50 protein-coding genes and 1 pseudogene (2 of these 51 cut by a window edge) are annotated in these 57,671 nt (G+C 61.4%); 12 read left to right on the top strand and 39 right to left on the bottom strand.

The window, feature by feature from the left end; translation table 11 throughout:
• From JSV08_05380 to JSV08_05295, 18 genes are all read right to left on the bottom strand, one after another.
• Positions 1-104, bottom strand: the beginning of a protein-coding gene (locus tag JSV08_05380) for a DUF3800 domain-containing protein (protein ID UCF79959.1). It extends 706 nt beyond the left edge of the window; the window shows 104 of its 810 coding nt (coding positions 1-104); it begins with the start codon at positions 102-104; its stop codon lies off the left edge, out of view.
• Between the two features lie 98 nt (positions 105-202).
• On the bottom strand, positions 203-1,150 hold the full coding sequence (locus tag JSV08_05375) for an ankyrin repeat domain-containing protein (protein ID UCF79958.1): 948 nt from the start codon (positions 1,148-1,150) through the stop codon (positions 203-205).
• A gap of 82 nt (positions 1,151-1,232) precedes the next feature.
• On the bottom strand, positions 1,233-2,138 hold the full coding sequence (locus tag JSV08_05370; GenBank protein ID UCF79957.1) for a hypothetical protein: 906 nt from the start codon (positions 2,136-2,138) through the stop codon (positions 1,233-1,235).
• Positions 2,135-2,437: a hypothetical protein gene (locus JSV08_05365; protein UCF79956.1), complete on the bottom strand. Its 303-nt coding sequence runs from the start codon at positions 2,435-2,437 to the stop codon at positions 2,135-2,137. Before JSV08_05365 ends, JSV08_05370 begins: the two co-directional genes overlap by 4 nt.
• 244 nt (positions 2,438-2,681) lie before the next feature.
• Complete coding sequence (gene metG, locus JSV08_05360) at positions 2,682-4,610, bottom strand: methionine--tRNA ligase (GenBank protein UCF79955.1); 1,929 nt, start codon at positions 4,608-4,610, stop codon at positions 2,682-2,684.
• A 113-nt stretch (positions 4,611-4,723) separates the two neighbouring features.
• Positions 4,724-5,449 carry a 1-acyl-sn-glycerol-3-phosphate acyltransferase gene (locus JSV08_05355; GenBank protein ID UCF79954.1) on the bottom strand — a complete coding sequence of 242 codons (726 nt, stop codon included), beginning with the start codon at positions 5,447-5,449 and terminating at the stop codon, positions 4,724-4,726.
• Between the two features lie 81 nt (positions 5,450-5,530).
• Positions 5,531-6,649, bottom strand: coding sequence for a chemotaxis-specific protein-glutamate methyltransferase CheB (gene cheB / locus JSV08_05350; GenBank protein UCF79953.1), 1,119 nt, complete (start codon positions 6,647-6,649; stop codon positions 5,531-5,533).
• Positions 6,646-7,512: a protein-glutamate O-methyltransferase CheR gene (locus JSV08_05345; GenBank protein ID UCF79952.1), complete on the bottom strand. Its 867-nt coding sequence runs from the start codon at positions 7,510-7,512 to the stop codon at positions 6,646-6,648. Before JSV08_05345 ends, cheB begins: the two co-directional genes overlap by 4 nt.
• Positions 7,509-9,803, bottom strand: a complete 2,295-nt coding sequence (locus JSV08_05340; GenBank protein ID UCF79951.1) for a HEAT repeat domain-containing protein — start codon at positions 9,801-9,803, stop codon at positions 7,509-7,511. Before JSV08_05340 ends, JSV08_05345 begins: the two co-directional genes overlap by 4 nt.
• Positions 9,804-9,811: 8 nt before the next feature.
• On the bottom strand, positions 9,812-10,492 hold the full coding sequence (locus JSV08_05335; protein ID UCF79950.1) for a hypothetical protein: 681 nt from the start codon (positions 10,490-10,492) through the stop codon (positions 9,812-9,814).
• Positions 10,489-11,352 carry a purine-binding chemotaxis protein CheW gene (locus JSV08_05330; GenBank protein ID UCF79949.1) on the bottom strand — a complete coding sequence of 288 codons (864 nt, stop codon included), beginning with the start codon at positions 11,350-11,352 and terminating at the stop codon, positions 10,489-10,491. Before JSV08_05330 ends, JSV08_05335 begins: the two co-directional genes overlap by 4 nt.
• 4 nt (positions 11,353-11,356) lie before the next feature.
• Positions 11,357-12,286 carry an AAA family ATPase gene (locus JSV08_05325; GenBank protein UCF81839.1) on the bottom strand — a complete coding sequence of 310 codons (930 nt, stop codon included), beginning with the start codon at positions 12,284-12,286 and terminating at the stop codon, positions 11,357-11,359.
• Entirely contained in the window at positions 12,286-14,364 is a 2,079-nt protein-coding gene (locus JSV08_05320; protein ID UCF79948.1) for a chemotaxis protein CheA, read from the bottom strand. Before JSV08_05320 ends, JSV08_05325 begins: the two co-directional genes overlap by 1 nt.
• Positions 14,361-14,765 carry a response regulator gene (locus tag JSV08_05315; protein ID UCF79947.1) on the bottom strand — a complete coding sequence of 135 codons (405 nt, stop codon included), beginning with the start codon at positions 14,763-14,765 and terminating at the stop codon, positions 14,361-14,363. The genes JSV08_05320 and JSV08_05315 overlap by 4 nt, the downstream gene beginning before the upstream one ends.
• A gap of 7 nt (positions 14,766-14,772) precedes the next feature.
• Positions 14,773-16,611 carry a response regulator gene (locus JSV08_05310; GenBank protein ID UCF79946.1) on the bottom strand — a complete coding sequence of 613 codons (1,839 nt, stop codon included), beginning with the start codon at positions 16,609-16,611 and terminating at the stop codon, positions 14,773-14,775.
• 93 nt (positions 16,612-16,704) lie between these two features.
• Complete coding sequence (gene nusB / locus JSV08_05305; protein UCF79945.1) at positions 16,705-17,160, bottom strand: transcription antitermination factor NusB; 456 nt, start codon at positions 17,158-17,160, stop codon at positions 16,705-16,707.
• A gap of 24 nt (positions 17,161-17,184) precedes the next feature.
• On the bottom strand, positions 17,185-17,661 hold the full coding sequence (locus JSV08_05300) for a 6,7-dimethyl-8-ribityllumazine synthase (protein UCF81838.1): 477 nt from the start codon (positions 17,659-17,661) through the stop codon (positions 17,185-17,187).
• 95 nt (positions 17,662-17,756) lie between these two features.
• Positions 17,757-18,998: a hypothetical protein gene (locus JSV08_05295; protein UCF79944.1), complete on the bottom strand. Its 1,242-nt coding sequence runs from the start codon at positions 18,996-18,998 to the stop codon at positions 17,757-17,759.
• Positions 18,999-19,094: 96 nt separating this feature from the next.
• Here JSV08_05295 and argF point away from each other — a divergent pair, with 96 nt between their 5' ends.
• The 6 genes from argF (at position 19,095) to JSV08_05265 (ending at position 23,568) form a co-directional block, all read left to right on the top strand.
• Positions 19,095-20,033, top strand: coding sequence for an ornithine carbamoyltransferase (argF, locus tag JSV08_05290; GenBank protein UCF79943.1), 939 nt, complete (start codon positions 19,095-19,097; stop codon positions 20,031-20,033).
• 58 nt (positions 20,034-20,091) lie between these two features.
• Complete coding sequence (locus JSV08_05285) at positions 20,092-20,598, top strand: DUF192 domain-containing protein (GenBank protein UCF79942.1); 507 nt, start codon at positions 20,092-20,094, stop codon at positions 20,596-20,598.
• A 19-nt stretch (positions 20,599-20,617) separates the two neighbouring features.
• The gene (locus JSV08_05280) at positions 20,618-21,169 is read left to right on the top strand and encodes a rhodanese-like domain-containing protein (GenBank protein UCF79941.1); all 552 of its coding nucleotides are present in this window, start codon (positions 20,618-20,620) and stop codon (positions 21,167-21,169) included.
• On the top strand, positions 21,166-21,609 hold the full coding sequence (locus JSV08_05275) for a DoxX family membrane protein (GenBank protein ID UCF79940.1): 444 nt from the start codon (positions 21,166-21,168) through the stop codon (positions 21,607-21,609). Before JSV08_05280 ends, JSV08_05275 begins: the two co-directional genes overlap by 4 nt.
• A gap of 104 nt (positions 21,610-21,713) precedes the next feature.
• Positions 21,714-22,589, top strand: coding sequence for a DUF1573 domain-containing protein (locus JSV08_05270; GenBank protein ID UCF79939.1), 876 nt, complete (start codon positions 21,714-21,716; stop codon positions 22,587-22,589).
• A gap of 28 nt (positions 22,590-22,617) precedes the next feature.
• Complete coding sequence (locus tag JSV08_05265) at positions 22,618-23,568, top strand: hypothetical protein (GenBank protein UCF79938.1); 951 nt, start codon at positions 22,618-22,620, stop codon at positions 23,566-23,568.
• 86 nt (positions 23,569-23,654) lie between these two features.
• On the opposite strand, the gene JSV08_05260 is transcribed toward JSV08_05265, so the two are convergent.
• The 13 genes and pseudogenes from JSV08_05260 to JSV08_05200 form a co-directional block, all read right to left on the bottom strand.
• Positions 23,655-24,404 (bottom strand): PKD domain-containing protein, encoded by a 750-nt coding sequence (locus tag JSV08_05260; protein ID UCF79937.1) that lies wholly within the window; start codon positions 24,402-24,404, stop codon positions 23,655-23,657.
• An 18-nt stretch (positions 24,405-24,422) separates the two neighbouring features.
• Positions 24,423-25,061: a hypothetical protein gene (locus tag JSV08_05255; GenBank protein ID UCF79936.1), complete on the bottom strand. Its 639-nt coding sequence runs from the start codon at positions 25,059-25,061 to the stop codon at positions 24,423-24,425.
• A gap of 169 nt (positions 25,062-25,230) precedes the next feature.
• Positions 25,231-27,603: a type IV pilus secretin PilQ gene (pilQ, locus tag JSV08_05250; GenBank protein UCF79935.1), complete on the bottom strand. Its 2,373-nt coding sequence runs from the start codon at positions 27,601-27,603 to the stop codon at positions 25,231-25,233.
• Between the two features lie 416 nt (positions 27,604-28,019).
• A pseudogene (locus JSV08_05245) lies at positions 28,020-28,133 on the bottom strand (MspA protein).
• A gap of 205 nt (positions 28,134-28,338) precedes the next feature.
• Entirely contained in the window at positions 28,339-28,896 is a 558-nt protein-coding gene (gene pilO, locus JSV08_05240; protein UCF79934.1) for a type 4a pilus biogenesis protein PilO, read from the bottom strand.
• Between the two features lie 12 nt (positions 28,897-28,908).
• The gene (locus JSV08_05235; GenBank protein ID UCF79933.1) at positions 28,909-29,523 is read right to left on the bottom strand and encodes a PilN domain-containing protein; all 615 of its coding nucleotides are present in this window, start codon (positions 29,521-29,523) and stop codon (positions 28,909-28,911) included.
• 2 nt (positions 29,524-29,525) lie between these two features.
• Positions 29,526-30,602, bottom strand: a complete 1,077-nt coding sequence (pilM, locus tag JSV08_05230) for a type IV pilus assembly protein PilM (protein ID UCF79932.1) — start codon at positions 30,600-30,602, stop codon at positions 29,526-29,528.
• 262 nt (positions 30,603-30,864) lie between these two features.
• Complete coding sequence (locus JSV08_05225) at positions 30,865-32,457, bottom strand: NAD(P)/FAD-dependent oxidoreductase (GenBank protein ID UCF79931.1); 1,593 nt, start codon at positions 32,455-32,457, stop codon at positions 30,865-30,867.
• Between the two features lie 5 nt (positions 32,458-32,462).
• Positions 32,463-34,037: an NAD(P)/FAD-dependent oxidoreductase gene (locus JSV08_05220; protein ID UCF79930.1), complete on the bottom strand. Its 1,575-nt coding sequence runs from the start codon at positions 34,035-34,037 to the stop codon at positions 32,463-32,465.
• Between the two features lie 2 nt (positions 34,038-34,039).
• On the bottom strand, positions 34,040-35,617 hold the full coding sequence (locus JSV08_05215; GenBank protein ID UCF79929.1) for an NAD(P)/FAD-dependent oxidoreductase: 1,578 nt from the start codon (positions 35,615-35,617) through the stop codon (positions 34,040-34,042).
• A 42-nt stretch (positions 35,618-35,659) separates the two neighbouring features.
• Entirely contained in the window at positions 35,660-37,249 is a 1,590-nt protein-coding gene (locus JSV08_05210; GenBank protein UCF79928.1) for an NAD(P)/FAD-dependent oxidoreductase, read from the bottom strand.
• A gap of 1 nt (position 37,250) precedes the next feature.
• The gene (locus tag JSV08_05205; GenBank protein UCF79927.1) at positions 37,251-38,840 is read right to left on the bottom strand and encodes an NAD(P)/FAD-dependent oxidoreductase; all 1,590 of its coding nucleotides are present in this window, start codon (positions 38,838-38,840) and stop codon (positions 37,251-37,253) included.
• A gap of 13 nt (positions 38,841-38,853) precedes the next feature.
• On the bottom strand, positions 38,854-40,434 hold the full coding sequence (locus JSV08_05200) for an NAD(P)/FAD-dependent oxidoreductase (protein ID UCF79926.1): 1,581 nt from the start codon (positions 40,432-40,434) through the stop codon (positions 38,854-38,856).
• Positions 40,435-40,669: 235 nt separating this feature from the next.
• On the opposite strand from JSV08_05200, the gene JSV08_05195 reads away from it, so the two are divergent.
• The 3 genes from JSV08_05195 to JSV08_05185 all read left to right on the top strand — a co-directional run bounded on the left by JSV08_05195 (position 40,670) and on the right by JSV08_05185 (position 43,501).
• Positions 40,670-41,887, top strand: a complete 1,218-nt coding sequence (locus JSV08_05195) for an aminomethyltransferase family protein (GenBank protein ID UCF79925.1) — start codon at positions 40,670-40,672, stop codon at positions 41,885-41,887.
• A gap of 77 nt (positions 41,888-41,964) precedes the next feature.
• Positions 41,965-42,300 (top strand): DUF2958 domain-containing protein, encoded by a 336-nt coding sequence (locus tag JSV08_05190; GenBank protein UCF79924.1) that lies wholly within the window; start codon positions 41,965-41,967, stop codon positions 42,298-42,300.
• A gap of 7 nt (positions 42,301-42,307) precedes the next feature.
• Complete coding sequence (locus JSV08_05185; protein UCF79923.1) at positions 42,308-43,501, top strand: aminomethyltransferase family protein; 1,194 nt, start codon at positions 42,308-42,310, stop codon at positions 43,499-43,501.
• A 152-nt stretch (positions 43,502-43,653) separates the two neighbouring features.
• Here JSV08_05185 and JSV08_05180 read toward each other — a convergent pair whose 3' ends face one another.
• Positions 43,654-46,458, bottom strand: coding sequence for a tetratricopeptide repeat protein (locus JSV08_05180; protein ID UCF79922.1), 2,805 nt, complete (start codon positions 46,456-46,458; stop codon positions 43,654-43,656).
• 381 nt (positions 46,459-46,839) lie between these two features.
• Here JSV08_05180 and JSV08_05175 point away from each other — a divergent pair, with 381 nt between their 5' ends.
• The 3 genes from JSV08_05175 (at position 46,840) to JSV08_05165 (ending at position 50,847) form a co-directional block, all read left to right on the top strand.
• The gene (locus JSV08_05175) at positions 46,840-47,550 is read left to right on the top strand and encodes an NYN domain-containing protein (GenBank protein UCF79921.1); all 711 of its coding nucleotides are present in this window, start codon (positions 46,840-46,842) and stop codon (positions 47,548-47,550) included.
• Between the two features lie 712 nt (positions 47,551-48,262).
• Positions 48,263-49,786, top strand: coding sequence for a uroporphyrinogen-III C-methyltransferase (gene cobA, locus JSV08_05170; GenBank protein ID UCF79920.1), 1,524 nt, complete (start codon positions 48,263-48,265; stop codon positions 49,784-49,786).
• Between the two features lie 5 nt (positions 49,787-49,791).
• Positions 49,792-50,847, top strand: a complete 1,056-nt coding sequence (locus JSV08_05165; protein UCF79919.1) for a hypothetical protein — start codon at positions 49,792-49,794, stop codon at positions 50,845-50,847.
• 104 nt (positions 50,848-50,951) lie between these two features.
• Here JSV08_05165 and JSV08_05160 read toward each other — a convergent pair whose 3' ends face one another.
• The 7 genes from JSV08_05160 to JSV08_05130 form a co-directional block, all read right to left on the bottom strand.
• A complete protein-coding gene (locus tag JSV08_05160; protein ID UCF79918.1) occupies positions 50,952-52,190 on the bottom strand; it encodes an MFS transporter in 1,239 nt (412 codons plus the stop codon).
• A 48-nt stretch (positions 52,191-52,238) separates the two neighbouring features.
• Positions 52,239-52,985, bottom strand: a complete 747-nt coding sequence (locus tag JSV08_05155; protein UCF79917.1) for a UDP-2,3-diacylglucosamine diphosphatase — start codon at positions 52,983-52,985, stop codon at positions 52,239-52,241.
• A gap of 15 nt (positions 52,986-53,000) precedes the next feature.
• Positions 53,001-53,969, bottom strand: coding sequence for an NAD-dependent epimerase/dehydratase family protein (locus JSV08_05150; GenBank protein ID UCF79916.1), 969 nt, complete (start codon positions 53,967-53,969; stop codon positions 53,001-53,003).
• The gene (locus JSV08_05145; GenBank protein ID UCF79915.1) at positions 53,969-55,300 is read right to left on the bottom strand and encodes a UDP-glucose/GDP-mannose dehydrogenase family protein; all 1,332 of its coding nucleotides are present in this window, start codon (positions 55,298-55,300) and stop codon (positions 53,969-53,971) included. The genes JSV08_05150 and JSV08_05145 overlap by 1 nt, the downstream gene beginning before the upstream one ends.
• Positions 55,297-56,295 carry a GDP-mannose 4,6-dehydratase gene (locus JSV08_05140; GenBank protein UCF79914.1) on the bottom strand — a complete coding sequence of 333 codons (999 nt, stop codon included), beginning with the start codon at positions 56,293-56,295 and terminating at the stop codon, positions 55,297-55,299. The genes JSV08_05145 and JSV08_05140 overlap by 4 nt, the downstream gene beginning before the upstream one ends.
• A gap of 141 nt (positions 56,296-56,436) precedes the next feature.
• On the bottom strand, positions 56,437-57,501 hold the full coding sequence (locus tag JSV08_05135) for a GTPase domain-containing protein (GenBank protein ID UCF81798.1): 1,065 nt from the start codon (positions 57,499-57,501) through the stop codon (positions 56,437-56,439).
• 61 nt (positions 57,502-57,562) lie between these two features.
• Positions 57,563-57,671, bottom strand: the 3' end of a protein-coding gene (locus JSV08_05130) for an HAD family hydrolase (GenBank protein ID UCF81797.1). Its footprint extends 683 nt past the window's final position; the window shows 109 of its 792 coding nt (coding positions 684-792); the start codon falls outside the window, past its right edge — the gene reads right to left on this strand; its stop codon occupies positions 57,563-57,565.

Here is a 57,671-nt window from a genome sequence, read left to right as displayed (position 1 = left end):
ACAAGGGCAAGATAGCGTTTGGGAATTTCCTGAAGGCTCCGCTCGTCGTAGAACACGTGATCCCCCGACTCATCCACGTACAGGCGATAGCGTTCTTCAGCCATTAAACCTTTCCCACCGCCTTCCTATGCTCCGCCCTCCACTGCCTTAATCTCCTCTATTCCTCCGGCCACTCATATTCTTCCTCCAACCTCCCCCCCCGTCATTCCTTCGTCCCGGCCTGTTTGAGAATCTCCACAGTCTCGGTGTGGCCTTCCTCCGCCGCAGCCATCAAGGCGGTTTTGCCATCTTTGTCCCTCGCGTTCACGTCCGCACCTGCGTCAATAAGAGCCTTCACCGTCTCGGTGTAGCTCCGCCTTGCCGCACGCATCAGGGCGGTCTCGCCGTCCATGTCCTTCGCGTTCACGTCCGCGCCCGCGTCTATCAGGGCCTTTGCCGCCCCGGTGGGGATATGCTCCACCGCACACATCAGGGCGGTCTCGCCGTCATCGTCCTGCGCGTTCACGTCCGCGCCCGCCTCCATCAGGGTTTTCACCGTCTCGGCGCGGCCCTCCCATGCCGCACGCATCAGGATGGTCGTGCCGCACCTTCCTTCCGCATTCACATCCGCACCCGCGTCTATCAGGACCTTCACCGTCTCGGTGTGGCCATCCATCGCCGCCCACATCAGGGCAGCCCTGCCGTCCACTTTTCCCGCGTTCACGTCCGCGCCCGCGTCAATCAGGGCCTTTACAATCTCGGTGTGGCCTTCTTGTGCCGCATCAATCAAGGCAGTATGGCCCATTTCGTTTTCCTTCGCGTTCACGTCCGCGCCCGCATCTATCAGGGCCCTTGCCGTCCTGGTAAGGCCATTCCTTGCCGCAAACATCAGGGCAGTCTCGCCGCCACGTACTTCCGCATTCACATCCGCACCCGCGTTAAGTAAGGCTTTCACAATCTTGGTGTAGCCATAGTTTGCAGCCCACATCAGGGCAGTCTCGCCGTTCTTGTTCTTCGCGTTCACGTCCGCGCCTTGCTCTATCAATTGCTCCACCTTGGCGGCATCGCCGATCTTTGCCGCCTCTAGCAGATCTGAATCGAGGCCGCCGCAAGCCACTTGCACGAAAAGCAACGGGAGCAAAAACAGGATTATCTTAAAGAAAGGTTTCATCTTCGTTGTTTTTCGCAGTCCCCCGCCACGCCCCACGAGGCAGCAAGGAATGCGATGCAAATAACCGACAGCAATGAGCGCATTAGAACTTCTTGAACTTCATCCGCACGGTTGTCCACCATGGATCCTCGTGGGGCCAGCCATCGTAGAGCATGAACGCGCAGAGCTTGTCCTCATCATCGAACGTGTACATCGCCGTATAGAAGATCTCGACGCATTCGTTCTCCTCAAAATCCGTCTCGTAGAAAAGTGTAGTTGATCCCACACCGCCTGGAAAGTGTTTGAAAAGGGTTCTTGTCGGCTCTCCTAGGATATCCGCAACTTCTTTTCGACTGAGTCCCAGCCGTATTCCTCGCGGCGTCTCATAATCTTCGGGACTACGTTCGATGAGATTCAGCGGTTCGGGTATCCGCGCACAGTGCGCCGCGAGCTTCGCCGTAACATTCTCCACTGTCGGTTGTCCCTCATATACCAAGATCCTCTTGATTCCGCCGCCATCTTCATCCGGTTCAACAATTTCAAGCGAAATGTCCAGAACCTCATCGTAGGATGAGCGGTGGTTCTCAATGTGTGTGTCATGCCATTCGCCGGGGCCCATGACCAGATACACTTCACGAGCATCCATCCCAAAAGTCAACGCACCGACGCTCCTTTCAACAAACCCGCAGGATGATTCGTCTCCGGGAGTCCATAACTCTGATAGATCCCATACGTCCTCAGAACACTTGAGTGCTTCTTGCTTGTACCATCTCGGAACAGTAATGTCGAATGCATGAATGCCGCCATTAAACTCCAGCAAATCCAAGAAAACCCCTATTTCGCTTTCATGTACACGTATCCTCGTGTTCATCGTCCCACGAACATCATGGATGCGCCTTCCGATAGGGGACACGACTAGGATCACACTTCCAATGCCCATCCAGATCAGAGCGAATCTGATTCTTTTCCACCACAAACTTCTTCGAGGCACCTCTACGGTGCTTCTCACTCCTCTTCCTCCTCAATTGGAAATTGAAACAACTCATGCTTGTTCTCACTTAATCGATAGCGCCTGAGCAGCTCGCGCCCCCATTCTCCCGAAGCATGGACGGATACTTCGACCTCGTACGGTATCTGTTCATTCTCAAGGTTACGAATATACCGATGCGTGGCTGCGCTGTGATAGGTGCTAAGACAGGCCCACTTGAGTGGAAAATGTACAAGAATTTCGTAGGTCAGCACGACACCCACTACCATCCACACGACGGCAAGGAGCGGCTTCTTGATAACCCTCCAGATCTTTTTCACTTGCCCTCTCTATCTGCAGGCAGCGTCACGTTACGAGCCCTTTGTGCATATCAAGCTTGTCCCAGTGGGAATTATACACCTTTTCTACTGAAGTAAACGACGATTGTGCTTATTAGGAACAACCTCTCCCCAAAGCCATCCGCCCCCCGCCTCCGCGCCCCGTCACTCCTTCGTCCTCGCCTCCCATTCTATGCCGACGCATGCGTCGGGGCAAGCCCAGACTAAAGCCGGGGCAAGAACGAACCTACCTCACCTTGCTCCCGAGCGGCACGTCCTCGGGGCCCCAGACCACGGAGACGTCGCCGTCGGGCGTCTCCGCCGCAAGCAGCATGCCCTGCGACTCGACGCCCATCAGCTTTGCGGGCTGAAGGTTCGCGAGGACGAGGATGCGCCGCCCGACGAGCTCCTCGGGCTTGTAGCGCTCGGCGACGCCCGCGACCAGCTGCCTTTTTTCCGAGCCCAGGTCCGCCACGACGCGCAGCAGTTTCTTCGACTTGGGGATTCCTTCCGCCTCGAGCACCTGCGCCACCAGGATTTCCATCCCGGCGAAATCCTCGATGCCAACCATCGACGCGGAAGTTTGCGAGTCTTTTTTCTCTTCGGTCATTTCAGCCTCCAGGTAAGTCTTGAGGTCGGTTCTTTGAAAGAGCGCCTTTCCCTTCTTCGCCTTCGCGCCCACGAGGCGCGCGCCCCACGAGGCGTCTGCCTCGCGCAGCGCCTCGGCCTTCGCGGGGACGCCCAGCTGCTTCAGAATCTCTTCCGCGTAGCCGGGCGCCACCGGCGAGAGGAGCACCGCCGCGATGCGCAGCGCCTCGGCGGCGTCCGAGAGAATTTTTTCGAGCTGCGCGCGCTTGGAAGAATCCTTCGAGAGCTGCCACGGCGCGCTCGCGTCAATGTAGCGGTTCACCTCCGCGACGAGCGCCCACAGCGCGCGAAGACCGTCGCTGAAGCGGTAGGCGTCGAACGAGTCGAAGAAAGCGCGCGCCGCCTTTTCGGCCGCCCCGCGCAGCGCGGGGGAGGCGTCGCTCGACGAGAGCGCGCCGCCGGGGCGTCCCTCCGCCGCCGGAAGGCCCTCGATGAGCTTCGCGGTGCGCGAGAGGAGGTTTCCCAGATCGTTCGCCACGTCGCTGTTGAGACGATGGAGGAAGGCCTCGTCCGAGAAGTTCGCGTCCTCGCCGAAGACCATCTCGCGCAGGAGGAAATAGCGCAGGGCGTCCGGGCCGAAGTCGTTCAAAATGTGGTAGGGGCGGACGATGTTGCCCCGCGTCTTCGACATCTTGCCCTCGTCCCGAAGCCACCAGCCGTGGCCGAAAATCTCCTTTGGCGGCTCGACGCCGGCGGCCATCAGGAAGGCGGGCCAGTACACGGCGTGGAACCGGAGAATGTCCTTGCCGATGAGATGCAGGTCCGCCGGCCACCAGCGGGAAAACTCCTCGTCGTCGTCGCCGTAGCCCACGGCGCTTATGTAGTTGATGAGGGCGTCGAACCAGACGTAGAGCGTATGGCCCTCGGCGCGGGGCGCGGGGATGCCCCAGCGCACCGTCGTCCGGCTGATCGAAAGGTCCCGGAGGCCGCTTTCGACGAACCGGAAAATTTCCTGGCGGCGATGCTCCGGCCTGATGAAGGACGGGTGCGCCTTGAAGTGCTCAAGGAGCGCCTCCTGGTAGGCCGAGAGGCGGAAAAAGTACGTACGCTCAGTGGTCTTCTCGGCCGGACGGCCGCATTCGGGGTTGGGGCACGCGCCGCCCTCCCCCAGCTGCGACTCGAGCCAGAACGTCTCGCACGACGTGCAGTACCAGCCCTCGTAGTCGTCGAGAAAGATGTCGTCACGTCCGTTTGCGTGAATTTTCTCGAAAAGCGCGTAGACGCCCTTCCGGTGGCGCTCCTCGGTGGTGCGGATGAAGTCGTCGTGGCTGATGCGAAGAATCTTCCAGAGCGCGTGGTATTTCTCGACCACCTTGTCGGCGAGCTCGATGGGCTCGAGGTTCTGCGCCGCGGCGGCGCGCTCGATTTTCTGGCCGTGCTCGTCGGTGCCCGTCAGGAAATGAACGTCGAAGCCGCGCAGGCGCTTGGTGCGCGCGACGACGTCCGCCACGACGGTCGAGTAGGTGTGGCCGATGTGCGGCTCGTCGTTCACGTAGTAGAGCGGCGTGGTGACGTAGAACTTCATCATCGAGCGTCCATTATAGAGAGTGCGGAGCGGGAATGCACGATGAGCGGACGCGCCCGTCCCTCCCGGAGCGGGACGGGGCGGGAAAAGCGCGCCCCCGCCCCGAAAGGAGCGGCCTACTCCTCAAGGAGGGCCTCGATGGCGCGCCGCGCGCTCTCCGAGAGATCCCGAACCGCAACTTCCTCGCAAGGGGCGGAAATGGGACTTCCTATCCTCACCTCCATCTCGCACGCCGCAACGGTCAGCGTGCGCGGCGGAAGGGCCCTCTCGCCGCCAAGGATGGCGACGGGCAAAAGGGGAACCCCGGCCTCCTTCGCCAGCCGAAACGCACCGCTATGGAAAGGAAGCATCCCCGCCTCGGGGCGAGTATTGCGCGTGCCCTCGGGGAAGACGAGAATATTTCGGCCGCGGCGCAGGGCGTCGAGCGCCGCCTCAAGACTCCCGTGGGGGCGGCGGGATTTCTTCGTGCGGTCGACCGGGACATAGCCCGCGAGTGCCATGGCCCACCCGAAAAGAGGGATATGAAAAAGCGGGCGCTTCGCCATGGCGCGAAGAGGTGCGGGAAAAGTCGTAAAGAGCGCGATGAGGTCGAAGTGGCTGCGGTGGTTCGCAACGACGATATAGCATTGGCCGGATCTTACGTGCTGCGCCCCCTCGCAGCGGACGCGCACGCCGCATGCGCCCCTAATGGCGGAGGCCCACACCCATTGGATCCTGTCAAACCAGGCACGCGGAAACCGCAGGAGAAGCACCCCCATGGCAATGCCCCCCCCACATACCGTCGCCGTGACAATGACGACGGCTTGAAACAAGAAACGGCACGTACGGACGAGGCGCTTCATCGTGGGGTCGGGGCAGCCATGGAAAGCGCGAAAAATCCGCCCATTAGCATGCCCGGCAAGCGGCGCGGCACCCCGGCCCCGCTACCGCCGGGGCCCGCGGCAGCGCTTCAAAATTTCCACCGCCATGTTTTCCGCGCTGCAGACCACGTCGGCCAACCCGGCCCGAATGATCTCCTCGGGCATCGAGCGGACCGTGGCGGTCTCGGGAGACTCGACGACTGTCGTCCCGTCGGCTTTTTTGAGCGCCTCCACGCCTTGGCGCCCGTCGCCGCTCATGCCCGTGAGAATAACTCCCAGGAGCTTTTTGGAGATTCCCAGGGTCTCGGCCGCCGACTGGAAGAGATGGCTGATGGAGGGTGCGAAGCGGTCGTTTTCATTCTTCGGGTGGACGCGAAGGACGGGACGCTTCTTCCCGATGGCCACCGTCGTCCGCTTCCCGCCGGGCGCGACGTAGGCGTGCCCCGGCTCGATCGCGTCCCCGTCCTCGGCCTCCCGGACGGTGAGGTTGCAGGCTCGGTCGAGGCGCGAGGCGAAAAGGTTCGTAAAGATGGGCGGCATGTGCTGGGCCACGAGAACGCTCACGGGCAAATTTTCGGGAAACGCGGCCAGGGATTGCTGGATGATGGTCGGGCCGCCGGTGGAGCTTCCGATGAGCACCACATCGGCCTCTCCCTCCGTGCCCACCGGGATGGGCGGTGGTTCAAGCGGCGGAGGCGGAAGGGAAGGCGAAGGGGGCTCCTGGGCGGGAGGAGGCACCGCGGACTTGAGGTGCGCCGAAGCCGCCGCCAGAACCTTGGCCGCGAGGTCCACCTCGATGTCGTGGAGCTCGACGGATGCGCGCTTGCCGGGTTTCGCGATAAAATCCACCGCCCCCAAGTCAAGGGCCTTGAAAACGTTCTTGTCCGTGGCATGGCTGCTCACGACGATGACGGGAAGCGGACGGTTGGCCATCACCCACCGCAGCACCGAAAAGCCGTCGAGCGCCGGCATTTCGAGGTCGAGCGTGAGCACGTCGGGCTGAAGCTGTTCGATGCGCTTGATGGTCACCTGGCCGTCGTAGGCCGTGCCGACCACCTCGACGCCCGGGGTGCGCGATAGCATCTCGGAAAGGATCTTCCGGTTGAAGGCCGTGTCGTCGGCGATGAGAACGCGGACGTTCCGCTCGGCTTGTCCCGAGCCCTGTCGAGGGGGCGGAATCATTTCTGGTACACCATGTCGTGCTTGAAATGCCGCAGGCGAAACTTCGTTGAGACGTTCAGAAGCGATTCCGAGTGGCCGAGCATAAGAAACCCGCCCGGTCGCAGCCGCTCGTAAAGCGAGTCGATGACCCGTTTCTTGCCAGCCTTGTCGAAATAGATGATCACGTTGCGGCAGAAAACCACGTCCACCTCGCCGAAGATCAGGGGGCGCCGCACATCGTAAAGGTTGACCCACCCGAACGTCACATACTTTTTGACCTCGTCCCGAATGCGGTGGGTCTTGTCGTCGATGCGCTCGAAATACTTGGCGCGGAAGTAATCGTCGGTCGCGCGGAACGAATTCTCCCGATAGACACCCGCCCGCGCCTGATGGAGAAGCGCCCGGTTAATGTCGCTACCGAAAATCTCGATGTTCCACTCCGAGGGCAGGCTCTTTTCCAGCAGAAGCGCGGCCAGCGTATAGGGCTCTTCGCCGCTCGCGCAGCCCGCACTCCAGATTTTCAGGTTCCGCTTCTCGCGGGCGGCGTCCGCGTCCATAATCTCCGGGAGAATTTCGTGGATAAAGGCGTTCAGCTGATTCATCTCCCTGAAAAAATACGTCTCCCCGGTCGTAAGAAGCTCCACGAGTTGGTCGAGCTCCCTGTGACCGTCCCTGTCGTAGAGCAGATGGTAGTAGTACTTCTGGTAATCGTCCTCCTGAAGAGCGGCCATGCGCTTGGCCACGCGCTTCTGCACGATGAACTTCGAGTTATCTCCAAACGAGAGGCCGCTGTAGTCGAGCACGAGCTGGCAGATGGCCCGGTAGATTTCGTCCGGAAGCTCGTCCTCGGAGACCGGCGCGCGGAAAAGCAGGGAGTCCGTCATGGCGCTTTCCGACCTGTCGGAACCGCCCCCTGCTGAAGGAGCCGCTCGGCCAGGCTCGCGGCACGGGGCGAAAGGCGGCGAACGGCGTTCTCCACGGAATCGGGAGAAACGTCCTTGAGCGCGCGAAGGTACATGCCGACCTCTTCGACGCACTGCTCCTGGTCCAAGAAGGCTAGCACGAGAGGAAGGGCCTCCGAAGCCCGAAGCTGCGCGAGGCCCGCGATGACCTTTCGAAGCACCAGCGGGTCCGAGGGAGAAAGAAGAAGCGCCGTTAAGCTCTCGAGCGCCCGGGCCGCGTCGCTCCGCGCGAAAAGTGCGTCTAGCGCCACGACGACCGGCTTCCAGTTCCGGCGCGCCTCATCGTCGTCCCCCTCCTCTCGGCGCAGGCACTGCTCCAGCCGAAGCCGTGCGGCCTCCCCGGGCACGGCGCTCAAGGCCTTGATGGCGGCCACCCGAAGCTCGCCCCGGCTTTGCTCCACGGCACGAAACACCGCGTCCACGGCGGCGGACGTCCCCACGTTTCCAAGCGCTTTCAGCGCGGCAATCTGCACCGGCGGCTCCTCCGAATCGAAGCGCCCAAGAAGCGCCTCGGCCACGCGCTCGCTGCCGCGCCCGATTTCGCCGAGCGCTTCGATGGCCTCCGCCCGCACCCACATGTCCTCGTCCTCAAGAAGGGACAAGAGTTTTTCGAGTGCCTCCGAAGAGCGGAGCTTGGCCAGGGCGCGCACAGCCGCCTCTCGCACGCGGCCGCTTTCGTCGGAAAGCGCCGAGACGAACGCGGCGAAGAACGCCGAATCCTCCAAATCCCCCATGCGCTCGATCGCCGTCTGGCGCACCGCGCGCGCTTCGTCTTTCGAGGCGAGCAGCAGCGCCTCACGCGCACGTGCGCCTTGCAGACGGGCGTACACGTTGAGCGCGTTCGCGCGCACCGCGGGACGGTCGTCGCGCAGCGCCTGCTCCAGCGCCTCGACGGCTTCCTCCGAGGCCTTCCCCGCCAGGACGTGCATCAGTCCGCTTACAGCGCCCGCCTGCACTACAGGACTCGCGTCGCCAAACTGCGCGAGAAGCTCGGGCCAGACGAGCGGGCTTTCGATCCGCCCGAGTGCTTCGATCGCCGCAAGGCGAATCTCCGGCTCCTCCCGCATAATCTGGCGGCTCAGGGGCCGCACCGCCTCTTCGCTCGCGATCATGCCCAGGGTTTCTATGACCGCCACCTCGGTGTCCTCGTCCTCGGGCCGGCCCGCGAGCTCCGACGCCTGCTCCGGGACAAGGATGTTGACTAGCGTCGGAAGCGCCGCTCCACCCATGCGCGCCAGCGCCGACTGGGCCGCCTCGCGCAAGGTGGCGTCGCGCAGCGCCTCGATCAGATGCGAAACGGCTTTTTCACCCTGCAGCCAGCCGAGCGCCTCGATGGTGATCGTGCGCTCCAGGGGATCGTCGCTCTGGAGGCCACGGTGGAGAAGGTCGTCGAGACGCTCCATGTTGAAATTTTTTCGAAACTCGCCTTCGAGGCGTCGCCGCGCCTCCGAATCCCCCCTTTGCTCCAAGTTTCGGTGAATGCGGTAAAGGGCCTCGAGGGCGTCCATCTGGATCTTTTTTCGCTCGGCGACGGCCTTCGCGAGGAACGAAACGGCGCGAACGTCTCCGATGCGGCCCAGGCTCTGGAGAATCGACTTGCGCAGCACGCCCTCCCCGTAGCGCTTCATGAGAAGCTCCGTGGCACGCGGATCCCGAATCTCGCCCAGGGCCTCCACGGCATGGAAGGCGAGCCACAAATCCTCCGACTCCAGGAGCTCGGCCAGCTTGTCGTACGCCGCCGCACCCCCGCAGCGCCCCAGACAGGTTATCGCCGCGGTCGCCACGTTCCTGTTCGAGTCGCGGACAAAGGGGAGCAGGGCCTCCAGCGAAACGGCCTCGCCCATGTGGTGCAGCAGCTGGAGGAGCGCGATGCGGACATCGCTGTCGTCCGTCCGGCGCAGGTGCTCGAGCACAACCGGCACGACCTTCCCGCCGTAGCTCGAAAGGACCTCCGTGGCGGAGCTGCGGAGTCCCGCGTTATCGCCCGCGTAAAGAAAGCGGATGAGGGCGGCGCCGTGCTCGTCCGCGGAGCACGCGGACAACACCTCCGCGGCGGTCTTGCGCACGCGCCAGTCCTCGTCGCCGAGCAGCGTGTAGAGAGCCTCGCGCGCCTCCGGTGCGGCCGCGCCGCGAAGCGAGCCCGCGAGCACCCGCCGCACCTCGGGGTCGCGCGAGGACAGTTTTTCCTTGAGGGACAATGCGGAATTCGGCACGGCGTCTCCTAGGCGAGGTATTCTTTCTTTTTGATGGCGAGGAATTCTTGAAGCGCTTCTCGGAAAATATCCCGATTGCCGCGAATCGACTCGGGAATGCGCTTGTTGAAATATTCACTGCCGAACTCCAGGTCTTCCGCGAAGACTTCTTCGAAGCAGCCGCGCATGATGGACCGGCGGGCGCGCGTCGGCCGATAGATAAAAATGTCGGAAATGATGATGCGGGCAAGCGTGCGGGCCTCCTCCAGCGGGTCCCCCGGAGCGGCCAGCGGTGCTCGAGGAGGGGCTGTCTCGGGCCCGGCCGCCGGCGCCTTGAGCACGGAAGCGAGCACTTTGTCAAACTCCTCGTCCGTAATGCCTTCCTCGATGTAGGCGTCGGCGCCGTAGAGACTCTTGGGCGGGGCATGGTAGCGGTACGCGCGGAAGAGCGCGCCCACCAAAACAATCTTCGTGTAGCGCGTCGGCTCGGACGCCCGCATGCGGTCGATGACCTCGAAGCCGAGCACGTCGTCCAAAAAGGGACTCACGAAAAACACCCTGGGCGGCCGCTCGTCTATCCACGCGAGCGCCTGTTTTCCGCTTGCCGTAACCTGCACGTCGAACCGCCGCCGCTCCAGCTCGCCGCGCAGCCACCTGCGGAGTCCGTCCGCGCTGTCGGCCACAATCACAAGAGGCCTCCCGTGGGTCATGATGCGAGTCGAATGTCCAGGAATCTTTCGAGGTCGAGCAAAATTACCATGTCACGCTCGGAATGGTAAACGCCGCGAAGGTACGGATTCTGGGTCGCCGCGACCATCCCGGTTGTCTCCTCGATGCTCTCCTCCGGGACGGAGATCACCTGCTTCACGCCGTCCACCCACAGCCCGAACAGCTCTCCCTGCTGCGCAAGAACCACAATGCGCGCCTCTTCCGTCGGGGGACGAACGGGGTGGCCCAGCCGCTCGCGGCTGTCGATCACCGTGACGATGCGCCCCCGGAGCGACATAATCCCCGTGACGACCGAAGGCACGTTGGGCACGTCGGTGACGGGCTGGACGGGAATGATTTCGTCGATGTGCTCAATGGGGATGCCGTAGAGCTCGCTGCCGACCTCAAAGGTCAAGCAGCGCCAGAGCACGGGCGCCGCGGGGCTTGGTGCGGCCTCCTTTTCCTCGGGCCGCTCCCCGGGACCAGGCTCCGCCTCGGTGGACAAGCCCTCAACTTGTCGGGGCAAGTCGGCCTGGGCGGGCGGCGGAGTCGGAGGCACGGCGGGCTTCGCTTCCTCCGGAGCGGCTTCGCCAGGAACGGGCGGCGGCCCGGGCAGCCGCTCCTCCGTCGTTTTGGAGGCCGGTTCTTCCACAACCAACGCAGCCTCCGGGGCAACGGCCGCTTTTCCCGATTCCATGCTCGCTTCCATTTCGGTTTTCGTAAAATCGAGCGCCGTTTCCTCCGAAGGGCCTTCTTTCGGGAGCGCTCCCTTGGGCGGCCCTTTTGCCATGGAAACTTTTTGCTCCTGCTCCTTTTGCTTTTCTTTTCTGGCCTTCTCGCGGGCCTTCGCCAGGTCCACCATATCGTCAGCGCTCCTTGGCTCGAATCTCTTGCTCCATGGCACCGGAGGAGAGAACACCCTTGCGGGCCGAACGCGCGCCCTTGCCCTGAGCGGAAATTTCTTGCCTTTCGGCGGGCGGCGCGGGAGGCGGCTGCCCGTGATGCAGGAAATCATCGATGGCGTTTCGGGTGATGTCCGCCGTGACGCGGCGCGACTCGCGGCCGTAGGCCTCGATCAGGGACGCGTGTGCCAGGCGGTTGATCAACCGGGGAATGCCTTCCGAGCCCTCGTGGAGCACGTCGAGGGACGCCTCGTCGAACAACTCCCCCCGCGCTTCGGCCACGCTCAAGCGGAACCGCACATAGGCGCCCGTCTCCTCGCGGTCAAGGGGGACTAAATGGTAGCGCAGCCCGATGCGCTGGGCCAGGGCGCGGTACGCCGGCCGTTCGAGGCGCGTCCGGAGTTCCGGCTGCCCGATGAGAATCACGGAAAGCAGGCCCGCGTCGTCGAGTTGGAAATTCGTAAGCAGGCGAATCTCGTCGAACGTGCTCTTCGTGGGCACGAACTGGGCCTCGTCGAGCATCAGCACCAGGGCGACGCCCTCTTCGTGCAGGCGGTAGAGATGGTCATGGAGGGCGTCCATCATCCGGCTGCGCGGGCAGTCGTGCGGGATGTCGAGGTGCTTGCAGATGGCGGTCAGAAATTCCTTCGGCGTCAGGTGGGGGTTGATAAGAAGAACCACGCGGTATTCGCGGGAGAGGCGGTCCATCAGGGCGCGGGAAAGCAGCGTTTTGCCCGCCCCTATCTCGCCCGTAAGGAGCGCGATCTCCCGCTCCTCGCACGCGTACTCGAGGCGCGCCAGCGCCTCGCGGTGCTGGCGGCTCTCGTAGAGAAACCGCGGGTCCGGCGTCGTCGAAAAGGGGCGTTCGCTCAAACCGAAGAAGGACTCGTACATCACGTTGTGGGCGCCGCCGCCGCGCTTCTTTCCTCCAACACACCTTCCAGGAGCGAGCCGATGTCGAGCACCAGGACAAGCTCGTTCTCACCGAGCTCGCACACCCCGGCCAGGCCCGCAAGCCCCGAGAGCGTCGTCCCGATCGATTTGATGACCACTTCCTGCTCGCCCGCGAGCCGCTCCACGACGAGTCCGGCCCGCCGCTCCGCGGCCTGCACGACCACCACGAAGAGGCGGCCGTTTCTGGCGGCGGCCGGTGAGGTCGTCCCCGAAGGCGACTCGGGGGCGGCAAGATTGAAAAAGCGCTCCAGGCGGATCAGTGGCAGGGTCTGGTCGCGCAGGTGATAAACCTCGCGGTGCTCCACCGTCTTGATCTGCTCGGGCGTGATGCGCAGGCTTTCCGAAACGGACGTGAGCGGAATGGCGAAGCGCTTGCCGCCGCTTTCCACGAGGAGCACCTGCAGAATGGCAAGCGTGATGGGAAGCACGATCTGAAAGGTCGTGCCCTGCCCGGGCTCGGAGTGCACCTGAATCGAGCCTTTGAGACGCATGATGTTGGCCTTGACCACGTCCAGCCCGACGCCGCGTCCGGAAATGTCGCTCACCATCTTGGCAGACGAGAACCCGGGCTTGAAAATGAGGTTGATGCACTCGTCGAAGGTCAGCTCCGCGTCCGGGACGATGATGTCCTGCTGGACGGCCGCCTCGCGAATCCTCTCGGGCCGGATGCCGCTGCCGTCGTCGGAAATTTCAACGACCACCGAGTTACCCTTCTGGTACGCCTTCAACTCCACCACGCCCTCCTCGGGCTTGCCCCTCTCCCGGCGCCCCTCGGGGGACTCGACCCCATGGTCGATGGCGTTTCGGATAAGGTGCAGGAACGGGTTGGTGATTTCCTCGATCATCACCTTGTCAAGCTCGGTGTCGCCGCCGGAGAAGCGCAAGTCGATCTTTTTCCGGTTGCGGGCCGAGATCTTGCGCGCGGCGCGCGAGAGTTTGTTGAAAATCTGGCCGATGGGCACCATGCGCACGTCGATGATGCTCGCCTGCAGGGCGGCCACCTTGCGATCCAGGGTGCGCGCGGCTTTGACGAGCTCGAAGGCAAGCGGCGTGGAGCCGTGCTCGGAGGCCGCCTGGCGGCTCAGGCGCAGAAGGGCGGTCTTGCTGAGGACCAACTCGCCCACGATGTTCATGACCGCGTCGAGCTTTTGGATGTCCACCCGCACCGTCGAGCTGATGCTCTTGAGATCGGCGTCCCCCACGCCGAGGGTTTCCTCGGCTTCGGGAACCGGCGGTGGAGGTGCAGGCAGCGTTGGTGGCCCGAATGCGCGCTTGAGCAGGGGCTGCACGCCTCCGCCGAAGGGCGCCGCGAGCGCTTCGACCTTGTCACCGGGGAGATTGGAGGCGAAGATCAGCCGAAAGAAAATTTTATCCGGCTCCGCCCCCCCGCTCGAAGGAAGCGTGCTGATGACCTCGCCCTCCTCGTTGAGGGCGTCCGTGACCTTCTTGAGCTCCGCGTCAAACACGTCGAAGGCGAAGCCGACCGTCACGCCGTAGATCGCGTTTTGCTGGCGGAGGTTTTCCAAAAGACGGTGTTCCTCGTACTCCGTGAACGACTTGCGCGTCGATTCGTCCAAATCCAGCCAGTCGAGCGACACGTCCTCAGCCGCCTCGGCTCTCTGCATCGCCAGCGTGTGAATCTGGCTCGTAAGCGGCACGACGTCGACCTCCCCTTCTTCCCCCTGCCGGCTGATGCTCGCGACGAGCTGGTTCAAAAGCTCGATCGACTCGAACAGAATGTTCACGAGCCCATGCGAAGGCGGAATTTTCCCAAGGCGAAGACGGTCCAGCAGGTCCTCCAAATCATGACTCAGTGTCGAAACCTTTTCAAAACCCAGCATGCCCGCGAGCCCCTTCAGGGAATGCACCTCGCGGAAAATCTTGTTTACCACGGCGGGCTTTACGGCACCGGCCTTGAGGCCCGTCTCGAAGCCCGCCACGTCGCCGGAGAGCGCCTCGATGATTTCCTCGGCTTCGGAAACGAACTCGCGGCGGGCCGTTTCCTTTTCGCGGCTCATGATTTCTCCTTCCGGCCCAAGAGCGGCGCAACCGCCGACTCGAGCGCCTCGGGGTCGAAGGGCTTGTTGAGGTAGGCGTCCGCCCCCAGCGCGAGGCCGCGCTTGCGGTCCTCCTCGCTTGCCTCCGTGGAAACGATAAGGATGGGAATGTGGCGGTAGTGCTCGTTCTCCCTGAGGTAGTGGATGAGCTCAAGGCCGTTGATGTCGGGCATATTGATGTCCGTGATGAGAAGCTGGAAGGAGCGGGAGGGCAGGAGCCTGAGCGCGGCGAAGCCGCTTTCGGCCGTAACGACCTCCACGTCGTCGAGGCGGTCTTCGAGAGCCGCGCAGAGGAAGTTGCGCATGGGCGCCGAATCTTCGGCAATCAGGATGGACGCGGCGTGCGGCGTCTCCGGGGTCATGGGCTCCTCATGCCCTTGCCTGGAGCTGGCGGTGGAGGATGGCGTTCTCCATGGCGATGCCCGCCTGACTCATAAAAATTTCCAGCCCCTCGATGTTGCCGAAAGGCTTGTGGTGGTGCGCGTTGTCGCCGTAGAGTGCGGCGAGCACGCGCCGGCGGCTCACCAGCGGCACGACGACAATTTCCGTAGGCGCCCGCTTGCCGAGGTTCTCAATCAGCAGGCGATTGTGCATGGTGTCCTTGAGCTTGCCCCGATGCGTCTGGCGGCTTTCGATGATTTTCCGGAAGACGCTGTCCGCATGCCGGTCGATCTGGATGCGGCGCACCTTGTCGTTGATGCTTTCCTTGTCGCCCGTCTCACCGAAGCCCCCAAGTCCGTAGACCTTGTCCTGCTTGACGAGGAACAAAATCGCCCGGTCGAAAAACTCTGCCGCGAGACGGAGAATGAGAAGGGAAATCTCGGTGGTCTCCGTGGGATCTTGAAGTTCCCGCACCAGCGCGCGAATGGCCCGCAACTGCTTCTCGGAGGGTTTCGCGGCCTCGATGAACGTGGCATTCGTTACCTGCTCGCTTCGCGGGCCAGGCTGGGAAGCAGCCTGCACGGCGGCGAGGGAGGGAAACGCCGCGAGGTCTCTGGCGCCCCCGCGCACCAGCCGCCGCACGATGTAGTGGATGTCCTCCGAGAACTGCTGCAAGTCCTCTTCAAGGTCGGCAATCTCAATCTCCGAGATGTCGGGCTTGATGAGGTAGTTGCTCACGCCCAGGCGATAGGCTTCATGGCGCACCTTGGGGTCAAGGTGGTCGGTCATCATGACCACGGGAAGGGCCCCGTCGATTCGCTTGACTTCTTCGAGAACCTCCAGGCCGCCCAGAAGCCCTTTTCCGCCGCTGGAGCGCATAAGAAGGTCGCTGACCACGACGGGAAGCTCGCCCTGCCCACGAAGCGTTTTGGCGGTCCTGACGGCCTCTCCGGCCGATTCGACCGCATAAACGCGGTAGCCCTGCTGCAACAGGACACCTTCGAGATGCAAGCGGAAAAGCGCGTCGTCGTCCGCGAGGATGACCGGCGCCCCCCCGGGTTTGGAAGGCGGAGGCTCCTCGCTCTGAGGGGGGGCGGGCGAACCCTGTTCCGCGGAGGGAGCCGGCGCGGCGGGAGAAACCTGTTCCGCGGAGGGAGCCGGCGCGGCGGGTGCCTCGGGGGCGCCCTCCGCCATCACGAAGTCCACTTCCAGGTCCTCTTCCTTGTCGGCTGCGGCCGGCTGCGTCGGCGGCGCGGCCGACGTCGAGATGGCGTAGTGCTCCGCCCCTTCCACCACCGAATCAGGATGGATATCCTCGGGCTGCATCTTGAAAGGCATCGCAAGGGCGGACGGCGTGTAACCTTCTTTCGCCTCGAGCACGTCGTCGGGCTCGATGCCGTCTTGAAGGGAAATCTCTTTGGCGCTGAGGCCGTCCACCGGAAGATTCTCCATCAGCTCGAAAGCAAAAGTCCCTTCCTCGACCTTGAGAAGCTCCTGGAGCACGCCCATGATTTGCTGGCGCACGGCCTGCTCGATCTGCTCATGCGGGATGCCGAGCTCGACCAAGCGGACGCCCAGCGGGCGGCTGTCCCCCGTGGCGAGCACCTGGCCGAGCATGTCCTTCGAAAGAAGCCCCTGCTGCACCAGCATCTCGCCGAGGGGAGGCGTTTCCTGCCCGGAGGCATGAACGCTGACCACGCGGCCGTTCTTGAAGAGGATCGAGCTCTTGCCTTGTTCCGTGGTGAGAATAAGGATGCCCGTGCGTTTGCTCAGAAACACAATGTGCAAAATGTCGGAGAGGGCGAGGTCTTCGAGGCTTCCTCTCATCGCGCCGCGGCTCCTTTGAAGCGCCCGCTCCCGGCGTGCAGCGCAAGCGCCTGCGCTGCACGAAAGAATTGTGCCTTTTCGGGAGATTTCATCCTATCTTTTCTCTTCATGCGCATCATGGGCAGGCGTCGCCGGCGGCTCGTCCTTTCCGCGTTCCGGTTTCAGCACGCGGTCAAGCACACCGTTAATGAATTCCGGCGAACGCTCTGTGCCGAATTCCTTGGCCATTTCGATTGCCTCGTTCAGGACCACCTTTCGAGGAACTTCCGTCGTTTCGTACTCCGCCGCCGCAAGCCGCATCAGGTTGCGGTCCATGGCGGCAAGGCGCTCCAGCTTCCAATTGAGGAGCGCACCCTCAATCGCAGCGTCCCATTCCGCCAAGCGCCCCATAGCGCTGCGCACAAGCCGATCGGCGTAGTCCCGCACCCGGGGCCCGGCGTGCGTATCGGTCCAGAAGCCCCGCGTGACCTCTTCCATGGAACGTCCCGTGACTTCCAGCTGGTAGAGGATTTGAAGGGCGCAAATTCGTGCCTGGCGGCGGCGCCCCATGGGCATTCCCCCGCGCGCGGGCCCTCAGCCCGACGGGGGACGGCCGTTTCCGCCCCATTTTCGCAGGAGTTGCACCATTTCAAGCGCCGCCTCTGCGGCCTCGGCGCCCTTGTTGCACTCGTTCGCGGCGGAGCGCGCGAACGCCTGCTCCGCCGTGTCCGTCGTGAGCACGCCGAACGCAAGCGGCACGTCCGATTCGCGCGCCAACTCAGCAAGACCATGGCACACGGCGTCCGCCAAGTGCTTATAGTGCGGCGTCTCGCCGCGCACGATGGCGCCCAGGCACACGACGGCGTCGTAGCGGAGTTTCAGGGCCCGGCGTGCCGCCGCGAGCAGCTCAAACGCCCCGGGCACGCGCACGACCTCACAGCAATCGGCCGCCACGCCCGAGCGAGCGAGCGCGTCGAGGGCTCCCTGAACCAGCCCATCCACCACCGCCGTGTTAAACCGGCTCGCAATAACAGCTACGCGCAGGCTGCTTCCCTCGTCCATGCCTTGCATCGGGATACCTGTCATGTTGTTTTCTCACGAATTCTTAGGGAAAGTATAACAGACTCCCCTCTCCGCCTCAAGAAGGCCGCGCCCCTGCGGGCGAGCTACAAGCACTCCTCCCTCGTGGTGATTGTCGAGCCGGCGAACCAGTCGGTTGCGGGATCGTTCAAATCGACACCGCTGGGATCTTTGAGTTCCAGTGTGCCCCCAACGAAACCGAACGGGGACGGGCCGCCCTCTGCCGTCGGCTCGAACCCAAGCGTCATCACCACGTTCGCTCCCGCAGCAAAATCAACGCCGCAGACGGTCTCGTCTGTCGAGCCGTCCCCGTCGTCGTCACTACCGTTGCTACAATCGGAAGTGATACAGTCGTTACAAATTGCACCGTCGAGCTCGTCTATTAGGCCGTCCCCGTCGTTGTCAACAACGTCGGTGCAATTAGAAGTGACGCAATCGTCACAAGCGGTCTCGTCCGTCAAGCCGTCCCCGTCGTCGTCAATACCGTTGCTACAATCGGCCTCGTCTATGAGGGTATCCCCGTCGTCGTCGCTGTCGTTGATACAATCGAACTCGTCTATGAGGATATCCCCGTCGTCGTCAATACCGTTGCTACAATCGGCCTCGTCTGTCGAGCCATCGCCGTCGTCGTCAATACCGTTGTTACAATCGAACTCGTCTATGAAGATATCCCCGTCGTCGTCAATAAAGTTGGTACAATCGGCCTCGTCTATGAGGGTATCCCCGTCGTCGTCGATGCCGTTGACACAATCGAACTCGTCTATGAAGGTATCCCCGTCGTCGTCGATGTCGTTGGCGCAATCGATGTCGGCGCAATCGGCGCAATCGGCGCAATCGACGCAATCGGCGCAATCGGCACAATCGCCGCAAGCCGGGACCCGGCGCGTTAGGCTCACGAGGAGCTTGCCTTCCTCTGTCGTGCTGTCCACCTGAAACTCCGTGCAGTCTCCATAACAGACGGCATCGTCAAAAACCGAGCCTTCGCTTCTCCCCCCATACTGCAAGATGGTCGCATCGTACTGAAGGTGGAAGGCAATGCTGTATACGCTCTTCGTGAGCGGGCCGTAGACCACGACGTCAAAGGCAGGTTCGATATCGGTGGAAACGCCTCCGTCTCGAACGTTGGGACTGTAGACCAGAGCCACCGTGCCCGGTGGCGGATCGAGGGGAAGACCGGGATCGTCGGTGACATCGGACGCGATGAACAGGCAATTCGGGTCGGCCACGCGCTTTCCCTCCATGCACGAGAGGAGACCTCCCACAAGAAGGAGCGCGAACGCCGCAACGGCCGCCGGGAAAACAACGAAACGCCGAGCGCGATCAAGCATCCTGTTATCCTACCGGGCTGCCACGAACCGAGTCAAGGCGCGGGGCCAAGCAAGCCTTGCAAATTATCGCCGTTCGGGCAATACTTGTAACTGCGTATGAACCTTAGCAATTTTCTGCGTGACGACGACCTGAGCCGCGAGGGCTTCTTTGAGCTTTTCGAGCTTGCCGCGGAGGTCAAGCGCACGCCGGGGAAATTCCGCGCGGCGCTTGAGGGGCGGACGCTCGCCATGATCTTCCAGAAGCCCTCGACGCGGACGCGCGTCTCCTTCGAGGCGGGGATGGCGCAGCTCGGCGGGCATGCCCTGTACCTCAACCCGCGCGACCTCCAGCTCGGCCGCGGCGAGACCATACCGGACATGGCGCGGGTGCTTTCGCGCTACGTGGACGCGGCCATGGCCCGGGTCTTCGCCCAGGAGGACGTCGAGACGCTGGCCGAGGCCGCGAGCGTCCCCGTCGTGAACGGCCTCTCCGACCTGCTGCACCCCTGCCAGGCGCTCGCGGACTTCTTCACGCTGCGCGAAAAGCTCAATAAACTCGAAGGGCTGCGGGTCTGCTACGTGGGAGACGGAAACAACGTCGCGCACTCCCTCATGCTCGCGGGCGCCATCCTGGGCGCGGACGTGGCGGTCGCCTGCCCCGAAGGCTACGAGCCCGACGCCGACATCGTCAAGCGCGCCGGGGAGCTCGGCGCCGCCCCTTCGAGCCCCGACTCGAGCCGGGGACTCAGGATCACGCACCGCGTCGCGGAGGCCGTCTCGGAAGCGAACGTCGTCTACACCGACGTCTGGGCCTCGATGGGCCAGGAAGCGGAACACGAGGAGCGCCTAAAAATTTTCAAAGACTACAGCGTCACGCCCGACTTGATGCGGAAGGCCAAGAAAGGCGCGCTCTTCATGCACTGCCTGCCGGCGCACCGGGGCGAGGAGGTCGTGGACGAGGTCATCGACTCCGACGCGTCCATCGTCTGGGACCAGGCCGAGAACCGCCTCCACACGGAGAAGGCGCTCCTGCTGAAGCTGCTCGGTGCCGCCTGAGGCCGTGCAAAAAATCATGAGCCCCCGACCGCAAGCTGCACGCGGCACCCGATAAGAAATGAGCGCCCGCTTTCCGGCTTCCCTTGTCCTCTGCTGCTTGCTGGCCACGTTGCTGGGCGCCTCCAACTGTGCGCAGCGCGCCGAGAGAAACGCCCTCGCCAAGCCCGCGGCAAAGCCCCTGGCGCGCCTCGCCTCGGGCAAGATTCTTTCGCTCGAAGTGCGCCGCACGCCCGATGAGCGGGCGCTCGGGCTGATGTTCAGAGAAAATCTCTCCGAGGAGGAAGGCATGCTCTTCGTCTTCCCCGAGGACGGCCTCCATGCGTTCTGGATGAAGAACATGCGCTTCTCCATCGACATCCTCTGGCTCGATGCGCGCGGCGTGGTGGTGCACGCCGAGGAGAGCGTTCCGCCCTGTCCCGACGCGGGCGCCGGGCCCTGCCCTTCCTACGCGCCGCCCCGAGAGGCGCGCTACGTGCTTGAAATCCCCGCGGGCGCCGCCGCCCGAAACGCCCTGCGCGTGGGCTCGCACATCGCCCTCGAAAATCTTTCCGGAACCCCCTCTTGAGCCGAGGCGTTTTAAAGCCATGCCTTCCATACCATGTCTATGTCGTGAACTGGCGCTCCTGCTGGTGCTGAGCGCGGCGGTCGCGGGGCTCTATAACGCCACGGCCGAGGAGCCGCTTGCGTGGATCGCCAAGGAGCGCGTTCTGGAGGAGGCCGACATTTCGCGCTTTCTCGAAGAAGACGCCCCCCCCTACGACCCCCTGGCGGGCAAGGAGCCGCCTCCCGCGGCCGGGCCGAGCGCGCCGCAGCGCGTTACGCTCGAGCAGGCCCATGCGCTTTTCGCCGCACAGAAGGCGGTCTTCGTGGACGCCCGCGAGGCCCATGAATACGAGAGCGGCCATATCGCAGGCGCCCTGAACATCCCCGAGGAGCACTGGGAAGACTACGGCCATCTTTTTGAAAAGCTGGAGGGCCGCCCCATCGTGGTCTACTGCGGCGGCGCCGAATGCAAGGCGAGCATCCACCTGGGCGACAGCCTGTCGGAGTTCGGCTATGCGCCCGTCTACGTCTTCTTCGGGGGGTGGCAGGAATGGCTGGCGGCGGGACATCCGACGGAAGGAGCTGTCGAATGAGCTCCTGGCTGGACTGCAAGTGGCTTCACCTGGCATGCCGCGTCGTGCTCGCCTGCGTTTTCGTGTACGCGAGCCTTCATAAAATTTCCGACCCAGCCGCCTTCGCCCAAAACATTCAAAACTACCGTATGATGCCGCTATGGAGCACGAATCTGCTTGCGATCTATCTCCCCTGGCTTGAGCTTCTGGCGGGGATTTTCCTCCTGGTCGGATTCTGGATCCGGGCGAGCGCGGTGGCGCTTGCGGGGCTTTCTGGGCTCTTTATCGTCGGCCTGACGCAGGCCGTCGTACGTGGCATCGAACTCCACTGCGGCTGTTTTTCGAGCGCGGGCGAGGCGTCCGGGACGGGTGAAATGCTTCTTCACATCGCAGGAAACGCCGGGCTGCTCGCCATGGGCGCGCTCTTGGTGGCGCGGACGCGCTCCGCGCCCGAAGGCTGATCCCGCCCTCCGGGCGGGGCGGGGCGCGGCACGGCACTTGCATTTGCCCCGCTTGTTGTGTTACATGTTGACTTGTTTTACTCAAGAAAATGCAGGAGGCTAACATGAAAAAATACCTCTGGCTGGTGTGGATTGCAGGGTGCGTTATGATTTCCTCGCCGCTTTCTTCGTTCGCCCAGGAAGAAGCAAAGCCGCAGATGAAAATTCCCGTCCGGGAATACAACAAGGGCGTGGTGCAGAAGGGCGAGAAAGTGAAGTACGACTTCGTCGTCAAGAACGTCGGCAACGCTACGCTTAATCTTCTCCAGGTGCGCCCGGCGTGCGGTTGCACGGTGGCAGAGTTCGACAAGGAAGTCGCGCCGGGCGAAGAGGGAAAAATTTCCGCCGCCGTCGACACGAAAGGCTTCTCCTACGGCCAGCAGGTCAAAACGATCAGCGTCAAAACCGACGACCCGGTCGAGCCGAGCGTTTCGCTCCGCATAAGTGTGGTTGTCTCGGCCTACATCCGGGTGCTTCCCAACGACAGGGCTGTCTTCAGTGCCCGCAAGGGCTACGGCGACGAGAAGAAGCTCGTCCTACACGCCGAGGACGACAAGGAAGAACCCTTCGAGGTCAAGTCCGCCGTCTCGGACACCGAATACATAGAGGTGTCATACGAAAAAGTGAAGGAGCATGCCGTTCAGGTGGAGCCGAGCGTCATCGCCCGCCGGGGCGATTACATCCTTACGGTCAAGCTTTCTCCCGAAACGCCAGTAGGATACATCACGGGGCGCAGCATCATCGTCAAGACCACGCATGCGAAAATGCCCGAAGTCAAGATCAGCCTTTCGGTGCGCGTGACGGCTCCTCCCACGGAGGACGCGGCGTCAAATGCCAAAACACCCTCCTCGCAGGCCAAACCGGACCAGCAGGCCAAACCGGACCAGCAGGCCAAACCGCCATTGCAGGTCAACCCGTACCCGCAGGCAAAACCGCAATAACCAGCCTAAAATTCCCGGAAAAGGCCTTATGCGGGTCTTTCGCAATTTTCCCAATTTCCGTGAAAATTGCGGAAGAGGTTCCGACCTGAAAATTCCCACGCCGCCCGCGCACCGAAGCATGGCGAGAATCACGCTCGGCGCCGCGGCCTTTCTTGGCCTCGTCGGCGCCGCAGCGACGGCGGCGCTTTCTCCCAAAGCGGGGGACGCCGCGGCTAACCCGCCCGCCGACCGGCAGGCGGGGCCGCCCGGGAACCGGCTGGAAAAAGACCTGCTCGCCCTCCCGCCCAAGGTCTACGTTCCGGAATGGGAATGGAGCGCGGGAACGTTGCTCAAGGAGCAGCAGACGCTCTTGACGCACACCTTTCGTCTCGAAAACCACGGCGACGGCCTTCTGGAAATCTTCTCCATCCATCCATCCAGTCTCGTGGAAACGTTCGACGTCTTCGCCATGCCCGGCGGCGCGGCATCGGTCCGCGTTCGCCTGCCCTTTCCGCAGCTCCCCTACGGACCGTTCCTCAAAACGTTCACCGTCCTCACGAACGACCCCGAGCGTCCCAAGCATCTCCTGCGCGTGAGGGGGATAAAGCACACCCTTCTTCAAACGTTTCCGGAATGGACGGCGGTGCGCATCGACACCTTCCGCGGCTACGTCAAGAAGCGGCGGTTCGTGCTGCACTCGGAGCACGCCGCGCCGCTTAAAATTTACGAGGCCGCGTGCTCAACCCCCCATCTCCAGATCGACCTCGAAAAAGCGGCCAACCCGAAGCACGTCGAAACGGAGCTGCCGCAAGACCCGAAAACGTGGGCGCGCCGGGGCGATATCATCATGACCCTCAGCTCCGCACCCGACGCCCCGGTGGGCGTCTACAACCAGGAAAAGATTACGCTTCGGACCAACCTGGAGCTCCTCCCGGAGCACACGCTCGATGTTTCGCTTCTCGTGAAGGAAATGCCCGAGCTCCTTGGGAAACAGCTTTAGGAGCGCGGCGAGCTGAGGTAATCCTCCTTTATCCCCTCGCGAAAGCCGGGGCTATTCCTCCCTCCCCGGCGATTCCGGCCACTATACTAGGAAACGACGATGCTGATGGACGAATCCGTTGCCGTCGTAGTGCAATCGTCGGTCACCGTCAGCGTCACGGAATACGTGCCTGGGCTCACATAGGTGTGCGTGGGATTCTGGGTGTTTGCGGTGTTGCCGTCTCCGAAAGTCCAGCTATACGACGTATCTACAATACCAATACCGCCTGTCGCTAAGCCCGTAAAGTTAAAGACCGTTCCTCCAACATCAGGAGTATTGGTTACTTGCGAATTCCCCGTCAGGGGAAGTACGCTCGCCGCAACCATAACCACCGGGTCCACCAGGACCGTCTTGCTGCTTGATTTCGAGCACCCGCCCGCGTCCGTCACCGTCACCGTGTACGTCGTCGTCGCCGTCGGGTTCTTGGTGATCACCTGCGTATTATCCCCAGTGTTCCACAGGATCACGTAAATTTCACTTTCCTCATCGACCAAGCCGTCCGCGTCGTCGTCAATACTGTTGGTGCAATCGGTCTCGTCTATGGAGCTGTCCCCGTCGTCGTCGATGCCGTTGGTGCAATCGATGTCGGCACAGTCATCACACGCTGCAGTCCCTCCCGATGTATTCGCGGTGAGCGTCACAGGATTGCCCGAACAGACCGCCGCTGAGTCCGAAGCAACGTTGACACTAGGACAGAGCGGCATAATCGGCGGGCCCGCTATCTCGTCGGTGGTGCACGCCCAATAGCCCAACAGGGCCCCCGATATCAAAAGGCTAAACGCGAGGGTCTTTTTCATGACGGAATCTCCTTATTACTAACAAGACGTCTTGCTGTCTCCGAAATCTGCAAAGTGAATTTCGATGAGGCCGACCGCCGAAACCTGATCCCCGGCGCCCATCTGGTCTTTTCCCCAGAACGTGCACTGAGCCGTAACGACAATGATTCCCTCTCCGAATCCAAAAGCAAGGTCACTAACGGGGGGAGCTTCCTTGGTCTCGTGGCGCACAATGACGAAGTTAATGGAAGCGTTGCCTCCAGCGGGAACCACAAGCTGGAGCTGTCCTTGGAAAGACTCCGGAACGGTCGTGCCGGGCTCGGAAGGGTTGCCGTCCACGCGGAAATAGTCCACCCGGTAATCCGTCACCACAACGTCGGTGTAGCCGACAGTGCCGGGGGATGCATCCGGGCTTTTAAGCTCGGCTGCCAGGGTAACCGTGGCGTTGTCGTTGCATATCGAACCGGTCGAAATCTGCTGGTCGGAGAAGATAACATCGCCGTCATCCCCGACTATTTGCTTGACGTAGAGGATGGTGTCGGACTCCCCCACATCCTCCAGCTCGTTTCCGCAGCCCGCCAGAAACACCGTTCCGACAAGCACCGCCGCCAATCCCAAGACGCACCAATAGCCCCAGAGGGAACGAAAGCCCGAAAACACCACAGACGTTCTCATCATGCCGCTACTCCTTTTTTGATTCCAAAATGCACATTGCGTGCCATAGTTACAATGTTTTTTCCTTCTTTTGAACTCCTTGTCACCAATAACTTTTTTCTCCTGAAACCTCCGCAATTTTTCCGTTCATAATAAATTTAGTCTTCATGTGTTACTTTTAGAAACACTCAATCTACGTTTGGATCTTCTGGATTCGGGGCGTGATAAAGATCAAAAGCTCGTTGTTCCGGACCTCGCGGCTTTTGTTACGGAAAAGCCATCCGACTAAGGGGATCTTGTGAAAGCCGGGCACCTTCGAGACGTTCCTGTTTTTCGTCACCTGGAACACGCCGCCGATGACCGCCGTTCCGCCGTCGTTGACCAAAACAAGCGTCTGGGCTCTGCGGGTAACGAGAGGCGGAAGGCCCGTGCCGGGGTCGGGCCCCGGCTCGATCTTGTTCACCTTGATGTCCATGATGATCGTGTCTTCGGCCGTAATCTGCGGCGTCACGTCGAGCTTGAGCATGGCCTGCTGGAAGTTCACGTTGACCTGCAGGTCCGTGGTCGTGAGATACGGAATCTGGACGCCGCTTTCGATGGAGGCCTGCTGGTTGTTCATCGTGACGACGCGCGGCGCCGAGAGCACCTTGCCCTGTCCCTCGCGCTCCATCGCGGCAAGCTGCACGTCCAGGGTGAAAGTGTCCAGGATGTTTCCGAGCGACAAATCGAGGAAGCTGAAGCCCCCGGCGATGGGCAGAACCACCGCATAGTCTCCGTGGATTCGGTGTGGAAACTCCAGGTTGGTCGCCGTGCCGTGCTCCTGGTCGGCCCGCGCGCTCGTGCTCCACTGGACGCCCATCGCCTTGACGTAATCCTTGGTGGTCTCGACGATTCGCGCCTCAATCTCCACCTGCGGCGTGGCCACGTCGAGCGTCTCGACGAGACGCTCGATCAGCTCGACGCGGTCGGGAATGTCCTGAATAAACAGGGTATTCGTGCGCTTGTCATCGAAGATCTGCCCTTTCTTGGAAAGGAGCTTTCCCGCTGTAACGATTGATTTGATATCGCTGCTCTTGGCGTAGCTCAGGCGCTTCATGCGGGTCACCGCATCCGCCGCAAGTTCCTGCTCCTCCTTGAGCTTGCGCCGGTTGGACTCCTCCTGCGCCAGCCGATCCAGCGGTGCGATGAAGACCACGTTTCGATCAAGCACCTTGCCTAGCCCTTCGTTCTTGAGGATGATGTCAAGGCACTGATCCCACGGCACGTCGCGCAGGATGATGGTAATCTTTCCCGAGACCGACTTGTCGAGAACGAAATTGAGGCCCGTCATGTCGTGGAAAAGACGGAAAATGTCCTTAATGTCCGCATCCTTGAGATCGAGTGTAATGGGCTCGCCCCTGTATTCCAGCTCGCCCCCAATTGTCGCCGCCTCGAAGTCTACCGCGGGCTCCCATTCGATGGCCGGTGCCCTGGCAACAACCGGTTCGGGAGCGGCCAGCGCCCTGGCAACAACCGGCTCGGGAGCAACCGGCGCCTCGGCAACAACCGGCTCGGGAACAGCCGGCGCCTCGATGGCAACCGGCTCGGGAACGGCAGGCGCCTCGGTGGCAACCGGCTCGGGAACGGCAGGCGCCTCGGCAACAACCGGCTCGGGCGGCTCCTCGGCAACAACCGGCTCGGGAGCGGCAGGCGCCTCGGTGGCAACCGGCTTAGGAGCGGCAAGCGCCTCAGCAGCGGCGACCTGACTTCCAAGCAGCACCGCCAGACCTTCCTCCTGCTCCACGACCCGATAGGCCACCAGCATGTGAAGGTCAAGCACCACCCGGGCCACTGCCTGCGGCACCGCGCGGAACTGCGAAACGCGCACACGCTGAACGTAGGGATGGCGGTCGGTCGGAATCCTCCGATAGCCCTTTGCATACGTGACGTCCATGACATCCACCACCAGGCGGTCCGGGGCTTCCAGCGCGAACGCCTGATAGGAAAACGCTCCATCGCCCCGAAGCACAATCACATCGTCCTGCACGCGAACCCCTTCGAGGACGGTGGCCGGCTCGCGCGGGACCATCTCAGCAACGGCCTCGGCTTCCGGCTCCGGCAATTCCTCCGCTTCCAGCGCCGGAGGCGGCACCGCAGGCACGGATTCTTCCTCGGCCACCTCCGGTACACCCTCCCCTTCGCCGCCAAAGTCCAGGTAGAGACTGGTTTCCTGCATCCAATGGGAGTGCGTCGTGCCCGGCGTGAGGGCTATCGTTATCTTTGTTTTCACGTTCTCCGTGCCGGGCTGGAACACCTCGAATTGGATGGCACTCACCTCGCCGGTGCTGATGCTCTGGGGACTGGCAAAACGGGAGGAGTCCACGCCGGGAAGCTCGAGCACCAACTCCTCGGGCGAGACGCGATAGAGGGTGTAGAAAAAGGGCTTGTCGGCGCCGAAGGCCAAATGCGTTTCTCCCGGCTCGGCATAATGGTCAAAGTGGACGAGCTCGACCGGCGCACCCTCGCCGGCGATGAGGAATGAGCACAACACAAACAAGAAAGCGGATAGCACAAAACGATGCTTCATCGGGTCGATTCCTCCTGTGTCGGATAAAGCTGGCGCACAACCTCTCGGTAGGGTTTGATGGCCAGGGGGTCAGTGATGTCCTGGCGAAAGATGACTTCCTGGTTTTCCAAATCAATGAAGAGGACGTTTCCGTCCCGCAGGCGGTCGCCCTCCTTAAGCCAATAGCCCCGGGCGTCGCTTCCCATCACCATCACGCGCCTCGTTCCGTCGGGGTATTGAATAAGGCCCACGACCTCCAGTTCCTGGATGCGCATGGCGGCGATGCCGTACTGCGGTTCACCTCCCGTGGAAATATCCGCTGTAGGCACTTCGCTCGGTGACAAAAAGGGGTCGCGGCGGTCGCCAGCCTGATAGCTATAGCCCTTGGGGGTAATTAATTCCGTCTGGGCCTGAATCCTCTTCAGACGCTCCGCCGCGGCCTGGTCAGGGTCCGGAGGAACCGCTTCCTCCGGAGGGGCGGCTTCTTCCGAAGGAGCCGCTTCTTCCGAAGGAGCCAACGGCGCGGCTTCGGCTGTGGCCGGCGGCGCCTGCTCCGGTCCGCGGGTAATGCTCCTGACATGCTGGGTCGCCCCGGCGACGTCTCCCGCTCCCGGCGGCCCCTCTTCCTGGGCAACGCCCCATACACCCACTCCCACGAGGCCGACGAGAAGACCCAGCGTTTGCCATCCCTTGCGACAACTCGAAATCTCCGAAAAAATCACAGCTGTCTCTCTCTTGAGGTTTCGACTCATACCTTTATCCCTGATAAACATAGGTGCTTGCGGTGTAGCTGGCCTCGACGGTGATGTTTGGCCCGCTTCCCCTCCCTTTGGCGCGCCTTATATTCAGACCGGCTACGTTGACGATGCGCTCCATTTTGGAGAGCTTATCGAAAAACATCGCAAGGCTGTGGTAGGTTCCCCGCACCTTGAACGCTATGGCGTATTCCGAATAGATACCCTTGTTCGCGAGCGGCTTAGGCGTTAAGGACAGGATCTGGAGGTTGTAGGTGTCGGCGACGCCCTTGATTTTGCTCACAATCACGTCGATTTCGAGCGTTGTCGGAAGAATCTGCACCAGCACGCTCAGGCGCTCCTCAAGCCGCTTGATTTCCGCCTCAAACTCCGGAAGCCGCGCCTCGATGGCGGCGTTTTTGTTGTTCTCGCTGAGAAGCTTGGCAAGCTGGTCATTCTTTCTCTCAATGCTCTTCTGCATGTCCGAGAATTTGTACACATGCGCCACGACGACGAGCGCAATGGCGATAACAACGACGATCAGGATTTGTGCCCAAACCGGCAGGTCTTCCAGCTTCATCGGGGGCTTCCTCTACGAGGCCTCTTCGGCCTCCGCTTCCGGCGTTTGAGTGGGACGGGTCATCTTGAGCGTACAGTCCAGCGCAAAGTTGATTAACCCGCTTCTTTCGTTGGCCGACTTAAGATTTACACCCTTAATATAAGGGGACTCATCAAGGTTGTGGATAAAGTTCGTCATAGCAATCAACGTAAAAGCCTTGGCCTTCAGGCTGAGCGACATGCCAGCCAGCTTCATATCCGCGATCCACACGTAATCGTCCAGTTGTTGGCTCACCTCATCCAGGATGTAGACCGGGGTTTGCTGACTGTTCTTGAGGTCGGAAATGACCTTGATCTTGTTCTCAAGCTGCTGTTTGCTTTCCTCAAAGGCCTTGGCCTTTTTGGCGATTTCCTCGAGGTGCCGTTTTCGCTCTTCCTCTTGAGCGATGTCGTCGTTGAGTTGGGAGATTTGGGACGAAAGACTGTGCCACCTCCCTGCCAAATAAAGCAGCGCCACAACAGCCACTGCCGCGATAATGGGGATTTTAAATTTCTCTAACCCCGCCACCTTTTCGGCGACGCCCACCGCGGGCGCCGCCATCTCCTTGAGGGCTTCCTTCGAGACGCCAAGAAGGTTGATGCGAATCATTGCTAGTAGTCTCCTACGCGGCGCGTGGCAAGCCCCACGGCGACGCTCGAAGCGGGCACGTACTGGGCCAGCCACTCAAAGTCGAATTTCTTGGGATCCACGTACACATGGGCGAAGGGATTGAGGATCTCCACGGGTGCCTTAAGCGTATCGCTCAGGAACTTATCAAGATTCATGACGCGCGCCGCACCGCCGGAAAGGATGACCTTTTCGGGGGGCTTGTCAAGCGTGGATTGGCGGCAGAAGTCCATGGTGCGGGAGACCTCCTTAACCACGTCCTCGTTCACGCTGTTGATGACAGGAACGGCCTGTTCGACGGGAACGCTCGCCTGTGAGGTGTCTCCCTTCTTCACCTGCTCGGCCTGCTCCTCCGTGAGCTGAAGCTCGCGCTGGAGAATCTCGTTGTACTTATTGCCTCCGATGTTGAGGTCACGCCAGAAAACGGAGTTGCTCCCCTCCATGATGTTGACGTTTGTCACGCTGGCTCCCACATCCACAAGCACCGTGGGCACGTCCTCGACCGCGTGGTTTATCTCGTAGCAGTTCTGCAGGGCGAACACGTCCGCGTCCACCACCATGGGCGTCAGGCCCGCCTGGCTAACCACGCTCACGTAGTCGTTCACCTTGTCTTTTTTGGCCGCCACGAGGAGAACGTCCATGTTCTCCCCTTCCTCGACGACCTTCTTCTCCATGATGCGGAAGTCAAAGTTCACGTCGTCAATCCCGAACGGCAGGTACTGCTCGGCCTCGAGATTGATGGACTCGGCGAGCTCCTCGTAGGACATCGGGGGAAGCGAGATGCGCTTGATCGTCACGGCGGAGCCGGAGACGTTGATGGCCACCTGGCGGGCCTTGATTTTTCGCACTTCGAAAATCTTCTGGACGGCCTCGATAACCAGAGAGGCGTCCAGGATGGAGCCGTCCACAATGGCTTCGGGAGGGATATGCTCGACGCCGAAATTGACGAGCTTGTAGCCGCGCCCTTTCCTGAGCTCTTCGAGCTCAGCCACCTTTATGGCGCTGCTACCTATATCAAGGCCTACAAGGTCTTTCTTTGCACCAAATCCAAATAGTGCCATTTTACCCCCGCGCCTCAACTGCAGTTAGGCTAAAACAGTTAAAGCAATGCATGAGCTTATCAGAAAAAAACCTGATTGTCAAGGGAAATTTTGCTTTTTTTACCAAGGCCAAAATTCCTCAAATTACCGCTTGTTTTTCTCTCTGTTATGCCACTCATGGGCAAGGGCCATTATAGGCGCTCCTGACGCGAAATGCAAGAAGCTGTGTAGAAATTGTTGAAAACCCCCCGGCGGGGACGATCCCCCCCCTAGAAACGGCCCCCTATGCGAGGGCGCCGCTTCGCCAGTCCTTGAGCATCTCCTGGGCGGCCAGGCGCCCCGGCTCTCCCATGATGCCGCCCCCGGGATGGACGCCGGAGCCGCACATGTAGAGATTCTTCACAGGCATCCGGTACTGGGCCCAGCCGGGCACGGGGCGAAGCATGAAGAGTTGATCCGGGGTAATCTCGCCATGGAAGATGTTGCCCTCCGTGAGGCCGAATTCCTGCTCCAGGTCCCACGGCGTGATGACCTGGCGGTGAATAATGCGGTCCCGAATGTTGGGCGCGTGCTCGCACAGGGTGTCGACAATCGCGTCCCCCAGCGCCTCGCGCTGCTCTTCCCAGTTGCTGTCCTTGAGGTCGTAGGAAGCGTACATGAAGGCGGCGGACAGCACATGCTTGCCCGGCGGCGCCGCCGAGGGATCCACCAGCGAAGGGATTACGACCTCCATCATGGGCCGCCGGGAGAACCACCCGTACTTGGCCTCGTCGTAGGCGCGCTCCAGGTACTCGGTGCTCGGGGCAAACATCATGGACCCCCGCAGGTGCGGGCCGTCGCCCGGCATGCAGGTGAAATCGGGAAGCCCGTCCAGGGCCAGATTGACCTTGCCGCAGCAGCCCCGCATGTTGATCCTTCGAATGTCTTCCAGAAACTCCTCCGGCACGTCCCCGGGGTCCACCATCTTCAAGAACGTGAGCTTCGGGTCCACGCCCGAGGCGACCGTCTTCGAGAGAATCTCCTCGCCGTCCTCCAGCACCACGCCGACCGCCTTGCCCTTCTTGACCAGAATCTTCGAGACGGGCGCCTCCGTGCGAATCTCGGCGCCGAAGCTCCTCGCCGACGAGGCTATGGACTCGCTCACGGTCCCCATGCCTCCGCGTGGGAGGCCCCACACGCCGACGTCCTCGTCTACTTCCCCCATGAAGTGGTGAAGGAGCACGTAGGCCGTCCCGGGAGAGCGGATGCCAAGGAACGTGCCGCTGGCTCCGGCGCAGGACGCTTGGGCCTTAATAACGTCCGATTCGAAAAACATCTCGGCAAACGCGAGCGAGCTCATGGACATGAGCTTGGCGAAGGAGAAGGATTGCTTTCCGAGCTTCCAGAAGCGCTTTCCGAGATCCAGGAACTTGAGGAGATCGCGGGGACGACGCGACGTCGGATCGGGAGGAACCATGGAAAGGATCGGATGGACGAACTCCGCAAGGTCCGACAGGAGCTCCTGGTATTTCGGAAAGGCTTCGGCGTCACGCTTGGAAAAGCGGCTTATCTCCCTGTAGTTTTGCTCATCGTCCTCCGTGAGCATGATGTGATCCCCGTTCAGCAGCGGAGTAAAGCTGCAGGTCTGGGGGATGATGTCGTAGCCGTACTTTTCAAGCTTCAGCTCCCGGACGATCCTGGGCCGCATCATGCTCACCACGTACGCCAAAACGGAATACCTGAAGCCGGGAAAAATCTCGTCCGTCACCGCGCACCCTCCCACGAGGTGCCTCCGTTCGAGGACCAGGACCTTTTTCCCGCCCTTCGCCAGGTAGGCGGCGGCCACGAGGCCGTTGTGACCTCCCCCCACGATGATGGCGTCGTATTTTTTAGCCATCCTCCTCAGATCACGCCGCTCCCAAAGTCCTTGAGAATCATCTGTGCGGCGTTCCGGCCCGGCATGGCCGTGATGCCGCCTCCGGGGTGCGTGCTCGCCCCGCACATGTAAAGGTTATCAATCGGCATGCGGTAGCGCGCCCAGCCCGGAACGGGGCGCATGAACAGGAGCTGCTCGAGCCGGACCTCTCCATGCTCGTTGTCCCCCCGGGTGAGGCCGTAGTTTCTCTCCAGGTCGAGCGGCGTCAGAACCTGGCGATGCAGGATGAGTTTCTTGAGGTTGGGGGCGTACTTGGCAAAGCCGTCGATGACCAGGTCTCCCAGCTCCTCGCGCCGGTCGTCCCAGTTTCCTTCCTTGAGATCGTACGGGACGTAGTAGACGAAGACGGACGCGACATGCTTGCCCTCGGGAGCGACGCTCGGGTCGCTGAGCGAGAGGATGTTCATCTCGTAGAAGGGCGCCTTCGGGAAGCGGCCGTACTTGGCGTCGTCGAAAGCGCGCTCCCAGTACTCCATGCTGGGAGTCCCCACGATGTACCCCCTCATGTGCGGGCCGTTTCCAGGAAGGCACGTGAATTCCGGAAGCCCGTCCAGGGCCAGGTTTATCTTGGCCGAAATGCCGGTCATCTTGAAATTGCGGATGTTCCACAAGAACTTGGGGTCGAGCCAGGCGGGATCGATCAGTTTCAGGAAGGTCCGGTGCGCATCGGTGGCCGAGACGACGATTTTTCCGGAAATCTCCTCGCCGCTCTCCAGCACCACGCCGGTCGCCGTGTCGTTTCGGACGACAATCTTCGCAACGGGCGCCTCCGTGCGGATCTCGGCGCCGTAGCCCTTTGCCGCGCTTGCGATGGCGTTGCTCACCGAGCCCATGCCCCCGCGCGGATAGCCCGAGCCGGGATCGCCCGAGTGGTAATGCAGCAGGAAGTAGGCCGTGCCCGGGGATTTCGGCCCCAGCAGGGGGGCGAGGAGGCAGTTGGTGAGCGTCGCCTTCAAAACGTCCGTCTCGAACCACTCGTCCAGGTAATCCTCGATGCTCATGGACGTGAGCCGCATGAGCTCGTACATGTCCTTCTCTCCGAGCCTGCGGAAGCGAATCAGCGGGGCCAGCATCTCCCGCATGGAGGAGAATCCGGTCGCTGTGATGTCCGGCGGCGGGGACGCAAGGACGCTGTGAACAAAGCTCCACAGGCGCTGAATCAGAGCGTGGTATTCGGGGTACTTCTCCGCGTCCTTCTTGGAGAATTTCGCTATCTCCTCCTGAGATTTCTTCATATCGTCCGACAAAAAGAAATACCTGCCGTCGGGCATGGGCGTGAACAAGCCCGGGAAGGGAACGATATCCAGGCCGTGCTTCGCGAGCTGCAGGTCTCGGACGACGTCGGGGGACAGCCACTCGCAGATGTAGGCGCACGTGGAGTACTTGAACCCCGGATAAATTTCCTCCGTCACCGCCGTGCCGCCCACGATGGGCTTCGCCTCGAGGACCAGAACCTTCTTTCCGCTCTTTGCAAGGTAGGCCGCGGTCGTGAGGCCGTTGTGGCCTCCTCCCACGACGATGGCATCGTACTGTTTGCTCATGGTTATAGTCTCCCGCTTCTAAAGTCTTTGAGGATTTCCTTTGCGGCGTTTCGGCCCGAAATGCACATGACGCCGCCCCCGGGATGCGTGCTTCCGCTGCAGAGGTAGAGGTTCTTGACGGGCATGCGGTAGCGCGCATAGCCGGGAACGGGGCGCAGGAAAATAAGCTGGTCGAGGGTAATCGCGCCAAGCTCGTTGTCCCCTCTTGTAATCAGGTATTCTTTTTCAATGTCGAGCGGCGTCAGCACGTGGCGGTGCAGGATGGCGCTCTTGATGTTGGGGGCGTACTTGGCCAGGGTGTTGACGACCACGTCTCCCAGTTCCTCGCGCCGGTCTTCCCACTTTCCTTCCTTGAGATCGTACGGGACGTAGTGGGTGTAGATGGACATGACGTGCTTGCCCTTGGGGGCTAGGGTCGGGTCCGTAGTCGAGGGGATGACCACGTCGAGGACGGGCGCCTTCGGGAAGCGGCCGTATTTTGCGTTGTCGAAAGCGCGCTCCATGTACTCGAAGCTGCCGCTAATGACGATATCGCCGCGATGGTGGGGCGCCTCCTTGCCGGGCCTGCAGGTGAAGTCCGGCAACTCGCTCAGTGAGAGGTTGACCTTCGCGGAAAAGCCGTTCATCTTGAAATTGCGCACATGCCACAAAAACTTGGGGTCGAGGTGAGAGGAATCGACCAGCTTGTTAAACGTCCGCTTCACATCGGTGCCCGAGATAACGGCCCTGCCGGAAATCTCCTCGCCGCTTTCCAGCACCACGCTTGTCGCCGTGCCGTTTTGGACCCGAATCTTCGCAACGGGCGCCTCCGTGCGGATCTCGGCTCCGAAGCCCTTTGCGGCGCTTGCGATGGCACCGCTCACGCCGCCCATGCCGCCGTGCGGAAGGCCCGACCACTTACCGCCCCAGTTGGTGTGCAGCAGGAGGTAGGCCGAGCCCGGGGATTTCGGGCCCAAGACCGAGATGATGATGCTTGTGCCGAGAGAGGTCTTCACAACGTCCGATTCGAACCACTCGCCCAGGTAGTCCTCCGCGGTCATGGTCGTGATACGCATGAGCTCGTACATGTCCTTCTCCGAGAGCCTGCGAAAGCGGAGCGCCGGGGCCAGCATCTCCAACATCGAAAAGCCGGCTTCGGTGACGTCCGGCGGCGGGGACTCGAGAATGGGCCAGACAAAGTTCTGCAGGCGGCCGATCAGAGCGGCGTACTCGGGGAGCCTCTCCGCGTCTTTCTTGGAAAATTTCGCGATCTCCTCCTGGGTTTTCGCTTCATCATCGCGCCACAAAAAGAGAGACCTCCCGTCGGGCAGGGGCATGAAACTGCCCGCAAAGGGAGTAACCTTCAGTCCGTGCTTTGCGAGATCCAGGTCGCTGACGGCGGATTCGGAGAGACACGAGCTGACGTAGGCGCACGTGGAGTACTTGAACCCCGGATTAATCTCCTCCGTCACCGCCGCGCCGCCCAGGATGGGCTTCGCCTCGAGGACCAGAACCTTCTTTCCGCTCTTCGCCAGGTAGGCTGCGGCCGTGAGGCCGTTGTGGCCTCCTCCAACTATGACGACGTCGTACTGTTTGCTCATTTTTAGAGTCTCCTGTTTCTAGGTATCTGATAGTTTCCAGTTTTAAAGTCTACCATTTCCGAAATCCTTGAGCATCTCAAGCGCGGCCAGGCGTCCCGGCGCTCCCATGACGCCGCCCCCCGGATGGGCGCCGGAGCCGCACATGTAAAGACGGTTCACCGGCATCCGGTACTGCGCCCAGCCCGGCACGGGTCGCAGCATGAAAATCTGCTCGGCCGTGATCTCGCCGTGGAAAATGTTGCCGTCCGTGAGGCCGAACACCTGCTCGAAATCCAGGGGCGTGAGCACCTGGCGGTGCAGAATGATGTCCTTCAAATTGGGCGCGTACTCGCTGATGGTGTTGACGACCGTATCGCCGAGCGCCTCGCGTTGGTCGTTCCAGTCGCCGTCCTTGAGCTTGTCGGGGGCGTACCGGACGTTGACGGACATGACGTGCTTTCCGGGCGGCGCGAGCGACGGATCCGTCAAAGAGGGAATCGTGATGTCGAGGTAAGGCTTGCGCGAAAAGTTCCCGTACTTGGCGTCGTCGTAGGCGCGCTCCAGATAGTCGGGGCTCGGGGCGACCATAATGAAGCCCCGCAGGTGCGGCCCGTCTCCGGGAAGGCTCTTGAAGTCCGGAAGCCCGCTCAGGGCCAGGTTGACCTTCCCCGAGGCGGCCCGCGTGTTGTATTTTCGAATTTTTTCCAAAAACGCCGAAGGAACGCTGTCGGGGCCGAGCATCTTCAGGAACGTGCGCTTCGGGTCCACGGCCGTGGCGACCGACTTCGAGAGAATCTCCTCGCCGCTCTCGAGCACCACGCCCGCCGCCTTGCCGTTTCGGACAAGAATCTTCGAAACCGGCGCCTCCGTGCGAATCTCGGCGCCGAAGCTCCTTGCCGACGAGGCGATAGCTTCGGCCACGGCCCCCATGCCCCCGCGCGGAAAGCCCCACTCGCCGGTCCCCCCGTCCACTTCCCCCATGTTGTGGTGAAGGAGCACGTAGGCCGTCCCGGGTGAGCGGACGCCCAGGAACGTGCCGCTTATGCCGCTTGCCCCCAGGCAGCCCCTCATAATCTCCGATTCGAAGAACATGCTCACAAAGTCAAAAGAGCTCATGGTCATGAGCTCGATGAAGGAGTAGGAATCGTTTCCAAGCGCCCGGAAGCGCTTTCCGAGGTCGATGAACTTGCGAAGCTCGCTCGGACGAAACGACGTCGGGTCGGGAGGAACCATGGAAAGGACCGGCTGAACGAACTTGGCGAGCTTCCCGACATGCCGATAGTATTCCGGAAAAACGTCCGCGTCGCGCCGGGAAAAGCGGCTTATCTCCCTCTTGTTTTCCTCCTCGCCCTCCCGGAAGATGAGGTAGTTTCCGTCCGACAGAGGGAGAAAGCTGGTGTCCACCGGGATGAGGTCGTAGCCGTGGTTCTTAAGCTCCAACTCCCGGACGATCTCGGGCCGCATCATGCTCACCACGTACGCCAGAACGGAGAACTTGAACCCGGGAAAAATCTCCTCCGTCACGGTGCAGCCGCCCAACAGGTGGCGCCGCTCGAGAACCAGAACCTTCAATCCGCCCTTCGCCAGGTAGGCGGCGGCCACGAGGCCGTTGTGGCCGCCGCCTACGACAATAGTGTCATACGGGCCGCCCATCTCAGAGACTCCCGCTCCCGAAGTCCTTGAGCATTTCCAGGGCAGCCAGGCGTCCCGGCGCCCCCATCACCCCGCCCCCGGGGTGGGCGCCGCCGCCGCACAGGTAGAGTTTATCCACGGGCATGCGATACCGCGCCCAGCCCGGCACGGGGCGCAGCATGAACATCTGGTCCGGCGTAAGCTCGCCGATGTAGACGGTGCCTTCCGTGAGGCCGTACTCCTGCTCCATGTCCCAGGGCGTGACGACCTGGCGGTGCAGGATTATGTCCTTCAGGTTGGGCGCGTACTCGCTCAGGGTTTCCACCACCGTGTCGCCGAGCGCCTCGCGGTGGTCGTTCCAGTGGCCGGCCTTGAGCTCGTAGGGAGTGTACTGGGCCTCAACGGACATCACGTGCTTTCCGGGGGGAGCCAGCGTGGGGTCCAACAACGACGGGATTACTATCTCCATGAAGGGCTTCCGGGAAAATTTTCCGTACTTGGCGTCGTCGTAGGCGCGCTCCAGGTAGTCGGTGCTCGGAGCTATCATGATGTCCCCCCGCAGGTGCGCGCCGTCTCCGGGAAGAGCGGTGAAATCCGGAAGCCCGTCGAGGGCCATATTGACCTTGGCCGCGCCGCCGCCCAGCCTGAAATTTCGAATTTTTTCCAAAAACTCCGGAGGAACTTCCTCCCGGTCGAGCAGCTTCAGGAACGTGCGCTTGGGGTCCACGCCCGAGGCGACGGCCTTGGCGCGAATCTCCTCGCCGCTCTCGAGCACCACGCCCTTCGCCGTGCCGTCTCGGACGAGAATCTTCGCTACCGGCGCCTCCGTGCGAATCTCGACGCCGAGGCTCCGCGCAGACGAGGCGATGGCCTCGCTCACGGCCCCCATGCCCCCGCGGGCAAAGCCCCACTCGCCGGCGGTCTCTTCCGTCCCCCCCATGAAGAGGTGAAGGAGCACGGTGGCCGTCCCGGGAGAGCGGGGACCCAGGGAAGCGCCGACGATCCCGCCGGTGCACATCTGGGCCTTTATGACGTCCGATTCGAAAAACATGTCCAGAAAATCGAGCACGCTCATGCTCAAGAGCTTGGTGAAGAAGAAGGAGTCCTCGCCGAGCTCCCGGAAGCGCTTCCCGAGGCGAAAGAGCTTGCCGAGCTCGCTCGGTCGATACGACCTCGGGTCGGGCGGAACCATGGAAAGGACCGGCTGAACGAACCACGCAAGGTCCTCCATGAGCTCCTGGAACTCCGGAAGGGCGTCCGCGTCGTGCCGGGAAAAGCGGCTGACCTGCCTGTGGTTTTCATCTTCGTCCCCCGAGAGGAAGAGGTGGTTCCCGTCCGGCAGCGGGAGAAAGCTGTTTACCAGGGGAATGACGTCGAGGCCGTGCCTGGGAAGCTCAAGGTACCGGATGACCTCGGGCCGCAGCAGGCTCACCACGTACGACAAGACCGTGTATTTGAACCCGGGATATACCTCTTCCGTGACGGCGCAGCCGCCCACGATGTGCCTTCGTTCGAGCACAAGCACCTTCTTTCCGTTTTTTGCCAAATAGGCCGCGGCCGTCAGGCCGTTGTGGCCCCCTCCTACGACGATAACGTCGTATGCGTCACCCACTCTCTTACACGCTCTAAAAATCCTTGAGCATTTCCTTCACGCACAGGCGCGCCGGGGCTCCCATGATGCCGCCTCCGGGGTGGGCGCCGGAACCGCACATGTAGAGGTTCTTGAGCGGCATGCGATACTGCGCATAGCCGGGTGCGGGGCGCATCATGAAGAGCTGCTCCAGCGTAAGCTCGCCCTGGAAGATGTTGCCTCCCGTGAGGCCGTACTCCTGCTCCATATCATAGGGGGAGACGGTCTGGCGGTGCAGAATGAGGTTTTTCAGGTCGGGCGAGTACTTGGCGATGGCGTTCACCACGGCGTCGCCGAACGCCTCGCGGTATTTTTCGTCCCATTTGAGGCCCTTCTTGAGCTCGTAGGGGGCGTATTGGACGAAAACGGACATGACGTGCTTGCCGGGCGGCGCCATCGTGGGATCCACCGTCGTAGGGATACAGACCTCGCAGAAGGGCTCCTTGGAGAATTCCCCGTACTTGGCGTCGTCGTAGGCGCGCTCCAGGAACTCGCTGCTCGGAGATATCGAGATGTCCGCCGCGCGCAGGTGCATGTCTTTCGGCAAGCCGGTAAACGTCGGAAAACCGTCCAGCGCCATATTGACCTTGCCCGAAGAGCCCCGGTACTTGTACCTTCGAATGTATTCCAGGAAATCGTCGGGCACGTGCTTGGAATCCAGCAATTTTATAAATGTGACATGCGGATCCACGCTCGTGGCGACCGTCTTCGCGCGAATCTCCTCGCCGCTCTCGAGCACCACGCCGGCCGCCTTGCCTCCCTTGACCAGGATCTTCGCGACGGGCGCCTCCACGCGAATCTCGGCGCCCAGGTTCCGGGCCGACGCGGCGATGGATTCGGGCACGGCTCCCGTGCCTCCGCGGGGAATGCCCCACGCCGTGGTGGCCCCGTCGACCTGCCCCATGTAGTGGTGAAGGAGCACGTAGGCCGTCCCGGGAGAGCGAATGCCGAGGCACGTGCCGATGATTCCGGCGGTGGCCATCTGGGCCTTTATGACATCCGTTTCGAAGAACATGTCCAGGAACTCCATGGCGCTCATGGTCATGAGCTTGGCGAAGGTGAAGGAATTGTCGCCCAGCGCCTGAAAGCGCTTTCCGAGGTCGAGGAACTTGCGAAGCTCTCTCGGACGAAACGATCTCGGATCGGGGGGGACCATGTTAAGGAAATTCTTGACAAACCTCGCAAGCTGCGTCATCAATCTGTCGAATTCCGCAAAGGCGTCCGCGTCGTTTCCGGAAAAGCGGCGGACCTCCGCCAGGGTCTTTTCCTCCTCGTCCCAGATGCAGAAGTAATTTCCGTCCGGAAGCGGGGTAAAGGTGCTTGCCAGGGGGATAATCTGAAGGCCGTATTTTGCAAGCTCCAGATCCCGGATTATCTCGGGCCGCAGCATGCTCACCACGTACGACAACGTCGTATATTTGAAGCCGGGATAAACTTCCTCCGTCACGGTGGCGCCGCCCAGGATGTGCCTTCGTTCGAGCACCAGCACCGATTTCCCCGCTTTCGCCAGGTACGCGGCGGCGATAAGACCGTTGTGCCCGCCGCCAATCACAACTGTATCGTATGTTTTTGCCATTGTCTGTTCTCCTTATCGGAAGATTTTAAGAAACGGTTCTCTTGCAGCGCTGGAGGCCATGGTTTCGCCCGCAGCGCTCTCGCTTGGAACAAATTGTACGGTTGACATAGAAGTTTTCCATTGTAGGGCAAGGCCCCGTTTGGAGTCAAGTTATTTAGGGTATTAAAATAAGAATAATATTAAATAAAAAAATTCTCTTGACACGGCTGTCCGGGGTGCGTATTCTGTCGCCGCTATGCCAATAGGAACACCATTTTCTTCGCAAACAACTCCGCTTTGTCAAAGTCACTCTTGGGAAGACTGGGGCTACTACTACGTCCCGACTCACTACGATGTCGGCGGCCACGAGCTGGAATATTTCGCCATTCGGCACCAGGCCGGCATGATCGATGTCTCGCCCCTCTTCAAGTACAGGGTCAGCGGCCCCGACGCTTTCCGCTTCGTCAACCGTCTCATCACGAGGGACCTCAACAAGTGCAAGGTGGGGCAGGCGTATTACGCCCCCATCTGCAACGACGACGGAAAGGTGATCGACGAGGGGCCCGTGCAGCGTCTCGACGAACAGCTTTTCCGCGTCACGACGACGAGGCCCGGGCATCGCTGGCTCCTGTTGAACGCCGTCGGCATGAACGTAAAAATCGTAGACGAGAGCGCCTCCTGGGCCGCCCTGGCTCTCCAGGGCCCCATGGCCCGCAACGTCCTGAAGCAGGTGACCGACGCCGACCTCGACAACTTGAAGTATTTCCGCATCGCCCACAACGCCAAGGTCGACGGCATAACCTGCGACGTCACGCGCACGGGATACACGGGCGACCTGGGGTACGAAATCTGGGTGCCCGCAGAGGACGCCCCGCGGTTGTATTCCGCCGTGATGGAAGCGGGAAAGCCGTACGGCGTCATGCCCGCCGGCATGCTGGCGATGCTCATGTGCCGCGTCGAGGCCGGACTCGTCATGACGGAGGCGGAGTACGTCAGCGCACTGGACGCGATGATTCCCGACCAGATGTACTCGCCGTACGAGCTCAACCTCGGCTGGACGGTCAACCTGAACGGGAGTGAAGACTTTGTCGGCCGCAAGGCGCTGATGGAGGAGAAGCGCGTGGGCCCGAGGAGAAAGCTGGTCGGCCTCCACGTCGATTTCGAGAGTTTCGAAAGCTGGTACGACAAGGTGGGTCTTCCGCCGGAACTGCCGGAGGAAGCCTGGGATTCAGACGAAACCACCGGCCTCTGGGTTGGCCCGGACGGGGACGAAGATCAGATCGGCAAATGCCAGACCCTGACCTGGTCGCCCATCGTGAAGAAACTCATCGCCTTGGGGTCGCTCTGGGAACCCGAGTACGCCAAGCTCGGCACCGAGATCAAGATAGAGCTTAACGTGGAGCACATAGACAGAATGGTGAAGGCGACGGTGGTGAAAACGCCGTTCTACGACCCGCCCCACAAGCGCGTCTAGCTTCCCGCGGTTCCAATGACACTCCTCGAATCCTCACACTCCCGACGCGGGAGCGCGGCAGGGCTTTAAATAACAGGATGCCAAAACACACCACGCGTCTCATAACCGAGGAAGCCGCGAAGAATCTGCCCGGGCTGGGAGGCTCCGGGCCGGACAGGGACCCGATGCTGTGGGGGAAGATACACTACGCGGGCCTCGGGTGGACCTGGTGGGTGAGCGAATACGACCCGCATCTCGGCATCGCCTACGGCCTTCTCGACGCGTACGAGTGCGACTGGGGGGCGTTCAGGCTGGACGACCTGGAGTCGGCGAAAGGCAAGGACGGGTCGAGGGCGGAGAGGGACGACTCCTTCAAGCCCCTGCGGTTCTCCAAGCTGCTGGAAGAGCTTCGGGCGAAGGGAAAGCGGATTTAAGGCGCGTATGGGAAAAACGACGCCATTCCACTCCCGCACCTCGGCCCTATGCAAGAGCAACAAGTGGATAGACTGGGGCGGCTACGCCGTGGTGGATTCCTACGGGGTGACTCACGAGGAGGAATACCTCGCCATCCGCGAGTCGACCGGCATGATCGACGTCTCGGGGCTTTTCAAGTACCGGGTCCGCGGCCGCGACGCGGTCCCCTTCGTCAACCGGCTCATCACGAGGGACATCCGGAAATGCAAGATCGGGCAGGTGTTCTACACGCCCCTGTGCGACGAGGAAGGAAAGGTGACCGACGAGGGGCCCGTGCTGCGCTACGGCGAAAACGAATTCGTCTTCACGATGACCAGGCTCCTCGGGCGGTGGCTCGACGAGCACGCCGTCGGCATGGACGTCACGATCGAGGACGAGAGCGAACCCGTGGCCACCCTGGCCCTCCAGGGCCCCACGTCCCGCGACCTCATGAAGCAGGTGTGCGACGCCGACATGGACGCCCTGAAGTTCTGGTACTTCACCCGAGCCAAGATCGCCGGCGTGGACGTCGACATCTCGCGCACGGGATACACGGGCGACCTGGGATACGAACTCTGGCTGCCCGCCGAGTCCGCCGAGAAGCTGTGGGACGTCTTCATGGCCGAGGGAAAGCCATTCGGCCTCAAGCCCAACGGCATGCTGGCGATGCTCACCGCCCGCGTCGAGGCGGGACTCATCATGATGGAGGGGGACTACATCAGCTGTCACAGGGCGCCGATCCCCGAGCTGAAGTACTCGCCGTTCGAGCTCGGCCTGGACTGGACGGTGAAGCTCGAGAGGGAGGGCTTCATCGGCCGCGAGGCGCTTGTCGAGGAAAAACGCAAGGGCTCGCCGAGGAAACTCGTCGGCTTCATAGTCGACTGGGACGACTATACCCGCGTCCACGAGGCCGCGGGAGTAAAGCCCGAGCTGCCGATAGTCCCCTGGGGCGAATGCGAGCGCTACGCCCTCCGGCTGGACGGAAAGCGGATCGGCTGGGCGACGAGCGCGGTCTGGTCGCCGATGATCAAGCAATACGTCGGCTTCGGGACGATAGAGACCGCCCACGCCCAGATCGGAAAAAAGCTCCATATGGACGTCGAGGTGGGGGGCGAAGACAAGCAGGTGGCGGTGACGCAGGCCAAGCTGCCCTTCTACGACCCGCCCCGCAAGCGCGCCTAGCCTCTCCTCTCCTACTCTCCCCTACCGGCCTCCCTTCGCGGCATCCTGCACGGCCTTAAGCTCAAGGTCTTGGGCGTAGCCGCTCTCAATTTCCTATTCCAGATCCTCAAACGCATCCGGAGCACGGAAAAAAGGAAAACCTCCAACGTTTTTCACCTTCCCCACATCCGCTTAAGGTGTCCCCGCAGCCGGGCCCTTATCTGCCGAAAAGCAGGATCGTCTTTCTGCGCTTCGGTCAAAACGGTCTCCATACATGGGAGCTTCACAAAAGGCGGGAGAACCGATAATACGCCAAGGTAAGCCGGATCCCTCGTCGCCACCGATTTTTCAGCAAGGTAGCAGAGCGCTTCAGGATGCTCCGTTTCCGCGAGTGCCCTCAAAAGCTCTGCCGGCGGAGGGGGGGGCGGAGCTTCTTCCAGTAGGCTTTGGATTAAGCGAGCCCTTTTTTCAGGCTTGAACCGTTTTAATTCCTGGTAAAGAAATCCCACTTTGAACTGGTCTTCCGCTGAAAGACCACGCTTTTCCTTGAGGGGTTTTGACGCTTGTTGCAGCTCAGCCACGACATCCTTGAGCGACGCGTTGCCATGCTGCTCCACCAGGGCAAGATACTTTTCTAAAGCAGCAAAGAGCGACAGTTCTCCAGCTAAAGTAGCAAAGGGCGACAGTTCTCCGATATCCGGCTCAGTGTCCTTGGATGCGTGCTCTGCAATAAATTTCCGCAATCGCTCCAGCCAGCCAAGACGGCGATAGATTTCCCCGACCCGTAAAGGAACTCTCCACCATGTGCCGCGCTGTAGGGATGCCAGGCGGCGCTCCAGCAAAGAGACCACCGTTTCGGGGTCTTCGAAACGGGTCCAATCGTCAAAAAGGCGGGCGATGCGGTCCATGCGCTGACCTCCGAGGGCACCCGTGCAGTCTTCACCCGCCAAGCTCACCGGTGCCGAGGCTTCGAAGGCTTTGCGGTATTCCCCTTGGCTTCGATAATACTCCGCCAGCTTCTTGGCAGCGTCTTGCTGCGTATAATGATACGCCGTATCGGAACATGGGTGCCGGGCGGCCTTCTCCCACCAAGTGAGGGCTTCTTCCCACTCACCCAGATAAGCGTACGTACTGCCCACGTAGAGGAAGTGCCGCGCCGCCTCGCCGCTTTCGGCCGGCGCGTCCGCCGCCTTGAGGTAATAGGCCAGGGCTTCCTTGTATCTCTCCTCACCGCGGTAAAGCTCCGCGATGGCAAAGAAAAGCGTGGCAGGCATCGGGTAATCCGGGAATTCCTTCTCAAGCCACGCCACGATGCCCAAAAGTCTTTCCTCATCCGGTGAGTGGTACGCAACTGCCTCCACTATATGGTGCAGGATATCCTCTCGCTTCGGAACCTCGGGAAAATCCTGAAACATGCGTCGGCAAATGCGCAGAACGTAGTCCAAAAACTGGCGCTGGGTGTAGAATCGAGCGAGCTGCCCCCGCTCCAGTAGTTTCTGCGTTCCCCTTCCCCTGTCAGGATAGGCCTCGAGTTCGAAGAACGCTTCCCTTCCGAGCTTTTCGCCCTCCCACAACCTCCGGGCAGGGGTGGAGATTTTCTGGAGGCTGTCAATCGTTGGAAGGGGACGGGACGTTTTGCGGACCAGTGAGGAGGGGTGGCCGTAGCCGTAGCCTTTTGTGGCCTTTAGGAAATCTTTGAGGTAAAAGTAGAGGATGTCTCGCTTCGCTTCACTGGACGGCAGAGCATCCAAGGCACCCCCGTCTGTCTCGTATATCCGCTCGAGTTTGCATAGGAGAGAATCGAAACCTGGGCAATCAAGGTTACTGACTATGAACACGGCATTGCGGATTTCGTCGGCCGGGATTTGCTGTAAGTACGGCTGAACGACACGCTCGCATTCCTCGTCACAGGAAATAGCGTTTCGGCCCTGACGGGGTTTGACCATGGCCCGAAAGAAAGTATTTTTCGAGTGCTCGTAAACCCAGTAGGGCATGCCCGTGAGCAGCTTCTTGCCGACCCAGGGACGGCCCGATGACCGCTGCCACGCGTTCGCCCAGTGCGGGCCGAGGACAAGCCATTCGCTCTCGGGGTAGCTTTTGTAAAACGACTCGAACCGTTTGAGATGCGTCCTTTGAAGATGTTTGGTTTTATCCTGCTTGACCTCTTCAAGCACCCCCAACACCAAATTGAGGAAAGCCTCCATCTCCCCGAGGTCAGCGTCCTCGGGATGCTCCCGGCGCAGTGCCTTGAGCGTCTCGGGATGTTCGAAAGGAGAAACGGCAGCCAGAGCAGGATATTTCGCATAGATTTCGTTGATGCGCTTTTGAAAATATACGTGGTGATTCGTCATGTCTTCCGCGTAAATCTCCGAGAAAGCCCGCGCCGCTTCCTCGTAGCATCCCAAGGCCTGTTGCAGGCGTGCTTTTCTGGGGCGCTCATCATTCCCCCAGAAGAAGCGTCCGCAAGAGAACGGTTGAACGTCTTCCTCGCAAAGTCCGGGAACCGCTTCGAGGATCGCCTTTCGGAACGCGGCTTCACCCGGAGGATCACTGAGCGCTTTGTCCTTCGCGCTGCTTTGGTTCGAGGCAGCGCCCTTCGGCGCGTTCGGCAATAGGTCTACAAATTTTTCCGCTTTTTTCCTGCTCTCCTCAAGAAGATCAAGGAGTGTTATCCAATTCCGGCCTCGGGCATAGGCTCGAACGGCGGCCGGATAATCATCCAAGTGCTTCCAGTAAATTCGCCCTATCTTGTCGTAAAGGGCGAACGTTTCGTAGTGCCCCGTAGGATAGAAGCGAATCTGTTCACGAACGTGCTCTATGGCCGATTCGTATTGCTCGTTCGCAAGAGCAATTTCCCCCTCAATCTGGTGGTGGAACAGGGTCTCGGCATCTTGGGCGATGGAATAGCGAAAAATGAAAAGCGAGAAGAGAATCGCAACGGAGCCTGCCGAGAAGATAAACGTTTTGCTCTTGAGCATGGTCCACCTCAATTATATCCCTTTCCCGGTTCAGAAAAAAAGCCGATGTGCAAGTTCACGACAGCGGCGGGGCGGGGCAAGCCGTTTAATTTTTATCGTAGTGGTTTGGGGGCGGGACGCGGCCTCTGGCCCGCCCCGCCGTGGGAATTCAGGAAGCGGGGTTCGGGGGGGTGAGACGGCTACGGTTGCCGACCACCTATGGACGGTCGAAGAGCTTATAAGTCGTGTTATATAAAGATAAATTCCCCTAAAAATTTTTGTATTATTAATATTGACAACAAGCGCAATATGCATTATATTGTAATAGAAGCATCTCAGCGCTAAGATATTGCGCTAACCCCCAGCCCTTTCGAGGGCTGGGTTTTTTCTAAGGAGAAAACTGTGGCCCGATACAGCATCCTCATCGATGGGTTTAATGTTTACCACTCACTCCAACCCGACCTACAAACGTATAAATGGCTTGACATCGGGAGGTTGTGCAAGTCTTTTATGAGAGCTAATGACACCGTCGTAGATATTTTCTACTATACGGCGTTCTATCCATCTCACCCCCCTAATCCAGAAAAGCGCAAGCGGCACAAAACATATCTTAGCGCACTAAAACATACTGGAATAGTTCCTGTGCTTTCTACTTTTAAGAGAAAAGAAAGAAAATGCAAGGAATGTTGGAGTCACTACACGGGGTATGAAGAGAAAGAAACTGATGTAAATATTGCAATGGAAATGTTTATCCAAGCATTTCACGATAAGGCAGATGTGCTTTGTGTCGTGTCTGGAGATAGCGACTTAGCTCCAGCGCTTACGGCTGTAAAAAAAACATTTCCAGAAAAACGCCTAATGGTGATTTTCCCGCCCAGACGAGCTTCCCGCAAACTACGAAAAGCAGCTTGTCCTCATCCCTGCATATCCCTTAAACGTGAACACATCATAGCAAATCAATTTCCCGACACCATCAAGGGCACAGATGCTAAAGGAAGGGAAATCACAATATGCAAGCCTATTGAATGGAAGGCGGAAACCCTAAAGCCAAAACGCCGCCCTCCCTTTCTCCGGCGCCTTCGGGTCGCTATCCGCGTGTTATTCACGCGATAAGGCTTTTTCACCTACTCGTAGTGCACCACCAAATCACGAAACAAACCCGCTAAGTAGCGTGAGCAAAGGATTTTTTGTTTAGGGGGGGCAATCCCCGCCTAGAGCGGCAAATTTTACCCGCCAGGATCGTTAGGGCGGGCCGGCAACCCAGACTAAGAGTCTGGGCAAGCTCCGGCAATCCCGACGGTAGTCGGGATAAAAAGCGGCAAGTTTTACCCCGATGCGGAGAGTCGGGGCCGGCAACCCAGACTAAGAGTCTGGGCAAGATCCGGCAAAAACGGCAAGTCGGCCAAAATCGTTGACAAATCGCGCGGACGGCATACATGGAGAAGTATGGAGTACCTCGCTCCGCCGAAGCCTCTGCAGCGTATGCGCGTTTGCATAATGAGCTACGCGAAGGCGAGTCGCGTATGGAATATAGCGTATGGAGTATGCAAGGATTCGGTCATCCGGTCATGGGGAGGATGCACCCCCCGCCCCCCTCAATTTACAAAACGAACCTACCAACTGCGCATAAACAAAGGGTTTTTAATTTTGAGCCTAGGAACGAACCCAAGAATCGGGGCAAGCCCACCTATGGTGGATAAACTTTACCCTGCCGTGATGGCGGGGTTTACCCCGCCCAGAGGGCGGGGCCGAGAATTATGAATACATTGCAGCGGGCCGGGGGCCGGAGCGCTCATTAAGCGCCGGGCATGCTACACTGTTTTCGATGAGCAGGCGCGGCAAAGTACATCTCGTGGGCGCGGGGCCGGGGGACCCTTCGCTCGTCACGCTCGCGGCGCTGCGCGCCATACGGCGGGCGGACGTCGTCGTGTACGACCACCTCGTCGAGCGCTCCCTCCTCGAATACGCGCGTCCCGGCGCCGAGCTCGTTTTCGTCGGAAAGCACGCCGCCGGCCCCGCCGGGCGGGGCGCGGGCGTCCTCCCGCAGGACGAGATCAACGCCGTCCTCTGTGAGAAGGCCCTCGAGGGAAGGCGCGTCGTGCGCCTGAAGGGCGGCGACCCCTTCGTCTTCGGGCGCGGGGGCGAAGAGGCGGAATTCCTCCGTGGTCGCGGCGTCGCCGTCGAGGTGATTCCCGGAATCACCTCGGGCCATGCCGTGCCCGCCTACGCCGGCATCCCCGTGACCCACCGGGACCTCGCCTCGCAGGTCACGTTCGTCACGGGGCACGACCGTGACACCGAGGGCGGCGTGCCCGTCGACTGGGAGGCGCTCGCCGGGGCGCCGGGAACGCTCGTGGTCCTGATGGGCGTCCGGCAGCTGAGGCGGAACTGCGAGAAACTCATCGCGGGAGGGAAGCCGGAAAAAACCCCCGCCGCGCTCGTGGAGCGGGGCGCGCTTCCGGAGCAGAGAACGGCCGTCGCGACGCTCGGGACGATTGCGGAAGAATCCGGGCGCGCCGGCATCCGCCCGCCCGCCGTCTTGGTCATCGGCGACGTCGTGCGCCTGCGGAAAATCCTGGCGTGGTACGAGAAGAAGCCGCTCTTCGGGAAAACCGTCGTGGTCACGCGCCACGAAGGAGGGGCGCCCTCGCTCGCGCGGCGGCTCTGGGCGCTCGGCGCGCGCCCGATTCCGCACCCCACCATACTCGTCCGCCCGCTCGCCGAGTCCGCCGCGCTCGACGCCGCCGCGGCCCGCCTGGGCGGCCTCGACTGGCTAATTCTCACGAGCGCGAACGGCGTGCGCTTCCTGTTCGAGCGCATGGAGGCGCTCGGCCTCGACGCCCGCGCCCTCGGGGGCGCGAAAATCGCCGCCATCGGCGAGAAGACTGCGCTCGCCCTAAAGAAGCGGGGGTTTCTCCCCGACCTGGTGCCGGACACGTACACGGCGGAGGGGCTCATCGACGCCTTCCGGCGGGAGGGAAGCGTGAAGGGCAAGAAGATTCTGCTCGCCCGCGCGAAGAAGGCGCGCGAGGTGCTCCCCGAGGAGCTCAAAAAAATGGGGGCCGACGTGGAAGTTCTTCCGGTCTACGAGACCGTGCCCGCCCCGCCTCCAGAGGCGGGCGTTCCCTGGGAGCGCGTGGACGCCATCGCCTTCACGAGCTCATCGACGGTCACGCACCTCCTCGCGGCCTACAAGGACGCGCCCCCCTGGCCGCGCGAGGTGCTCGCGGCCTGCATCGGCCCCGTCACCGCGGAGACGGCGAGTGGGCACTTCAAGAACATCCTCTCCGCGCCGGTGCACACCGTGCCCGGGCTGGTGCGCGCACTGGCGGAGCATTTTAAAAAGTGAGTCCGATGTCAAGCGCTGTCGGTAAAGAAGGAGTTACAGGAATGCCTTTGCGAAAGTTTTTTCGCTGCTTTGTGTGCGGTATTTTCTTTGTGGGTTCCTGGTCATACGCGCAAGACTTTAAAATTCTCCATGAAGACGACCCGTTATATAAGGAAATAATGCCTATAGCCGTGTCCATCAAAGATGCTCTCCTTAACAAGGACAGCGGTAAACTTGGGCAACATTGCCATAACGAATTGCGAAAGCAATTCATCGGTGATGACGCTTCCCCTTATTTTAAAAAATATGTTTTCGGGGACGATGAAACTGCAGGGGGATCCCGGCGCTCGTTGCACCAGATTATAAAGGGGGCAAAAAAGTTAAAGATCGAGCTTGTAGCATATTTAGTATATTCGAATAATTCGGTCTGGGTATACTTCTATGATGAAAGCGAAAGGAAAATTAACTTCACTACCTTTCTAACCGATTATGATGATGTGAAATGGTGCGGCGAAAATGTGGTCATGGCATCTTTAAAACGCACAAAAGAGGGATGGAAATTGTTTAGTGGCCGTTTGTCGCGCGTACCGTTCCATAAAATTCTTCGCGAACAAGATCCGTTGTATAAGGAAATCATGCCTATAGCTGAATCCATCAAAGAGGCTATTCTTCAGAAAGATATTGACGGGCTGGTGAAACATTGTGCCAAAGAATTGAAAGGGAGCACTCTTGAGCTTTATAAGAGGCCTTATTACCAAGAATATATCTTTGGTGAAACACAACAAAAGACTCCTTCAATATATCAGAGCATAAGGGAGGCGAAGCAGTTAAGGGTCGAGCTTGTAGTATATGCGGATGATTTGGTTGGGGTATACTTTTACGACGAAAGTAAAAGGAAGGTTAATCTATTTACCATTCTAACGGCTCTTGATGATATTAAGTGGTGCATAAAGAATCTAGAAAAGGTGTTTTTATCGCGCACGGAAGAGGGTTGGAAAATAGAGCAAAGAAGACATTTCTTTTTTCTTGAAACGGACAGCTGGCAATATAGGTACACAACATACGGAGACTATGAATACTAAGATGTTGCCTGTCTTAGGCAAGAGCACGCCGATCTTATTGTCAGCCCTTTTTTAATTTTCAGAATCCTCAAGCAGTGTTTCCTGTCCATCACTGCTGACTGCGGTTATCGAACGCTGCCCTCCCTCCGCACCGCGGACGCCGCGAGGACAATCCCCGCCCCCACGCTCGCCATGGCCACGAGGAGCGCCGCCTGGTACGACACGGCGTCCACCAGCCAGCCGAGGAACAGCGGGCACGCGACCATAAACGGCACCATGAGCACGCTCGGGACACTCAAGATCAGGGTGTTGTCCTCGCCCTCGGGCGCGAAGCGGAGAAGCCAGTTGACGTGTGAGACGATGAACGTGGACAGAAAGACGCCGCCCAGCACCGAGGCGACGTAAAAGTGCCACATGGCCCCGGCGAAGAAGATAATTCCCATTCCGGCGAGGAGCGCCACGTTGCCCGCGACGATTATGCGCATGTGCCCCACGCGGTCACCCAGCCGGCCCCCCACGTAGCACGTCACCATCTGGGCGGCCAGGAAGACGCCGCTGAGGCGCGCGGCGTCGCCTCCCGAGGCGCCGAACGAATCGGCCGCGTAGACGGCGTAGAACGAGACGAGCGCCGGGTAGACCTGGATGCATGCGCGCGCCGCGAGGTAGCGGCGAAGGCGCGGCTCGCGGCCCAGGACCCGGAAAAACTCCACGAGGTACTCCCGGAACGGACGGCGCGGAGGGGGCTTCGGGTGCGGCACCTCGCGCACCCCCCAGAAGAAAAACGCCCCCACGACCATGCCTATGGCCGTCAGCAGGAAGCAGAGCGCGTAATTCTTCGGAAAGTCCTGTCCGTGGGTGAGCAGGAAGCTCGCGAGGAACGACCCCGCGGACGCGAAGAACATCTGTACGGAAAAGAGGATCCCGGTGGCCTCGCCCCAGCGCCCCGGCTGGGTGGTGCGGCTTACGAAATTGAGCCAGAGAGGAATCAGGAACCCGACAAGGCACGAGCTCGCCGCGAAGAATCCCAGGAACGCGGCGATGTCCGCGCGGGAGAACGGAGGCCCCGTGCGCACGAAGAAAAAATAGAGCGGCAGGGCAAGCCACGCCACCGGCGGAATCAGGTGCCACAGGATGACCAGGCGCCTCTTCTCCGCAAGGTGCGCCGTGAAGTAGGGCGTCAGGAACTGCGGCAGGGTGTGGCCGACGGACACGATAATCGGGATGGAGCTGATGGCGAGCGCCGTCGCCCCGAGTTCCCGCAGGAAGACCGGGAGCAGGATGTGCGCCGCGCTCAGCCCGAGCGCAAGGCCCCAGCACACTTCGACCAGCGCGAGAAAGAAGAGGTTCCGGCGGTGATTTTCCATGACGTTATTTTAGCCGGGGCGCGGCATGCCGCGCCCCCGCCCTGCGGGCTACCCCCCGGAGAACGCCTCGAAGCGGAACGTCCCGTCCGAACCCAAGCGCAGATAGCGGCGCGCCTCGCCCCACATGGGCATCACGAAGAGGGTGCCGTCCGCGAGTTCGTAGCGGCGCTCGGTGTGGAAGTGGCCCAGGATCACCGCGTCGTGTCCCTCGCGGAACTTCGACTCGGCGTAGCGGAGGCAGTGCGCCTCCGGGAAACGCGCCTTGTAGGCGAGGTTCGTGGAGCGCAGGCGGCGCTCCGCGGCGGCGGCGAAGCTCCGGCCGAGCCGCGACGGCAGCACGCGGGCGAGCGCCGAGGCCGCGCGGCTCTTCGACGCGGCGTGCCAGGCGCGGTATAAGCGGTCGTCGACGTTGACCATGTCGCCGTGGAAGAGCGCGATGCGGCGCCCCGCCGCCTCGACGGACATCTCGTCCCGGTTGTAGCGCGCGAAGAGGCGGTCGCGCCCGCCCTCGCGCAGAAAGAAATCGCGGTTCCCCTCCACGAACGAGACGACCGTTCCCTCGTCGTCGAGCATGCCGAGCGTCTCGACGATGCGCCTGTGGTAGGCCCGCTCCAGGTGAGGGTATCCTATCCAGAGATTGAAAAGGTCTCCGAGGACGTAGAGCGCCGGCGTTCTTCCGGGAAGCGACCGCAGGAAGGCCTCGAAAACGGCGAGGCCTTCCTCGCGCTCGTCGAGGTGGCAGTCGGCCACAAAGAAAGCGGTCGCTTTTTCCTTATCCTTCGCGTCCCGACTCATCAGTCGTACGGCCGGCTAAGTCTTCGCCGCGGCCTCGGCAAACCACGCGTACGTTTTCCGAAGACCCTCGCGGAGCGTCACCCTGGACCGGAAGCCCAGGACGCTCCGGGCAGCCTTGACGGAAGCCCGCGATCTGCGAATGTCGCCCCGCCTCGCCTTGGCGCAGCGCGGCCTGACGGCGCCGTCCGCAAAACGCGCAAGCGTCTCGAAAAGCGTCCGGATGGAAACGGCGCGGCCGCTTCCGATGTTGATAATCCGGCCCTCGGCGCGCCGGCGCCCGGCGGCACGCCGAAACGCATCCACGGTGTCGCCCACGTAGACGAAGTCGCGGGTCTGGCGGCCGTCGCCGTAGATGAAAGGGCGCCGGCCGCGCACCAAGGCGTCCGAGAAGCGCGCCACGACCGCCGAATACGGCGACGACGCGCTCTGGCCGGGGCCGTAGACGTTGAAGAAGCGAAGCACGACGACCTCGAGGCCGTACATGGCCCAATAGGCCCGCGCGTAGCACTCCGCCATCCACTTGCTCAAAGCGTAGGGAGTCTGCGGGCGGGGAGGGGTGTCCTCGGGGATGGCGCGGGGGAGACCGTCGCCGTAGACGGCGCAGGAGGAGGCGTAGACGACGCGCAGAACCTCCGCGCGAAGAGATTCTTCAAGCAGAAGCCGCGTCCCTTCGGCGTTCGTCGCGTAAGTCTCCCCGGGCCGTTTGATAGACCCGGGCACGGAGACGAGGGCCGCAAGATGGAAAACCCACTCCGCGCCCCGGAGCGCCCTGCGAACATCTTTCGGCTCGCGCACGTCTCCCCGCACGACGCGAACCGCCTTTTTCACTTCCCGCAGGTTTTCGAGGCTGCCCGAGCTGAAATTGTCGAGGACGGTCACCGCGTGGCCCCGCCGCACGAGGGCCCGCACCAGGTGCGAGCCGAGAAAGCCCGCCCCTCCCGTAACGAGGCAAGCCGCTCTGGATCTAGCGACGGGCCTGCACATCAAACCCCGCCGGAAAGGGAGCCCTGTCGTCCGACGCCTACGCTTCGGAATCCCGCGGCGCGAAGCTCTTCCGGCTCGTAAACGTTGCGCAGGTCGGCGAAATTGGCCTCCGCCATCGATTTTCGGATTCGTTCGAGGTCGAGCTTGCGGAATTGGTTCCATTCCGTCAAGAGCACGAGCACATGGCTTCCCTCCGCGACCTCGTAGGGATCGTTCGCGTAGCCGACGCCCTTCAGGACTCGCTTCGCATTCTCCATGGCTTCGGGGTCGTAGGCCTTGACGCGCGCGCCCCGCTTGAGAAGCGCCGCGGCGACGCGCAGCGCCGGTGACTCGCGCACGTCGTCGGTGTTGGGCTTGAACGCAAGCCCCAAAACGCCCACCCGCTTTCCCCGAAGGTCGCCCGCCAAGGCCTCTATCTTCTGAACCATGCGCTCCGCCAGGCGCTCGTTCGCTTCGAGGGCGGCCTCCACGATTCGAAACGGACTCCGGTGCTCGCTCCCCATGCGGACGAGGGCGCGCGTGTCCTTGGGAAAGCACGAGCCGCCGAAGCCCGGGCCCGGGTGAAGAAACTTTCTGCTAATCCGCCCGTCGAGGCCGAGGGCGCGCGCGACCATGTGCACGTCGGCTCCCACGGCGTCGCAGAAGCCCGCGATCTCGTTGATGAACGAGACCTTGGTGGCCAGGAACGCGTTCGTCGCGTACTTGACGAGCTCGGCCGTCTCGAACGAGGTAATCACGAACGGCGTCTCGATGAGGTAGAGCGCGTCGTAAGCCTTCTTCATCACGGAGAGCGCCTCCTCGCTGTCGCTTCCGAGCACGACCCGGTCCGGGCGCAGGAAATCCTGCACGGCCGAGCCCTCGCGCAGGAACTCGGGGTTCGAGGCCACCGCGAACGGCCGGCCCTCGGGAAGGCGCTCCGACAAGAACTTCTTGAGACGGCGGCACGTGCCCACCGGAACGGTGCTCTTTACCGCCACCACCTGAAAGTCCGCTGACTTCGCCATGGCGCGCGCCACCGATTCCGCCGCCGCAAACAGCGCCTCGAGATCGACCGACCCGTCCGGGGCCGAGGGCGTTCCGACGGCCAGGAAGATGACCTGCGCCTCGCGCACGGCTTCCTCGAGGTCGACCGTGAAGCGAAGGCGCCCCTCGCGCTGGCCGCGCTGCACGATGTCCTCGAGGCCGGGCTCGTAAATGGGCAGACGCCCTTCCTTGAGCTGCTGAATCTTCTTCTCGTCAATGTCCACGCATGCGACCTGGAATCCGAACTCCGAAAATCCCGCGCCCGCCGCGAGGCCCACGTAACCGGTACCGATAACTGCGATTTTCATAGCTTGTCCGACCCGGTGAGGGTCGCCGCCTCCGCGCCGGCCGGCCCGCCTTCCGCACGGCACCAGGCCACGGTGCGCTCCACCCCTTCCTCGATGGAAGTCTTCGGGTCGTATCCGATCTCCCTTCGGGCGAGCGATATGTCGGCGTAGGTGCGCTCGACATCGCCCGGCTGGTGCGGCTGCCACTCGATTTTCGCCTTCGTCCCGACAGCGCTCTCGATGAGGGCCGCCAGGCCTTTCAGCGAGATCGTGCGCGACTCGCCGATGTTGTAGATATGAAATCCATCCAAGTGCTCCAGTGCCTGGAGCGTGCCGTGCACGGCGTCGTCGACGTAGGTGTAGTCGCGCTCGCTCGAGCCGTCGCCGTACAAAACGATGGACCGGCCGCGGAGGAGGGCTTGCGTGAACTTGCGGATCGCCATCTCGGGCCGCTGCGCGGGGCCGTACACGGTGAAGTAGCGCAGGCACGTGACGTCCATGCCGTAGAGATGGTGGGTGTTGTAGCAAAGCAGCTCGCCCGCCTTCTTCGTGGCGGCGTAGGGCGAGATGGGGAAATCCACGTTCATGTCCTCCCGGAACGGCACTTCCTTGCGGTTCCCGTAGACGGAGGACGACGAGGCGAAAAGAAACTTTTTCACTGAGAACTCGCGGGCGCACTCGAGGAGGTTGAGCGTGCCACGGACGTTCGTTTCCTCGTACAGGAGCGGGTCCTTGAGCGAGGGGCGCACCCCCGCCCGCGCGGCAAGGTGGAGGACGGCGTCGAAGCGCTCCCGGCGAAAGGCCTCGCGCAGGAAAGGCAGGCTGCGGATGTCACCCTCCTCGAGGCGAAACGCCTCCATCTTGAGGAAGGGGGCCACGTTCCGGCGCTTGAGTCGGGGGTCATAAAAATCGTTGAAGTCGTCGACGCCGACGACGTTCGCGCCCCGAGACATAAGAGCTTGGGCCAGGTGCGAGCCGATAAATCCAGCCGCCCCGGTCAGAAGATAGGTGGTCATCGTCCGTTTATTAACAAGGAAGATTATAGGGTGCGCCCCGGGAAAATGCAAAACCGCCCCCCCTGGAGGGCCGAAAGGGCCGGAGGCCCCGCGCGAAAGCCGCCCCGGCGCGCCTGAGATCCACCGTCTTGCGTACGGCGCCTACGACTTGATAAGCTTTTCCAGGACGGCTTGCTCCTGCCGGAGCGTTTTCAGGGCCTCCTCGATCAGCGCGAGCTGGCGCTTGTTGGACTCGTAAAGCGACCTCAGGTACTCCTCGCGGTCCGACGAGTCGATCTCTTCCGGGAGAACCGGGGAAGCCGCCCGCGGCGCCGGGTTCGCCTCCCCGGGGTCCCCTTCGTTGACGTCATCCGGCAACTCTTCGATCTCCTCCGCCTCGATCTCTGCAACCTCCTCGGACAGGTCTTCGTATTTCACCTCCCCCTCTTCCTCCACCTCGGCCCCCCGAGCTTCCGGCGCCGGGCTCGACGCGGCCTGCTCGGCCGGCTTCGGCGCCTTGGCCGGCTTCTTGGCCGCCTTCTTGGCCGCCTTAGCTTCCGGGGCGGGCTTGGGCTCACGCTTCTTCATGCCGGGGCCGAGCTCGACGGCGGGCTTCGTCCCGGGCTCGAGCTCGCACGAGACGCCCTTGTTGAGGTTCTTAATCACGGCGCCCACGATGGCCTTGAGCGTCTCGTTCACGCCCGTCCCCTCGATGGCCACGGCCTCGAAGTAGGGCGTATCTATACGGTAGCGCAAGGCGTTGTTAAGATCCTCGCACGTGGAAATGCTCGGCAGATCGCGCTTGTTGAACTGGAAAATAAGAGGGATCGTCCTCGGGTTGAGGTTGTTCTTGATGAGGTTTTCCTGGAGATTCTTGATGGACTCGACGTTCGCGTCCATCATGGCCTCCTGGGAGTCGGCCACGAAGACGACGCCGTCCGCTCCGCGCAGCACCAGGCGCCGCGTGGCGTCGTAGAAGACCTGTCCCGGCACGGTGTAGAGCTGGACGCGCACCTTCATTCCCCGCACCGACCCCAGGTCGATGGGCAGAAGGTCGAAGAAAAGGGTGCGGTCGGTCTCGGTGGCGATGGAGAGGAGCTTTCCCCTGCGGTCGGGATTCGAATTGTCGTGGATGCACTGGAGGTTGGTCGTCTTGCCGCAAAGGCCGGGTCCGTAATAGACGACCTTGAGGGTCATCTCGCCGACGGCTTTGTTAATGAGTACCATGCGTTTCTGTATTCCCCTTATTCAAGAGTAAGAGAAATGCTACCTAAGGATACGCGGCGTGTCAAGGAGCCGGCTCCTCAAGAAGCGCGAGAATTTCGCTCAGGCGCCGAACGGTATGGACCGCGCCCGTGGGGGTCGCGTCTCCCACGAACGGGTCGGGAACGTCGTTT

The organism is Acidobacteriota bacterium (assembly GCA_020349885.1).
Classification (GTDB): domain Bacteria; phylum Acidobacteriota.
Note: the sequence above shows the minus strand (reverse complement) of the source record. Positions and strands in the feature narration are given on the sequence as shown.

Excerpts from the sequence above, each read along its gene's own strand:
- cobA (UCF79920.1), top strand. The coding sequence starts at position 48,263 with ATGAGCAGGCGCGGCAAAGTACATCTCGTGGGCGCGGGGCCGGGGGAC.
- JSV08_05260 (UCF79937.1), bottom strand. The coding sequence starts at position 24,404 with ATGAAAAAGACCCTCGCGTTTAGCCTTTTGATATCGGGGGCCCTGTTG.
- JSV08_05275 (UCF79940.1), top strand. The coding sequence starts at position 21,166 with ATGAGCTCCTGGCTGGACTGCAAGTGGCTTCACCTGGCATGCCGCGTC.
- JSV08_05215 (UCF79929.1), bottom strand. The coding sequence starts at position 35,617 with ATGAGCAAACAGTACGACGTCGTCATAGTTGGAGGAGGCCACAACGGC.
- JSV08_05335 (UCF79950.1), bottom strand. The coding sequence starts at position 10,492 with ATGACCCACGGGAGGCCTCTTGTGATTGTGGCCGACAGCGCGGACGGA.
- JSV08_05265 (UCF79938.1), top strand. The coding sequence starts at position 22,618 with ATGCGGGTCTTTCGCAATTTTCCCAATTTCCGTGAAAATTGCGGAAGA.
- cheB (UCF79953.1), bottom strand. The coding sequence starts at position 6,649 with ATGATTCCGCCCCCTCGACAGGGCTCGGGACAAGCCGAGCGGAACGTC.
- pilO (UCF79934.1), bottom strand. The coding sequence starts at position 28,896 with ATGAAGCTGGAAGACCTGCCGGTTTGGGCACAAATCCTGATCGTCGTT.
- JSV08_05315 (UCF79947.1), bottom strand. The coding sequence starts at position 14,765 with ATGACCCCGGAGACGCCGCACGCCGCGTCCATCCTGATTGCCGAAGAT.
- JSV08_05140 (UCF79914.1), bottom strand. The coding sequence starts at position 56,295 with ATGACCACCTATCTTCTGACCGGGGCGGCTGGATTTATCGGCTCGCAC.
- JSV08_05135 (UCF81798.1), bottom strand. The coding sequence starts at position 57,501 with ATGGTACTCATTAACAAAGCCGTCGGCGAGATGACCCTCAAGGTCGTC.
- JSV08_05185 (UCF79923.1), top strand. The coding sequence starts at position 42,308 with ATGGGAAAAACGACGCCATTCCACTCCCGCACCTCGGCCCTATGCAAG.
- JSV08_05325 (UCF81839.1), bottom strand. The coding sequence starts at position 12,286 with ATGTACGAGTCCTTCTTCGGTTTGAGCGAACGCCCCTTTTCGACGACG.
- metG (UCF79955.1), bottom strand. The coding sequence starts at position 4,610 with ATGATGAAGTTCTACGTCACCACGCCGCTCTACTACGTGAACGACGAG.
- JSV08_05375 (UCF79958.1), bottom strand. The coding sequence starts at position 1,150 with ATGAAACCTTTCTTTAAGATAATCCTGTTTTTGCTCCCGTTGCTTTTC.
- JSV08_05345 (UCF79952.1), bottom strand. The coding sequence starts at position 7,512 with ATGACGGACTCCCTGCTTTTCCGCGCGCCGGTCTCCGAGGACGAGCTT.
- JSV08_05200 (UCF79926.1), bottom strand. The coding sequence starts at position 40,434 with ATGGCAAAAACATACGATACAGTTGTGATTGGCGGCGGGCACAACGGT.
- JSV08_05300 (UCF81838.1), bottom strand. The coding sequence starts at position 17,661 with ATGCAAGGCATGGACGAGGGAAGCAGCCTGCGCGTAGCTGTTATTGCG.
- JSV08_05160 (UCF79918.1), bottom strand. The coding sequence starts at position 52,190 with ATGGAAAATCACCGCCGGAACCTCTTCTTTCTCGCGCTGGTCGAAGTG.
- nusB (UCF79945.1), bottom strand. The coding sequence starts at position 17,160 with ATGGGGCGCCGCCGCCAGGCACGAATTTGCGCCCTTCAAATCCTCTAC.
- JSV08_05220 (UCF79930.1), bottom strand. The coding sequence starts at position 34,037 with ATGAGCAAACAGTACGATGCCATCGTCGTGGGAGGAGGCCACAACGGC.
- JSV08_05195 (UCF79925.1), top strand. The coding sequence starts at position 40,670 with ATGCCAATAGGAACACCATTTTCTTCGCAAACAACTCCGCTTTGTCAA.
- JSV08_05330 (UCF79949.1), bottom strand. The coding sequence starts at position 11,352 with ATGGTGGACCTGGCGAAGGCCCGCGAGAAGGCCAGAAAAGAAAAGCAA.
- JSV08_05320 (UCF79948.1), bottom strand. The coding sequence starts at position 14,364 with ATGAGCCGCGAAAAGGAAACGGCCCGCCGCGAGTTCGTTTCCGAAGCC.
- JSV08_05165 (UCF79919.1), top strand. The coding sequence starts at position 49,792 with ATGTCAAGCGCTGTCGGTAAAGAAGGAGTTACAGGAATGCCTTTGCGA.
- JSV08_05280 (UCF79941.1), top strand. The coding sequence starts at position 20,618 with ATGCCTTCCATACCATGTCTATGTCGTGAACTGGCGCTCCTGCTGGTG.
- JSV08_05295 (UCF79944.1), bottom strand. The coding sequence starts at position 18,998 with ATGCTTGATCGCGCTCGGCGTTTCGTTGTTTTCCCGGCGGCCGTTGCG.
- JSV08_05285 (UCF79942.1), top strand. The coding sequence starts at position 20,092 with ATGAGCGCCCGCTTTCCGGCTTCCCTTGTCCTCTGCTGCTTGCTGGCC.
- pilM (UCF79932.1), bottom strand. The coding sequence starts at position 30,602 with ATGGCACTATTTGGATTTGGTGCAAAGAAAGACCTTGTAGGCCTTGAT.
- argF (UCF79943.1), top strand. The coding sequence starts at position 19,095 with ATGAACCTTAGCAATTTTCTGCGTGACGACGACCTGAGCCGCGAGGGC.
- JSV08_05155 (UCF79917.1), bottom strand. The coding sequence starts at position 52,985 with ATGAGTCGGGACGCGAAGGATAAGGAAAAAGCGACCGCTTTCTTTGTG.
- JSV08_05355 (UCF79954.1), bottom strand. The coding sequence starts at position 5,449 with ATGAAGCGCCTCGTCCGTACGTGCCGTTTCTTGTTTCAAGCCGTCGTC.
- JSV08_05210 (UCF79928.1), bottom strand. The coding sequence starts at position 37,249 with ATGGGCGGCCCGTATGACACTATTGTCGTAGGCGGCGGCCACAACGGC.
- JSV08_05225 (UCF79931.1), bottom strand. The coding sequence starts at position 32,457 with ATGGCTAAAAAATACGACGCCATCATCGTGGGGGGAGGTCACAACGGC.
- JSV08_05270 (UCF79939.1), top strand. The coding sequence starts at position 21,714 with ATGAAAAAATACCTCTGGCTGGTGTGGATTGCAGGGTGCGTTATGATT.
- JSV08_05310 (UCF79946.1), bottom strand. The coding sequence starts at position 16,611 with ATGAGAGGAAGCCTCGAAGACCTCGCCCTCTCCGACATTTTGCACATT.
- pilQ (UCF79935.1), bottom strand. The coding sequence starts at position 27,603 with ATGAAGCATCGTTTTGTGCTATCCGCTTTCTTGTTTGTGTTGTGCTCA.
- JSV08_05190 (UCF79924.1), top strand. The coding sequence starts at position 41,965 with ATGCCAAAACACACCACGCGTCTCATAACCGAGGAAGCCGCGAAGAAT.
- JSV08_05255 (UCF79936.1), bottom strand. The coding sequence starts at position 25,061 with ATGATGAGAACGTCTGTGGTGTTTTCGGGCTTTCGTTCCCTCTGGGGC.
- JSV08_05180 (UCF79922.1), bottom strand. The coding sequence starts at position 46,458 with ATGCTCAAGAGCAAAACGTTTATCTTCTCGGCAGGCTCCGTTGCGATT.
- JSV08_05235 (UCF79933.1), bottom strand. The coding sequence starts at position 29,523 with ATGATTCGCATCAACCTTCTTGGCGTCTCGAAGGAAGCCCTCAAGGAG.
- JSV08_05145 (UCF79915.1), bottom strand. The coding sequence starts at position 55,300 with ATGAAAATCGCAGTTATCGGTACCGGTTACGTGGGCCTCGCGGCGGGC.
- JSV08_05150 (UCF79916.1), bottom strand. The coding sequence starts at position 53,969 with ATGTGCAGGCCCGTCGCTAGATCCAGAGCGGCTTGCCTCGTTACGGGA.